This window comes from Ensifer sp. GW101-20A05 (assembly GCF_059424735.1).
Genome location: NZ_JBWKZT010000003.1, coordinates 111,841 through 166,667 on the forward strand (window position 1 = coordinate 111,841; position 54,827 = coordinate 166,667).

Sequence of the window (54,827 nt, forward strand, 5' to 3'; positions counted from 1 at the left end):
TAAGGAAGCTACCGTGACCGTCAAGACCAACAGGATTTCCTTTCAGGGCGACTACGGCGCCAACTCCGACATGGCCTGCCGCGACATGTTTCCGTCGATGGAGCCGCTGCCCTGCCAGACATTCGAGGATGCCTTCGTCGCCGTCGAGAACGGTGACGCCGATCTCGCGATGATCCCGATCGAGAACACGATCGCCGGCCGCGTCGCCGATATCCATCATCTGCTGCCGGAATCGCGGCTGCACATCGTCGGCGAATACTTCATGCCGATCCGTTTCCAGCTGATGGTGCTGCCCGGCGTCACGCGTGACGAAATCCGCACCGTGCACAGCCACATCCACGCGCTCGGCCAGTGCCGCAAGATCGTGCGTTCCAATGGCTGGAAGCCGGTCGTCGCCGGCGATACCGCCGGCGCGGCGAAGCTTGTTTCCGAAAAGGGCGACCGCTCGATGGCGGCGCTTGCACCGCGGCTTGCCGCCGATCTCTATGGTCTGGAGATCATCGCCGAGAACGTCGAGGACACCGAAAGCAACGTCACCCGCTTCGTCGTGCTTTCCCGTGAAGAACAGCGCATAGGGCGTTCCGCGGACGACGAGTTGATCATCACCACCTTCGTCTTCAATGTCCGCAACATTCCTGCGGCCCTCTACAAGGCGATGGGCGGTTTCGCGACCAACGGCATCAACATGACCAAGCTCGAGAGCTATCAGCTCGGCGGCAAGTTCGTGGCGACGCAGTTCTACGCCGATATCGAAGGCCATCCCGACGATATCGGCGTGCGCCACGCCATGGACGAGCTGCGTTTCTTCTCCGAGAAGGTCCGCATCCTTGGCACCTACAAGGCGCACCCGATGCGCGGCGTGCTCTGACGCTTGGCTCAGACCTGCTCGAAAGTTCCTCGAAAGGGAAAGTCGGGCGAGACGAGCCGCCACACCTCACCGGACGCAAGGTGCCGATACCACTTTTCGTCCGGTAAGCTCCCCGCGCGAGATGTCCTCACCGGGACCTCCAGGGCGATCCCCGCGCCCACCTGATCTGCAATCCAGCGCTCGAAGCGATCGAATTCCGGCGGCATCTGAAAGGCTGCGATCTTCTCCCATTCGCATGTCGTCATCTTCGTTTATCAAGCCTGGCTAATAGAATTGGCTGTGGCAACACCCGTTCGTTCCGGCCGTGATCCAACGCGGTTTTGCAACGGGAATCATCAGCTTAACGATCGTGTCGCGACGTAAGAAAGTGGCAAAAATTCGTTAACCGGCTACGCGTCTGGCGCATGCCTAATCTGCAATCGCGGCGGTACACAAATTTTAGGCAAATGCCTATCTAACGCTCGTTCACGTAAGGAGTGTTAAAGATGAAGATCCGTCAGAAGATCATGGAATATGCGAAGACCCGCCGTGCGATCCGCGAGCTGAACGCTCTCGACGATCACGCACTGAGCGATATCGGTCTGTCCCGTTCGCAGATCCAGGCCGCCGTTTACGGCCGCTAATCCGCATCATTCGCGTATCCCGCCGCGTCTGCATGTGTCCTTTGATCGTTCCGATCAAAGGACAAAAATATGCGGCAATGTAAGTGCTGCAGCGACCTTTGCACGTCTGCTAAGACGTGCGGCGCTGTAGGGCTGGCGGGATACGCGCCGCTGTCCTCTCGATCACGAATCGAAGAGGCGGACGCGCAGCCGGTGACCATCCGGATCGAGCGCGACGAAGGTCGGACCGAAATCCATCTCGGTCAATTCCTGCGCAATCTGCAGCCCTTCCGCCTTCCATTTCTCGTAGTGCGCGCGCACTGCGCCCTCATCCTCCACCATGAACGCCAGTTCCAAGCGATGGCCTGATGCCGTCGGCTCCGGCGCGACCGTATGTTCGGCCCAGAGCCCGAGGGTGAAGCCGCCGGGCAGTTCGAAGGACGAAAAGGTCTGGTAGGTGACGCTTGGTTCCTGCGCGAGGACATCCCGGTAGAACGCCACGCTCGCCAGCGGGTCCTTGACATAAAGAACGATGAGATTTGCCTTGGCCATGTTGTTTCCTCCTTGTTGCGGGGAATTGCAGGCTAGGCGTGGTGGCTGCCAACTTCTGTCAGCATCGAGAGTTGTCAGGAGCCGACCGTCTGGCGCTTGGATGCGGCGATGTCCTGGCTGGCGCGCCAATCCTTCATCAGTACCTGGCGGCGACGAGGATAGCGCGCTTCGGTCACGGTCATCCGGCGCATGCGGTCAGCGCGGAAGTGCCGGAAGTCCAGGCGCAGTTCACACCACGCCATGACCATGCGGACGTTCTCGAAGAAGCCGAGCGCAAAGGGCCAGATCGTGCGCTGCGTTGCACTGCCATCATTGTCCACGTAGTCGAGTTCCACCTTGCGCTCGTTGCGGATCGCCCGCCTGAGTGCGGCAATGTCGATGCCGTTGGTGGCCGGCGGGCTCGGCCCGACGAGCAGGGTCGAGCTGTCCAGCTCCTCGCGAAGCTCGGCCGGAAGCACCGCGGCGATCTTGGCAAGGGCGTTTGCTGCAGCACCTGCGAGATCGTCGTCGGTACGCTTTGAAACCCAGCGCGATCCGAGCACCAGTGCCTCGATTTCCTCCGCGGAAAACATCATCGGCGGCAGCATGAAGCCGGGTTTCAGCACATAGCCGAGCCCCGGTTCGCCCTCGATATGGGCGCCCTGAGCCTGCAGACTGGCGATATCGCGATAGAGCGTTCGGAGGCTGACACCGGTCTCTTCCGCCAGCCGCTGGCCGCTCACCGGCTGGCGGTAGCGCCGGAGCACCTGCAGAAGATCCAGCAGCCGTTCGGAGCGGGACACGGTCGGCCCTCCTCGTAACCCGTCGCCCTCAGGCCCGCTCGTCCCAGGCGAGCCAGTCGCGCATCAGCTGGTGCGCGATCGCGCCCTTCGGCGGCGGAATATGCTCGTCGCCGGTATTGGCAACGCCGGTCGAGCGTTCGAGCATCGCGATCGTTTCCTCGCGGGTGAACCAGCGCACGTCTTCCAGCTCCTGCTCGTCGCGCTTGATGACGGTCGATTTCGCCTCGGCGTAACAACCGATCATCAGCGTGTGCGGCATCGGCCAGGGCTGCGAGGCATGGTAACGCACCCGGCCGATGTGGATGCCGGACTCCTCGTGCGTTTCCCGGCGCACGGCATTTTCGATCGTCTCCCCCGGCTCGACGAAACCGGCAAGGCAGGAATACATGCCCGGCGCGAAATGTGGGCTGCGGCCAAGCAGGCAGAGGTCGCGCTCAAGGTCGATCGTCATCATGATGACGACCGGATCTGTTCGCGGAAAGACCATGTGGCCGCAGGCGGTGCAGACCCGGCGATAGCCGCCGGCCGTGCCTTCCATCGGCCCGGCGCAGCGGCCGCAGAAGCGGTTGTTGGCGTTCCAGGTAATGAGGCTCGAGGCCTGGGCGAATTGGCCGAGCAGTTCCTCCGGCAGCATCTGCTGCCGGTAGAGCGTGCGGCCATCGGCGATCTTGAAGGGTTCAGTGATCGTCTCTTCGGTCAAGCCCGTCGGCACGGCAAGCCGTGGCTCGCCGTTCGGCAGGTAGCCGAGCAGGATGGTCTCGTCGAGCACGGGTTCGAGCCCTTCGAGTTCGTAAGGGGCAAACAGCGGGTCGATGATCTTCTCGTCGTGCTTGACGATCAGCTTCGGTCCCGAGAAGGCCAGGAAATGGGCGCCCGGGTGCTTGAGCGCCAACTCGACGCAATCGTCGCTGCGGTGCTCCGACTGGCGGTCCAGATGGTTTTCGGAAAAGGCGACGAGAGTGCTTGGCTCCGGATGCGGGCTACGAAGGTCAAAGATCGATTTCGTCATGTTCAGAGGTTTTCCAGAATGCGCGCTGCGAAGTCCCGATGTTCTTTCTCGTCCCACGGCTCCGGCTTGCCGAAGCCCCAGACCGGCCCCGGCCAGTTCGGGTCGCCGTCGTTGCGGGCGATGATATGCACATGTAGTTGCCGAACGATATTGCCCAATGCGCCGACATTGATCTTTTGAGCGCCGGTGACCGTCTTCAGGGCGGTTGCCGCCATGGTCGTCTCGAAGGTCAGCATCGTCTGGTCGAGTGGGGTCAGGTCGAAGATTTCCGAAATGCCTTCACGCTGCGGAATGAGCACGAGCCAGGGCCAGCGGCGGTCGTTCATCAGCCGCATCTGACACAGGCCGATCGAGGCGATCGGGATGCCGTCGCGTTCGAGCCGCTCGTCAAGAGTGAAGGTCGCCAAGTCATTCTCCTCAGGCAAAGACAACGGATTCACCTTGTTTTGCATATCGATATCAGTTTTTTGATGGCTTGGCTTGCATTTGCTTTCGATATTGCCGATATGGAAGCCGGGAGGTTGGTGGTGGACGAGCCACTCGCCAACCGGGTCAGGTCCGGAAGGAAGCAGCCCTAACGAGCCCCGGCACGGGTCATCGTGCCAGCCTCCCACCTTTTCCGTCCTGTCGGGACAAGAGTTCGAACAGCGGCAGGGTCGATGAGCGACGACACGTCCATTTCATCCGTTGAGAAACCGGCCGCCTACCGTGTTCTGGCGCGCAAGTATCGCCCCAAGGATTTCTCCGACCTGATGGTCGGCCAGGAACCGATGGTGCGCACGCTCACCAACGCTTTTGAAACGGGTCGCATCGCGCAGGCCTATATGCTGACCGGTGTGCGCGGGGTCGGCAAGACCACCACCGCCCGCATCCTCGCCCGTGCGCTGAACTACAAGACCGCTGAGACCGACAGGCCGACGATCGACCTTCGTGTGCCGGGCGAACACTGCCAGGCGATCATGGATGGCCGCCATGTCGACGTCATCGAAATGGACGCCGCCTCGCATACCGGTATCGATGACATCAGAGAGATTATCGAACAGGTTCGCTACCGCCCGGTATCGGCGCGCTATAAAGTCTACATCATCGACGAAGTGCACATGCTCTCGACCCAGGCCTTCAACGGCCTGTTGAAAACGCTCGAAGAGCCGCCGGAACATGTGAAGTTCATCTTCGCCACCACCGAAATCCGCAAGGTTCCGATCACGGTTCTGTCGCGCTGCCAGCGCTTCGATCTGCGCCGCATCAGCGCGTCTGATCTCGTCGGCCTGTTTTCGACGATCCTCGGCAAGGAAGGCGTTTCCTTCGATCCGGAAGCGCTCGCCATGGTCGCCCGTGCTGCCGAAGGCTCGGCGCGTGACGGCCTGTCGCTGCTCGACCAGGCGATTGCGCACGGCGGCGGTGCGGTCGAGGTCGAGACCGTGCGCTCGATGCTCGGCCTTGCCGACCGCGCCCGCATCGTCGATCTCTTCGACCATGTCGTCAAAGGCGATGTTGCGGCCGCACTCCAGGAATTTACCGCGCAATACGAAGCCGGCGCCAATCCGACGGTCGTTCTGACCGATCTCGCCGATTTCACCCATCTTGTCACTCGCATGAAATATGTGCCGGAGGCGGTCAACGATCAGTCGCTGAGCGAGATCGAGCGCACCCGCGGTGCCGTCTTCGCCGAAAGCGTTGCGGTCACGGCACTCTCGCGTATCTGGCAGATGCTGCTCAAGGGCATTCCGGAAGCGGAAAGCTCGTCGCGCCCGGCGGGAGCTGCCGAAATGGTGCTGATCCGGCTGGCGCATGCCGCACACCTGCCGGCGCCGGAAGAGGCTGCGCGACGCGTGCTTGAGCTTTCCGGCGGTGAAGGCGGCGGCGCCCGTTCCGGGCCGGTTGGCGGCAATGGCGGCGGGGCACAGGCCTCCGCCTCAGGATCGATTTCGGCGCAGGCAACGCAGGCGATGCCGGTGCAGCGCCCGACGAGCAACGGCGCGACGATGCTGCGCGCCGTGCCGGATGCAGCACCCCAGCCGGTCACCGTCGGCCGTATCGAGGAGCGACCCGCGGTGGCCCCAGCTGCCAAGCCGCAGCCGTCGGTTCCGGTCAATTCGATCGCAGATATCGCCGAACTTTGCGCCAAGAACCGCGACATCAAGCTGAAGACGCTGGTGCGCGGCTTCCTGCGGCTGGTGCATATCGAGGCCGGTCGTCTCGACGTCAATGTTTCCGACGATGCGCCGAAGACGCTGCTTGGTGAAGTCGCGGTCAAGCTCAAGGAATGGACCGGCATCCATTGGATCGTCAGCTACAGCCGCGAGCGCGGCGAGCCGACGCTGATCGAGGCCGAACAGCGGGCGCAGGAACAGCGCGTCAACGACGCACGGCAGGACCCCGATGTCGCTGCCATTCTTGCCCGCTTTCCGGGTGCCAAGATCACCGACGTGCGCATTCGCGCCGTCGAGGAAGAGGCCGAGAGTGTTGCTCCGGCTACAGCCGAATCCGCCGACGGCGATATCGTCCCTGGCGACGACATCGAATAGTCCCGTCTGCGAGCAGAAACAGAAAAACAGGAGACGACGATGCGCGACATCATGGGGATGATGGGCAAGGTCAAGGAAATGCAGGCCAAGATGGAGAAGATGCAGGCGGAGATCGCCGCACTCGAAGTCGACGGCACGTCCGGCGGTGGTCTGGTGACCGTCCGCCTCGACGGCAAGGGCACCCTCAAGAGCCTGAAGATCGATCCTTCGCTCTTCAAGGAAGACGACGTCGAGATCCTCGAAGACCTGATCGTCGCCGCCCACAAGGACGCCAAGGACAAGGCCGAAGCCGTCCAGGCGGAAAAGACCGCCGAACTGACCGCCGGCCTGCCGATCCCGCCCGGCATGAAGCTGCCGTTCTGACCGGTTTGAACGAGTTGGAGCGCGGTGCGTTCGGAAAACCGCACGCATTATTCCGCATCCCGCTCTATTGATTGGGCGCCGGTGGCGTGTCCGGCCGCGGAGGGTTCGCCCCGCGTGGATTGGTATCCATGCTGGCGGTGATCCTGAGATCCACCTTCTGGCTGGAAGGTGGAGGAATCGGGCGCCGATCGAGTTCGGCGCCTATGGCTGCGAGCTTCTGGGTAAGCTCGTTCAGCGCTAGGCGATCAGCCATTGTAACGCCGACGAGGCCGGTCGGATCGTATTCCGTCAGGATCGCCGGATAGTCGATCCTGCGCTCGGTCGCCGGTTCCATGTAACGATTGGACAGCTTGCGCAGCGACTCGGAAAGTGTCGGCAGCATCGTCATCGCCCGGCGCCATCGATGTTCGTTGAAGTCGAAATTCTTGAGCACGACGTCGCCGGCCTTGCCGCCGAGCATGCTCAGGAAATTCACGGTTTCTCCATCCATGTCGAGATTGAGCCCGCCTTCCTTGGCATCGTCGAGCCTCACCTCGACAATGCGTTCGCTGTAGCCATGGAGTTGGCTCTGTAGCGTGTCCTGCCAGTTGCGGGCTGTGTCGAGGATAGCGCCGACGAACCCCAGGAGCCCCTTGACCGGATAGACTGGCGTTGCCTTGCCCTCGGCCGTCCGGCGCGGCAGGTGGACGCGGCTGCCACCTGATCCGTCCTCATCCTCTCCATGGCGCCTCGGATCGTAACTCGCCAGCGAAATACCGAAGGTCGGGCGACCGGGCAGTAGTCCGTCGAACAAATGGATCGGGAAATTGCTGGTGATGCCGCCATCGGAAAACAGGCAGCGGATATGGGTCGACGGATCGCGCCGGGCTGCCGCGCGCAGGGAATAATCGTAGCGATAGAGTGGAACGCCGCGGATCAATCCGGGGAAGCTGAGACTCATGCGGGCGATGATCGCCACCGGCAGCTTCCTTGCCGGCGGTAGCTGGTAGTAATCCCGCACGCCGTCCGGCCCTACGATGTCGCGTGGTTTGCTCTCCTTCAGGAGGTAGCTCATGATGGACGGCGGAAACAGCCTTTCGAATTCCGACTTGCGGTAATTGTGCACCCGGTCGCCAAAGGGTAGCTCGTAAGGCCGCCGCGAAGAGAGATCGGTGGTGACGCTCTTCAACGTGATCTCGTAGCGATCGAGATCGCCGATCGTCGAAGGCCGCGCTTCTCCGTCGGAGCGAACCGGGCCGGCAATTCGATCCGCTCGGCAATCCAGTTGGTGAATGCAGGTTTCTTCGCGCCCGGTTGGGTCAGGCCGCTGCATAGGCCGAAGTCGTGGGCCGGCAACACCACCGCGACCGCGCGATAGAGCTGATAGGTCAACATCGCCATCGCGCCGATCAGGACGACGAGCGCCCCCAGGATGCCAAGCGCCCAGTCGGTCGCGGCGATGCCGGCGACGATCAGCGCGAGGCCGGGGAGGGCGGCAAGAAGCAACGCCAGGTGAAAAACCCTGAGGGTCTCCAGAGCTGCCGCCACCACCTTGTTTCCCTGCGTTCGCACCATCGCCATCCCGACGCGAAAGAGCGGCGCTGTTTCCGCCGATGGCTGGAAGAAGGTCGGGAGATTGGCAGCCAGCTCCTTCGGCATCGCATCGATCAGCGCGAAGCCAGCGTTCTTTTCGTCCGCCGTTGCGGCACTTTGGCGTCGGTATTCGGCGGCCGCTGTCATGACGGCGGCAATCGCACCGGCCGATGTGCCGCCGATGTGCATGAAGCGGTAGCGGGTCGCGAGTTCGGTAATGGCGCGCGGGAAGACCACACCGGAGGTGATGCCGCCTTTCATGATCAGATCGCATTCATCGCTGGGGGCTGCATAGCGGAAAGGCGTATTGGTCATCGGAGCCTCCATCTGCTGCAATCAACAATAGATTGCGCCTTGCTCGAATGCACGCCGATTTCTCCTGTGCCCTTTGCGATGGCCCACTGCAGTGTGCGAAGTCGATTCCGTTCGGGCTCGATATGGGCTAAAAGCGCCGCATGGCAAAACGAGTCACCGGCCCCGAAATCGAAAAACTCATCCAGCTCCTGGCAAAAGTCCCGGGGCTCGGGCCGCGTTCGGCACGGCGCGCCGCCCTCCATCTCGTCAAGAAGAAGGACCAGTTGCTGGGGCCGCTCGCCGACGCGATGGGCGAGGCGCACCGCAAGGTCCGTATTTGCTCCTGCTGCGGCAATGTCGATACGATCGATCCCTGCACCGTCTGCTCCGACGAGCGTCGCGACCAGTCGGTCATCATCGTCGTCGAGGATGTTTCCGACCTCTGGGCGCTGGAGCGCGCCGGCGCGATGAACGCCGCCTATCACGTGCTTGGCGGCACGCTCTCCCCGCTCGACGGTGTCGGTCCTGAAGACCTCAACATCAAAGGACTTGTCCAGCGCGTCGCCAATGGCGGCGTCCGCGAACTGATCATCGCCGTGAATGCGACGGTCGAGGGCCAGACCACGGCGCACTACATCACCGACCAGCTCGAGGGCATGGAAGTGAAGATCACCCGGCTTGCCCATGGCGTGCCTGTTGGCGGTGAACTCGACTATCTCGACGAGGGCACGCTGGCCGCCGCCCTTCGCGCCCGCACGTCGATCTGACGCTATTTTCGAACGCCGCGATCCAACCGATAGGGAAGCCTTATGCTGAGACTTCTTTCACTTTCGACCTTGTTGCTCTGTGGCTGGCTGGGGTTCGCGCATGCCGCGACGAAGGCGGATGTCGAGGCGGAGTTTCGCGCCTGGCTCCAGAGCGATCTCTGGCCGGAAGCGCAGAAGGCTGGCATTTCCGCCGGTTCATTCAAGGCCGCCTTCGCCGACGTGAAGCTCAACTGGGACCTGCCGGATCTGGCGCCTCCCGGCTTCCCGAAGCCGAAAGAGCAGAAGCAGAGCCAGGCGGAGTTTTCCTCGCCCGGCAGCTACTTCTCGGAGAAGCGCCTGCAAGGACTGGCGGCAACCGGCCGCAGCCTTGCCTCCACCCATGCGTCGACCCTGAAGAAGATCGAACGCACCTATGGCGTTCCGGCCTCGGTGGTCGTGGCGATCTGGGGCCGTGAGTCCGGCTTCGGCCGTGCCAAGATCCCCTATCCGGTCGTTGATGTGCTGGCGACCAAGGCCTTCATGTCGTCGCGCCCCGACCTTTTCAGACGCGAGCTGATCGCGGCGCTGCACATTCTCGACAGCGGCGACGTCGACGAGACGGCGATGCGCGGTTCCTGGGCCGGCGCCATGGGCCAGCCGCAGTTCATGCCGTCGAGCTTCCTGCAATATGCGGTCGATTTCGACGGCGACGGCCGCCGCGACATCTGGAATTCGGTGCCGGACAGCCTGGCGTCGATCGCCAACTATCTCGTCAAGAAGGGCTGGCAGCGCGGCCGCGACTGGGGCTTCGAGGTGTCGATTCCCGACGCTGTCTCCTGCGCACAGGAAGGCCCGGACCTCGCACGGCCGATTTCGGACTGGGCCAACAAGGGCATCACGCGGATTTCCGGCAAGGCCTTCCCGTCGCATGAACTGTCGGCGTCGTCGATGATGCTGGTGCCGGCCGGCCGGCATGGGCCGGAATTCATCGTCACGCCGAACTTCTATGTACTCAAGGAATACAACAACTCCGACCTCTATGCGCTGTTCATCGGCAATCTCGCCGACCGCATCGCCACCGGCGGCGGTGCGTTCCGCGGGAGCTGGGGCGACGTCGGCAACATGCTGCGCTCGGACGTTCTCGCCATGCAGAAGGCGCTCGTCGCCAAGGGCTATGACGTCGGCAAGGTCGACGGCCTTCCCGGCTACAAGACGCGCCGCTCGCTTGGCGACTGGCAGGCAAAGAGCGGGCTTGCCGCCACCTGCTTCCCCGATGCCTCGCTGAAGGCGAAGCTGCGCTAAGGCAATTTCCAACCAGAGGCGTCGACGCTCTCTCAAGCTGAACCGCTGAACCGAAAGAGGCCCTGCGTGACGGGGCCTCTTTCGTTGCATTGGTCGATGTCAGCGTTGGGGGCGACAACGGCATTTAGAGCAATTCCAGGAAAAGTGTGAAACGGCTTTCCGTCCGGAATTGCGTAATTTCAAAGACTTAGATCACTTCAGTGTTTCGATGAAACAATGAAATGATCTAGTGCATGTCGACATCGACCTGGCGTTTGTAGCGCTCGTAATGCGTCGGCACGATCGTCTGGCGTTCGATCATCCGGTGCACGCGCGGTGGTGCCGCACCGCTGTGCAGTGCCGTCAGCTTGTCGCCGACGGCGGCGTCGGCCTGGGTGCGCCGCTGGTTGTGGCGCACATATTCGACCCAGGTCGGCACGTGATAGGTCTCGGTCCAGGTCGTCGGGTTCTCGAGGTCGCGCATCAGCGCCCAGTGGCCCGCACCGTCGCGGATGCGGATGCGCCGGCGTTCCGCCATGGTCGTGAGGAACTCGGGGATATCGTCGTCCGCGATCTCGTAATCGATCATGATGACGATGGGGCCGCTGCGCGGCTTCAGGTCCAGTTCGAGCGGCGGTTCGTTGAAGCGGTTGAGCGGATCAAGATTGAGCGAAGTGAACTCCGGCAGGGGCAGCCGGAAGCCGACCACGACGCCAGCGAACATCAGCAGACAGGAGCCCATCAGCGCATTGGCGGCACCATATTGTTCGGCCGCCGTGCCCCAGAGCCAGCTGCCGCCAGCAATGCCGCCGAAGGTCATAGTCTGGTAGAGCGATAGCGCCCGGCCAACGACCCAGCGCGGTGTCGAGAGCTGTACTGTCGTGTTGAACAGCGACAGCGCCAGCACCCAACAGGCGCCGGAGACGAGCAGCACGAGACAGCTGAGCCACGCATAGGTGCTCCAGGCCGTGATCGCGGCGCTGGCGGCAAAACCGGTGAAGGCGATGCGCACGATCGCCTCGCTCGACAGCTTCTCCCTCAATCGCGCACTGAGCAGCGCCCCGCCGATCGCGCCGAGGCCGAAGGCGCCGAGCATCAGGCCGTAGGTGAGCGGCCCGCCTTGAACGAGGTCGCGGGCGACGAGCGGCAAGAGTGCGAGGATCGCGCTTGCCGAAAGACCGAAGAGAAAACCGCGCAGCAGAACCTTGCCGATGTTCGGCGACATCGCGACATAGCGCAGGCCCGCGGATATGGCGCGGCCGAGCGTCTCACGCGGCAAGGTGTTCGTCGGCACTTCCCGCCGCCAGCGCACCAGCGCAAAGAGGATCGCGAAATAGCTGAGCGTATTGGCGAAGAAGGCGGCGGCAGCCCCCGCCGCGGCGACGATCGCGCCGCCGATCGCCGGGCCGACGCTGCGGGTGATGTTGAAGCCCATGCTGTTGAGCGCGACTGCCGCCGGCAGGTCGTCGCGCGGGACCATGTCGCCGACCGAGGCCTGCCAGGATGGGTTGTTGAGCGCCGTGCCGCAGCCGATGAGGAAGGTGAAGAGCAGGAGCAGCCAGGGCGTGATCAGTCCGACATAGGCGCAGATGGTCAGAAGCGCCGAGACGGAGAGCATGAAACACTGCGCCACCAGCATGATCCGCCGCCGATCGAAATTATCGGCAAGCGCGCCCGAGATGAGCGAGAAGAGCATGATCGGCAGCGAGGTCGAGGCCTGCACCAGTGCCACCATGTTTGCCGACGGTGAGATCGAGGTCATCAGCCAGGCGGCGCCGACCGATTGGATGAGGCCGCCGAAGTTGGATGCGAGGCTCGCGATCCAGATCGTGCGGAAGATGTCGTGCTTAAAGGGTGCAAGCGGCGAATTACGGTGGGGCACCTCGTCTTCTCTCTTGTCCTTGATTGTCGTCTCGAAGCGGTTCTATCCCTGTTATAGGCCCGAGGACGCGAAGTGCCACCCGCTGAAATTGACCTTGTTGTCGAAGATCGTCGTCTGCGAGCGGATCGGCGCATTTGGAGCGCACGGCCCAATGCCTTGCAATTTGCGGCGATGAAGCGTATATGAGCCTCAAATTCTTGATCGGTAGATGAAGAGTGGGCCCGTCAGGACCCGCTCTTTTTTATTAGCCGGTCCGATGAGGAGATGATCGTTTGTCCGATACGACAACGGCTGAAAATGCAAATGAACCGCGCCTGATCACCGAAACCGGTCTCGACCAGCGCATCGCCGACATCATCGAGCCGGTCATCGTGCCGATGGGTTACCGCCTGGTGCGCGTGCGCATGTCCGGCCAGAACGGCCTGACGTTGCAGATCATGGCCGAGCGCAACGACGGCACCATGACCGTCGAAGACTGCGAAGAGATCTCCAAGGCCATTTCGCCGGTGCTCGATGTGGAAGATCCGATCGACAAGGCGTATCATCTCGAAGTGTCGTCGGCCGGCATCGACCGTCCCATGGTGCGCAAGTCCGACTTCTTCCGCTGGCAGGGGCACCTGCTGAAATGCGAGACGTCGGTTCTGGTCGATGGCCGCAAGCGGTTCCGCGGCAAGATCGTTTCCGTCGATGACGATGGTTTCCGGCTTGAGCGCGACCAGCCCGCGTACGGCGAGGAACCTGTCGTCGTCATCCCGTTCACCACGCTTGCCGAAGCGCGGCTGATCCTGACCGACGATCTGATCCGTGATGCGCTGACGGCCGACAAGAAGGCGAAGGCCGAGCGCGCCGCGAACGAGAATTTCGAAGACGAAGATTCACCTATTGAGGAATAAGTCGGGCGGAGCGTGAAGCCCCCTGCAACCCAACGGAGATAAGACATGGCAGTCAGTGCTAACCGGCTCGAGCTTCTGCAGATCGCGGATGCCGTCGCGCGTGAAAAGGTGATCGACCGCGAGATCGTTCTGGCCGCAATGGCCGATGCGATCCAGAAGGCCGCCCGCTCGCGCTATGGGTCGGAATCGAACATCCGCGCCGACATCAACTCGAAGACCGGTGAAATCCGCCTGCAGCGTCTTCTGGAAGTGGTCGAAAAGGCTGACGACTATTCCACGCAGATCCCGCTCGAGCTTGCTCGCGATCGCAATCCGGACGCCAAGCTCGGCGATTTCATCGCCGACCCGCTGCCGCCGATGGACTTCGGCCGCATCGCCGCCCAGTCTGCCAAGCAGGTCATCGTCCAGAAGGTTCGCGAAGCCGAGCGTGATCGCCAGTTCGACGAATTCAAGGATCGCGTCGGCGAGATCGTCAACGGCACGGTCAAGCGCGTCGAATACGGCAACGTCATCGTCGACCTCGGCCGTGGCGAAGGCATCATCCGCCGCGACGAGATGATCCCGCGCGAAAACATGCGCTACGGCGACCGCGTCCGCGCCTTCGTCTACGACGTTCGCCGCGAACAGCGCGGCCCGCAGATCTTCCTGTCGCGTACCCATCCGCAGTTCATGGTGAAGCTCTTCACCATGGAAGTGCCTGAGATCTACGACGGCATCATCCAGATCAAGTCGGTTGCCCGTGACCCGGGTTCGCGCGCCAAGATCGCCGTTGTCTCCAACGACTCGTCGATCGACCCGGTCGGCGCCTGCGTCGGTATGCGCGGTTCGCGCGTTCAGGCCGTCGTCGGCGAACTGCAGGGCGAAAAGATCGACATCATTCCGTGGTCGCAGGATCCGGCATCGTTCATCGTCAACGCGCTGCAGCCGGCGGAAGTGGCCAAGGTCGTTCTCGACGAAGATGCGGAGCGCATCGAAGTGGTCGTTCCGGACGAGCAGCTTTCGCTCGCCATCGGCCGTCGCGGCCAGAACGTTCGCCTCGCCTCGCAGCTGACCGGCTGGGACATCGACATCCTCACCGAACAGGAAGAGAGCGAGCGTCGCCAGAAGGAATTCACCGAGCGCACCAACCTGTTCATGGACGCGCTCGACGTCGACGAAATGGTCGGCCAGGTTCTGGCGTCCGAAGGCTTTGCCGCCGTCGAGGAGCTTGCCTATGTCGACCTCGACGAAATCTCGTCGATCGACGGCTTCGACGAGGAGACCGCTACCGAAATCCAGACCCGTGCGCGCGAATTCCTCGACAAGCTCGAAGCGGAAATGGATGCCAAGCGCAAGGAACTCGGCGTTGCCGACGAGCTGCGCTCGATCGACGGCCTGACGAGCCAGATGCTCGTTGCGCTCGGCGAAGAAGGCATCAAGACGATCGAAGACTTTGCCGGCTGCGCCGCTGACGACCTCGTCGGCTGGAGCGAACGCAAGGACGGCGAGACCAAGCGCTTCGAGGGCACCTTCTCGAAGTTCGACGTTTCGCGCGCCGAAGCCGAAGCCATGATCGTTCAGGCCCGCCTCGCGGCCGGCTGGATCACGGAAGAGGACCTGGCAAGCGATGAGGTCGAAGGCGAAGAGCCGATCGACGTTGCCGAAGGCGCCGAGCAGGACGCTTAAGGACGATGACCGCCTCTGATGATGCCGACAGCCTGCCTTCGGACACATTGCCCTTGGATGGGGGCCCGAAGGATCGGAGCGGCAGCACGCGGACGTGCATCGTCACCCGCGAAAGCGGTTCGCCGGATGAGTTGATCCGCTTCGTTGCCGGGCCCGACGGTCGCGTCGTTCCCGATCTGAAGCGTCAGCTTCCGGGACGCGGCTGCTGGGTGAAGGCCGAGCGGGCGCTCGTTGAAAAGGCGGTGGCGAAGAAGTTCTTCGCCCGCGCCCTGAAGGCGGACGTCAAGGCCGACGCGACGCTCGCCGACGACGTCGACCGGCTGCTCGCCGAGCAGTTGGCCGGCATGATGAACATGGCGCGCAAGGCGGCCCAGTTCATCTCCGGCGCGACGAAGACGGAGCAGGCCGTGCGCGGTCTTGCAGCGCTTGCCGTGTTCCATGCGGCCGATGCTGCAGCCGACGGTGTGCGGAAGATAGACCAGGCCCGCAAGGCGATGAGCTTCGTGGCCGACGATGAAATGGAAATACCTTCGTTCCGTCCCTTCACCGGGGCGGAAATGGAGGGCCTTTTAGGAAGTAATGCTTTTATCCATGCCGCAGCGCTTGCAGGGCAGGCGGGTGAGGGTGTAGTGAAGCGCGCAATCATGCTCGAAAAGTACCGAGGATCCGTCCCGGTCCGGGCCGACGGCGGCGCTGGCAAGCCACAGCAATGACCCGCGTCACCAGCACAGTCTGGCATCGCGTACATTGTTTGAGACAATTTGGAAGACAGGGTCAGGTGATACGCATCCGGCCCTGATCGCTAGGAACGGAACGGAATGACCGACAACAACGACGACAAGACAGGCAGCGCAGCAGGCAAGAAGACGCTGACCCTGAAACCCCACGGGGTTTCGCAGGGGACCGTGCGTCAGGACATGGGCCGTGGCCGCACCAAGGCGGTCGTGGTCGAAACCAAGAAACGCCCCTTCCATCGCCCCAAGGACGAGCGTCCGATCACGCCGGTCGCCGCGGCTCCCGCAGCACGCCCGGTCGAACAGCGTCCGGCTCAGCCGCAGCCTTCCGGCCGCCCGGCCCCGCAGCCGCAGCAGCACTCGACGCGCCAGGAAGCCAATCAGGCCAACCGTCCGCGTGTGGGTGTCGTTCTGAACCAGCTTTCCGCCGGTGAGATCGATGCGCGCCGCCGTGCTCTCGCCGAAGCGCAGATCCGCGATGCCGAAGAAGCGGTCATCCGCGCCGAGAACGAAGCACGCCGCAAGCGCGAGGAAGAAGCCCGTCTCCTTCAGGAGAAGGAAGAGGCCGCACGCCGCGCCGCTGAAGAAGCGGCCCGCCCGGCTGTCGAGCCTGAAGCAAAGGCCGAAGAGGTTGTCGAAGAGCGCCCCGTGGCAGCTCGCGCACCGGCTTCCACTGAGCGTCGCGTCGACAACCGCCCGCAGGCTGCACGGCCTGCTGAAGCGGCAACTGGACTTCCGACCCCGGCTCCGGCCGGCGCTCTGCGCGGCCGTAAGGTCGACAACGAAAAGGATGACGATCGTGGTCCGCGTTCGGGCGCAGGCCCGGCACGCGGCAAGGTCGTGCGTCCCGAGCCTGCCAAGGTTCCTGCCCGCCCGAAGGCCGACGACGGTCGTCGCCAGGGCAAGCTGACGCTGACCGCTGCCGTCGACGAGGATGGCGGCCAGCGCGCCCGTTCGCTGTCGGCCATGCGTCGCCGCCAGGAGAAGTTTAAGCGCAGCCAGATGCAGGAAACCCGCGAGAAGATCTCGCGCGAAGTCATCCTGCCTGAGACCATCACCATTCAGGAACTGTCGCAGCGCATGTCTGAACGCGCCGTCGACGTCATCAAGTACCTGATGAAGGAAGGCCAGATGATGAAGCCCGGCGATCTGATCGACGCCGATATGGCTGAACTCATCGCCGGCGAATTCGGCCACACGGTCAAGCGCGTCTCGGAATCCGACGTCGAGGAAGGCATCTTCAACGTGACCGATTCCGACGAGGAACTGCTGCCGCGTCCGCCGATCGTCACGATCATGGGGCACGTCGACCACGGCAAGACCTCGCTGCTCGATGCGATCCGCCACGCCAACGTGGTGGCCGGCGAAGCTGGTGGCATCACCCAGCACATCGGCGCCTATCAGGTCGAGCAGAACGGCAACAAGATCACCTTCATCGACACCCCCGGCCACGCGGCGTTCACCGCCATGCGTGCCCGCGGTGCCCAGGCGACCGACATCGCGATCCTGGTGGTTGCGGCCGACGACAGCGTGATGCCGCAGACGATCGAATCGATCAACCACGCCAAGGCGGCCGGTGTTCCGATCATCGTGGCGATCAACAAGGTCGACAAGCCGTCGGCAAATCCGCAGAAGGTTCGCACCGAGCTGCTGCAGCACGAAGTCTTTGTCGAATCCATGGGCGGTGAAGTCCTCGACGTGGAAGTCTCCGCGAAGAACGGCACCAACCTCGACAAGCTGCTGGAAGCGATCCTGCTGCAGTCCGAAATCCTCGACTTGCGCGCCAATCCGAACCGGACGGCCGAAGGTACGGTGGTTGAAGCCGAGCTTGACCGTGGTCGCGGTGCGGTTGCAACCGTCCTCGTCCAGAAGGGCACGCTGCGTCCTGGCCAGATCATCGTCGCCGGCGACCAGTGGGGCCGTGTGCGCGCTCTGGTCAACGACAAGGGTGAACACGTCAAGGAAGCCGGTCCGTCGATGCCGGTCGAGGTTCTCGGCCTGTCCGGAACACCGGCTGCCGGCGACAAGTTCGCCGTCGTCGAGAACGAAAGCCGCGCCCGCGAGATCTCCGAGTACCGCCAGCGGCTCGCCCGTGAGAAGCAGGTTGCCCGTCAGTCCGGCTCGCGCGGCTCGCTCGAGCAGATGATGACCCAGCTCCAGACCTCCGGTCTCAAGGAGTTCCCGCTGGTCATCAAGGGCGACGTGCAGGGTTCGATCGAAGCGATCGCCGGTGCTCTCGACAAGCTCGGAACCGACGAAGTGCGTGCCCGCATCGTGCATTCGGGTGCCGGTGGTATCACCGAGTCCGACATCTCGCTCGCCGAGGCGTCGAACGCAGCGATCATCGGCTTCAACGTCCGCGCCAACGCGCAGGCCCGTTCGGCCGCCGAGCGCGCCGGCATCGAGATCCGCTACTACAACATCATCTACGATCTGGTGGATGACGTGAAGGCGGCGATGTCGGGTCTGCTCTCGCCGGAGCGCCGCGAAACCTTCCTCGGCAACGCCGAGATCCTGGAGGTGTTCAACATCACCAAGGTCGGCAAGGTCGCGGGTTGCCGCGTCACCGAAGGCAAGGTCGAGCGTGGCGTCGGCGTCCGTCTGGTTCGCGACAACGTCGTTATCCACGAAGGCAAGCTCAAGACCCTCAAGCGCTTCAAGGACGAAGTCTCGGAAGTCAACGTCGGTCAGGAGTGCGGTATGGCCTTCGAGAACTACGAAGACATCCGCGCCGGCGATACGATCGAGTGCTTCCGCGTAGAGCACATCACGCGGACGCTTTAAGAACCGTCCGATTAGAGATTATGCGGGCGCCGGGTTGTCCTTCGGCGCTCGCATTTTTTTGAGGTACCGTCCATGACCAAAGCCACATCCTCTGCCCCTTCACAGCGCATGCTGCGCGTCGGCGAACAGGTGCGCGCTGCCATCACCCAGGTTCTGCAGCGCGGCGAGGTCCGCGATCCCGTGATCGAGAAGACCGTCATCGCGATCTCGGAAGTGCGCATGTCGCCGGATCTGAAGATCGCCACGGCCTATGTCACGCCGCTCGGCGTGCCCAACCATGACGAAGTCATCGACGCGCTGAACCGCAATGCCAAGTACATCCGCGGCCGCCTCGGCCCCCAGCTTCGGCAGATGAAATACATGCCCGACGTTCGTTTCCGCGACGATACGAGCTTCGACAACTACAAGAAGATCGATGAGCTGCTGCGTTCGCCGGAAGTCAGCCGCGATCTCGACCAGTCCAGCGAAGACGAAGAATAGTAGATTTCATGTCCAAACCGCGTAAGCCCAAGGGCCGCCCGATCTCGGGCTGGCTGATCCTCGACAAGCCGCTCGACTTCGGCTCCACTGAAGCCGTCTCGAAGATCAAGTGGCTGTTCAAGGCCCAAAAGGCCGGCCATGCCGGCACGCTCGACCCGTTGGCCTCCGGTATGCTGCCGATTGCACTCGGTGATGCGACGAAGACCGTTCCTTACGTGATGGACGGCCGCAAGATCTACGAATTCACCGTTGCCTGGGGCGAGGAACGCTCGACCGACGATCTCGAAGGCGAGGTTACGCATTCCTCGACCGAACGACCGAACGAAGAGGCGATCCGCGCGCTGCTGCCGAAATATACCGGCGTCATCAGCCAGGTGCCGCCGCAGTTCTCTGCGATCAAGATCGATGGCGAGCGTGCCTACGACCTCGCCCGCGATGGCGAAACGGTCGAAATTCCGGCTCGTGAAGTCGAGGTGCACCGGCTGACGCTCTTGGGTGCCGCTCCCAATCTCGCGCATTTCGAAATCGAGTGCGGCAAGGGCACCTATGTGCGTTCGCTCGCGCGTGACATGGGCCGCGATCTCGGTTGTTTCGGCCACATCGCCTCGCTGCGCCGCACCTTTGTCGCACCGTTTGGTGAAGAGGACATGGTGCCGCTCGCCGATCTGGTGGCGCTGGAGAAAATCGAGAGCGACGAAGAACGCCTGGCGGCGCTCGACGCCTATCTGATCGAGACCGGTGAAGCGCTTTCCAACCTTCCGCATGTTGCCGTCAACGATGATCAGGCGCACCGCCTGAGAATGGGCAATCCCATCATCCTGCGCGGGCGCGATGCGCCGCTTGCGACGCCTGAAGCCTATGCGACGGCACGCGGCAAGCTGGTCGCCATCGGTGAGATCGCCGAGGGTGAGTTCCGCCCGAAGCGTGTTTTCGCCACCGGCTAAGCGCCCGGAAGCGTTTGCCTTTGCCCCATCCTTGACGCATGATCCCCGGCATGGGCTTCCAATCCATCCGAGGTGATTCCGTTTCCGTCCCGTGCTCCGGAGCCGACTGCCGATCGCACCGACTCTTGCGGCGCGCGCCGAAAGCGGCTGTGTGCCGGCGCGGAACGAAGAAGGGCGACTGAGGTGACGGGCGTGCTGGACGAAGAAAAGCGGAAGGCTGCGAACGGTCTGGCGACGATCGTCGATCTCGTTCGTCATCGCCTGACCCGGCCGTTCAGTTTTTATCTGACGTCGCTGCTCCTGGTGGCCATCGTTCCGGCCTTCATCTTTTCGCTCGTGGTGCTGAAGCGCAGCGTCGACCAGCAGGAACAGGTGATCACGGCGCTGCTGCAGGCTTCGACCGGGTCGGTGACGCGCATCGTCGAACGTGACATCGAGGGCATGCTGACGACGCTCAAGGTGCTGTCGACATCACAAGAGATCGAAGACGGCAATATGGAGGCCTTCTACCGCAGGGCCGCCACGGCGCTCGCCGAAACGGACTCCTACCTGATCGTCATCGACCGCAAGCACAACCAGCGGCTCAACACCAGGGTGCCTTTCGGTGCGCAACTCAGCAAAGCCTCGGATACGGGCTCGGTCGAGCGGGCCTTCACCAACAATGGTGCGCCGCTCGTTTCCAACGTCTTCTTTGGCCAGACCGCGGGAAAGTGGGTTTTCAACGTCTATCTGCCGGCGAAATTGGCGACCGGTGAGGAGTATCTGCTGACGCTGACGCAAAACGCCGAGAACATGGCCAAGGCCGTCAACCGCGACACGCTTTCTCCCGGTTGGAACGCGGCACTCGTCGATGGCGCAGGCAAGGTCATCATCTCGTCGGATGCGGCCGTCAAGGCCGGGGAACCATTCTTCCTCGACAAGGTGCCGGCGATCAGCATCGGTGTCCGCAACATCAAGGAAAACGGCACTAAATATCGCGTCGCGACCGAGTTTTCCGTCGTCACGGGATGGCGGATCATCGCCTGGGCGCCTAGCGCGACCGTCGATGCACCGGCCGTCTGGTCGTTCCTGTGGCTGTCGCTCGGCGGCATCCTTTTCGCGGGCATCGCGATTGCCGGCTCGCTGGCGATTGCGCGGCTGTTGTCGCAGGGCGTCAAGCTCGTGGCGCAGGATGCCCGCCGTCTCGGCGCCGGCGAACGGATCGAATCGCGGCCGCACATGATCTCGGAGGTCGAGCAGGTCTCGGCAGCGCTCGCACGGGCAGCGGCGGCGCGCGGCAAGGCCGAAAACGAGATCCGCTTCCTCATGCGCGAGGTGGCGCATCGCTCGAAGAACCAACTGACGGTGATCCAGTCGATGCTCAACCAATCGGTCTATTCGGCCGAGAGCGCGTCGGACTTCGCCGACAGCTTCCGCAAGCGCATTGCCGGGCTCGCGCGCTCCACCGACCTGATGATCACCAACGCCGCGCAAGGGGTCGATTTCCGCGAGCTCGCCCAGAACCAGTTGCAGCCGTTTACACCTGACGACCCGAAGCGCGTGATCTTCTCCGGCCCGGCTCTGAGGCTCGACACGCAGATCGCCCAGACCCTCGGCATGGCCCTGCACGAACTCGCAACCAACGCCACCAAATACGGCGCGCTCGCCAACACCACCGGGGTCGTCAAGCTGAGCTGGTCGCTGGAGGATGAAGGCATTGCCATTCGCTGGCGGGAGGAGGGCGCGGATCTCGCCGACAAGCCCTCCGATCCGATCCGCAAGGGCTTCGGAACACTGGTGCTGGAGCGCATGCTCGGCATGGCGCTGAACGCCGCGCTGGAGCGGGTGATGCATGCCGATGGCATCGAGTGGCGGATCACCATTCCGCGCGAGGCGAAGGACGAAGATTCGTGAATGCGGATGGGCCCCTTTAAAAACGGCGCGAAGGTCGGCCGGAGCGTCGATCGCGACCGTCGGAAATCGGCCGCGACCGACAAGCTTCCGAGGCCCTCCGGAAGCCCATCGGGGTGCAGGTCCATGACCCTTTCCTTTTTCATCCAATTCGTTTATAGGCACGCCAGCAAAAGGCGCATGCCCGTTGCATTCACGGCCGCAGCTGGACGACATCCCGGCTGACGGCGTCCCTAAATCCTCGAAATCGAAAGGATCATCCGATGTCGATTGCTGCAGAGCGTAAGGCTCAGCTCATCAAGGAATTTGCAACCGTTGAAGGCGACACCGGTTCTCCGGAAGTCCAGGTTGCTATCCTGACGGAACGGATCAACAACCTGACCGAACACTTCAAGGGCCACAAGAAGGATAACCATTCCCGCCGTGGTCTGCTCGCAATGGTTTCCAGCCGTCGTTCGCTCCTCGACTATCTGAAGAAGAAAGACGAAGCGCGCTACACCAAGCTGATCGGTGCCCTGGGCATCCGTCGCTAAGCGACTTATCCGGCGGGTCTTTGCGGCCCGCCGGCTTTTTTATGGAGCGTTCAACGCTCAAGCAATGATCTCTCCGGCCGCTTAGGAAGCGTGGTACCAGGAGAGAATCCAGCGAACCGGATGGGCCGGTATCGCGGATCAACCGATGGCCCGTCATGGGGCAGGATTGCAGGATGCTTCGGCTCTGCTTGCCGGAACGCCGCAGATAAGCGGCGCGGTGAAGCGGAAACAAGCCGATTTCAAGCGTGAAGCCTCCCGTTGTCTTGCCCGTGATGCGCCATTTCATGCGGCCCCTCGACCACCCGCGCTGCAACAGCCGCGGAAAGGTCCGCCGCACATGAAGGACAGAACATGTTCGATACCCACAAGGTTGAAATCGAATGGGCTGGGCGTCCGCTCAAGCTCGAAACCGGCAAGGTCGCCCGTCAGGCTGACGGCGCCGTCATCGCCACCTACGGCGAAACCGTCGTTCTCGCCACCGTCGTTTCGGCCAAGTCGCCGAAGCCGGGCCAGGACTTCTTCCCGCTGACCGTCAACTACCAGGAAAAGACCTACGCTGCCGGCAAGATCCCGGGTGGTTACTTCAAGCGCGAAGGCCGTCCGAGCGAGAACGAAACGCTCGTTTCGCGCCTGATCGACCGTCCGATCCGTCCGCTTTTCCCCGATGGCTACAAGAACGATACCCAGGTCATCGTCACGGTCATGCAGCATGACCTCGAAAACAACCCCGACGTTCTGTCGATGGTTGCCGCTTCCGCAGCGCTGACGCTGTCGGGCGTCCCGTTCATGGGCCCGATCGGCGGCGCGCGCGTCGGCTACATCAACGGCCAGTACGTGCTGAACCCGCATCTCGACGAGATGGACGAATCGACGCTCGACCTCGTTGTCGCCGGCACCCAGGAAGCGGTGCTGATGGTCGAATCGGAAGCCAAGGAACTGGCTGAAGACGTCATGCTCGGCGCCGTCGTCTTCGGTCAGAAGGGCTTCCAGCCGGTCATCGACGCGATCATCAAGCTCGCTGAAGTCGCTGCCAAGGAGCCGCGCGAATTCGAACCGGAAGATCATTCCGCGCTGGAAGCCGAAATGCTCGGCATGGCCGAAGCCGAACTGCGCGACGCCTACAAGATCACCGAAAAGGCTGCCCGCTACGCTGCCGTCGATGCCGTCAAGGCGAAGGTAAAGGCACACTTCTTCCCGGAAGGTGCGGAGCCCAAGTACACCGCTGAAGTCATCGGCGCCGTCTTCAAGCACCTGCAGGCCAAGATCGTTCGCTGGAACATCCTCGACACCAAGAGCCGTATCGACGGCCGCGATCTGGAAACCGTTCGTCCGATCGTCTCGGAAGTCGGCCTTCTGCCGCGTACCCACGGTTCGGCGCTCTTCACCCGCGGTGAGACGCAGGCGATCGTCGTTGCCACGCTCGGCACCGGTGAAGACGAACAGTATGTCGACAGCCTGACCGGCATGTACAAAGAACGCTTCATGCTGCACTACAACTTCCCGCCCTTCTCGGTCGGCGAAACCGGTCGCATGGGCTCCCCGGGCCGTCGCGAAATCGGTCACGGCAAGCTCGCCTGGCGCGCTATTCGCCCGATGCTGCCGGAGGCCGAGCAGTTCCCCTACACACTGCGTGTCGTATCCGAGATCACCGAATCCAACGGCTCGTCGTCGATGGCGACGGTTTGCGGCACCTCGCTCGCTCTCATGGACGCCGGCGTTCCGCTGGCAAAGCCGGTTGCCGGTATCGCCATGGGCCTGATCAAGGAAGATGAGCGCTTCGCCGTTCTCTCCGACATCCTCGGCGACGAAGACCACCTCGGCGACATGGACTTCAAGGTCGCCGGTACCGACGCTGGTATCACCTCGCTCCAGATGGACATCAAGATCGAGGGCATCACCGAAGAGATCATGGGCATTGCGCTCAACCAGGCCAAGGGTGGCCGTCTCCACATCCTCGGCGAAATGGCCAAGGCCATTTCCGAAAGCCGTGGCCAGCTCGGCGAGTTCGCTCCGCGCATCGAAGTCATGAACATCCCGGTCGACAAGATCCGTGAAGTCATCGGCTCCGGCGGCAAGGTCATCCGCGAAATCGTCGAGAAGACCGGCGCGAAGATCAACATCGAAGACGACGGCACCGTGAAGATCGCCTCCTCGTCCGGCAAGGAAATCGAAGCGGCCCGCAAGTGGATCCACTCGATCGTCGCCGAGCCGGAAGTTGGCCAGATCTATGAAGGTACCGTTGTGAAGACCGCCGACTTCGGCGCCTTCGTCAACTTCTTCGGCGCCCGCGATGGCCTCGTCCACATCTCGCAGCTCGCTTCCGAGCGCGTTGCCAAGACGACCGACGTCGTCAAGGAAGGCGACAAGGTCTGGGTCAAGCTCATGGGCTTCGACGAGCGCGGCAAGGTTCGCCTGTCGATGAAGGTTGTCGACCAGGCCACCGGCAAAGAAGTCGCTGCCGAGAAGTCTGAGAAGAAGGGCGACGGCGAAGCCGCCGAATAAGCGAGCTTCACCCGAATGCATTCGGGGCGCGGGGCGGAACGCTCCGCGCCCCTTTCTTGTAGGAAGATGACGGATAGACCGATGAGCCGAGATGCGTTGAAGACCCTGTTTTACCCGTTCGATAGCGGTGTGATCGACCCGCCGGGCGAAGGCGAGCGTGTTCTCTTTCTCGGCGCCGAGGCGGGCTACAGGCTGCCCAAGGGCTTCGAAGCCTCGATCGCCGCCGTTCAGCCGCTGCGGCCGCTCTATCGCGCCCTGGAGGCCATGCGCGCCGATGTGACGCCTGAGATCACCGGCGAGGACTACGACGTCACGCTGGTGCTCTGTGGCAAGCATAAGGGCGAGAATGAGGACCGGATCGCCGAGGCGCTGAAGCGCACCCGCGAGGGCGGCCTGATCGTCGTTGCCGGCGGCAAGGAAGACGGCATCCAGTCGCTGAAGAAGCGGATCGCCAAGTTCGAATGGGACGGCGATCATCTGCCGAAATATCACGGCGTCGCCTTCTGGTTCACCCGTCCCGAAGACGTCACCGACGCGGTGCACAAGCTCGCCAAGGTGCCGGTGCGCGTCGATGGCCTGTTCGAGGCTTCGCCGGGCATGTTCTCACACGACCGCATCGACGCGGGTTCGGAACTGCTCGCTTCGCGTCTGCCGAACGACTTCCACGGCCATGCCGCCGATTTCGGAGCCGGCTGGGGCTATCTCGCCGTCAAGCTCGCTGAAGCCTCGCCGGGCCTCAAGGGCGTCGATCTCTTCGAAGCCGACCATGAGTCGCTCGAAGCTGCCCGCGTCAACATGATGGCAAACGTGCCGTCGACGCCGGCGCGCTTCCACTGGTTCGACCTGACGAGCGAAGAGCCGCGCGACAAGTATGATCTCATCGTCATGAATCCGCCCTTCCATGAGGCCCACGCCGCCGAGCCGGCGCTTGGCATTGCCATCATCAAGACGGCGCTGAAGGCGCTGAAGCAGGGCGGAAAGCTGATGCTGGTCGCCAACCGCGGCCTGCCCTACGAGCAGGTACTGGCCGAGAATTCCAAGGAATACGGCGAAACCTGCCGCAACGCCCGCTTCAAGGTGCTCTGGGCGAAGCGCTGAAGACCATCAAGGATTAAGCAAGGAGCCGGGCCAATCGCCCGGCTTTTTTCGTTCCGGGTCTACAGCGCCGCGCGTCTTATCAGACGCGCAAAGGTCGCTGTAGCACTTTGATTTTCTGCATGTCTTCGTCCTTAAATCGAGGTCGATTTAAGGAGACATGCAGTAGCGCCCCGGCCAACGGGCAGCGACAGTTTGCCTGTTGCCATCGCCCCTGTTCGGGCTCACCATGACGCCGTCGGTATTTCTCGTCGGAGGATGAGTGCCATGACGTGGGGAGTGAACAGGCCGCCTTTGACCGAGGATGCGGCCGAGGCTGTTGCCAAGGACATAAAGCATGCCGAGGGACATGGAGCGACCTCCGAGGTACCCATGTCGTTCCTGAAGAGCCTCTATCACCTGCCGCTGGAGCCGGGGCGGCGCACGCATACGGGGTTCATCGCGCTGGCGATCGTCGTCGCCGTGCTCGCACTCTTTCTATTTCCCTGAGCGGCTCATGAATGACAAAGCCCGCGGATCGAGGCCGATCCGCGGGCTTTGTTCCGTTTTCCGGTCGGTTGAGGGTGTTACTCGACGTCGGCCGTCCGCAACGTGTCGAGCGCCGGCATCGAGGTGATGTTGTAGCCGGAATCGACGTAGTGGATTTCGCCGGTGACGCCGCGCGACAGGTCCGAGAGCAGGTAGAGCGCGGAATTGCCGACGTCGTCGATGGTGACAGTACGACGCAGCGGCGAATTCTTCTGCTGCCAGGAGAGCATCGCCCGGGCGTCGGAAATACCGGCGCCGGCAAGGGTGCGGATCGGGCCGGCGGAGATCGCGTTGACGCGAATGCCGCGCACGCCGTAGTCGGCCGCGAGGTAACGCACGGAAGCCTCGAGCGCCGCCTTGGCAACGCCCATGACGTTGTAGTTCGGCATGACGCGCATCGAGCCGCCATAGGTCAGCGTCAGCATCGAGCCGCCATCATTCATCAGCTCGGCAGCACGCTTGGCGATTTCGGTGAAGGAGAAGCAGGAGATCACCATCGTGCGGCTGAAATTGTCGCGCGAGGTGTCGGCATAGAGGCCCTTCAGCTCGTTCTTGTCCGAAAAGCCGATGGCATGCACGATGAAGTCGAGATTGCCCCAGCGTTCCTTGATCGCATCGATCACGGCATCGACGGACGCAATGTCTTCGACATCGCAAGGCAGCAGGAAGTCCGAGCCGAGCTCGGCGGCGAGCGGCTTGACACGCTTGCCCAGCGCCTCGCCCTGGTAGGTGAAGGCGAGTTCCGCCCCTTGCGCCGCAAGCGCCTTGGAAATGCCCCAGGCAATGGAATGGCTGTTGGCCACACCCATGATGAGGCCACGCTTTCCGGTCATCAGTCCCGTCATGGTGTTATCCGTTGTAGCGCTGGAAGACGAGCGTCGCATTGGTGCCGCCGAAGCCGAAGGAGTTCGACAGAACCGTATCGATCTTGGCATTGTCGATGCGTTTGCGAACGATCGGAACGCCGTCGAATTCGGGGTCGAGTTCGGTGATATGCGCGCTTTCGCCGATGAAGCCGGCCTGCATCATCAGGAGGCCGTAGATCGATTCCTGCACGCCGGCAGCACCCAGCGAGTGGCCGGTCAGCGACTTGGTCGACTGGATGTGCGGCATCTTGCTGCCGAACACTTCGCGGATCGCGCCGATTTCCTTGCTGTCGCCAACCGGCGTCGAGGTGCCGTGCGTGTTGATGTAGTCGACATCGCCCTTCACCGTCGAAAGCGCCTGGCGCATGCAGCGGATTGCGCCTTCGCCCGAGGGAGCCACCATGTCGTAGCCGTCGGAGGTCGCGCCGTAGCCGACGATTTCGGCGTAGATCTTCGCACCGCGGGCCTTGGCGTGTTCCAGTTCTTCGAGAACGAGAACGCCGGCACCGCCGGCAATGACGAAACCGTCGCGGTTGACGTCATAGGCACGGGACGCGGTCGCCGGCGTCTCGTTGTATTTCGAGGACATGGCGCCCATGGCGTCGAAGAGGTTGGACATCGTCCAGTCAAGATCTTCATGGCCGCCGGCAAACATCACGTCCTGCTTGCCCCACTGGATCATCTCAGCGGCGTTGCCGATGCAGTGCGCCGAGGTCGAGCAGGCCGAGGAGATCGAGTAGTTGACGCCGTGGATCTGGAACCAGGTGGCGAGCGTTGCGGATGCCGTGGACGACATCGCCTTCGGAACGGCGAACGGGCCGATGCGCTTCGGGCTCACATTCTTGCGGGTGATGTCGGCCGCTTCGACGATCGTGCGGGTGGACGGACCGCCCGAGCCCATGATGATGCCGGTGCGTTCGTTGCGGGCAACGACGGTTTCTTCGAGGCCGGAGTCGGCGATTGCCTGTTTCATCGCCACGTGGTTCCAGGCGCCGCCCTGCGACAGGAAGCGCATGGCGCGACGGTCGACGAGCTCGGTCGGATCGAGCGACGGGGCGCCCCAGACCTGGCACTTGAAGCCGTTCTCCGCGAAATCGGGAGAAAACGTGATGCCCGACTTTGCATCGCGCAGCGACGCCGTGACTTCGTCCGCGTTGTTTCCGATCGAGGAAACGATGCCGAGGCCCGTGACAACAACCCGTCTCATGATACTGACCTTTTCTTTATTTCGTTCGGTGCAGGCAGGCCTGGACTACTCGGCCTTATCCTTGGACAGACCGACGCGCAGGTCGGTTGCCTGATAGATAGTCTCTCCATCGGCCTTCAGCCAGCCGTCGGCGGTGCCAAGCACGAGCCGGCCGCGCATGACGCGCTTGAAGTCGATGCCGTATTCGAGAAGCTTGGTGTGGGGACGAACCATGCCCTTGAACTTCACTTCGCCGGTGGAAAGCGCCATGCCGCGGCCAGGCTCGCCGAGCCAGCCCAGGTAGAAGCCGGTCAATTGCCACATGCCGTCGAGGCCGAGGCAGCCCGGCATGATCGGATTGCCCTGGAAGTGGCAGGGAAAATACCAGTCATCGGGGCGCACGTCGTATTCGGCGCGCAGATAACCCTTGTCAAAGGCACCACCCGTTTCGGAAATCTCGGTGATGCGATGAACCATCAGCATCGGCGGCAGCGGCAGCTGCGCGTTGCCAGGGCCAAACAACTCGCCACGGCCGCAGGCCAGGATTTCCTCGTAGCTGAAGCTGGATTGTCTGGTGGTCATGAATGGATGCTTCCCCGAATGACTTAACGTGTTGTCCGATCTGCTTTAGAGCAAGTTCGGCTTGAAATGAAGCGTGGCGAACCCGAACCTTCTCGTTTCCGGCCAGGTTACCGCCGCCTCAGATGGCATTTTCGTTCCGCCGTCGCTTACAGGATCAATGTGGGCGCGACCAGAGTTAATTGCCAGCCTTCCCCGAGTTTGACCGGTTTTTCGGGCTTTGCAACGCATGTTTGACCGAGAATCTATTGAAAGCGCGGGGCGCAAAAGTTATATCGCAACGGAAGTATTGTGAATTTCGCCGGGATACATGGAACGACCCTTGATGACGAAAGCAACAGAAGTGAGTTCGGAAGAAAGGCTGCGTCACTCAGGCCTGCGTCCGACCCGTCAGCGCGTTGCCCTCGCCGATCTGATCTTTGCCAAGGGTGACCGTCACCTGACCGTCGAGGAACTGCACGAGGAGGCTGTCATGGCCGGGGTGCCTGTTTCGCTCGCAACCGTCTACAATACGCTGCACCAGTTCACCGAGGCCGGCATGATCCGTGTCCTGGCGGTGGAAAGCGCCAAGACCTATTTCGACACCAACGTGTCGGATCACCATCATTTCTTCGTCGAGGGCCAGAACGAGGTACTCGATATCCCCGTCAGCAACATCCAGATCGACAATCTCCCGGAACCGCCCGAGGGCATGGAGATTGCGCATGTCGACGTGGTGATCCGCCTGCGCCGCAAGAACGGCCGCTGATCCGACCGAGGTCGATCATCAAGATAAATTGATTGCAGATCTTGCGTCTGTCGGCGTGTGAGCCTTCACATCACGTCGTCGGGATCGCGACCCGGCAACGCCTTGCCCGTCGGCAGGGTCCAGCCAAACTTGAGCGCGCCGCCGCGCACGGCAAAGGCGGAGAGAACACCCAGTGTCGACGTTGCCACAAGCGGCAGGCCCGCGACCGTTGCAAGCACGAAGGCGCCGGCGCCGACGAGCGCCGCCGTAACATAGATTTCCGGCCTCAGAAGCACGGAAGGCTCGCCGGCGAGCATATCGCGTAAGACCCCGCCGAAGGTGGCGGTCAGCATGCCGGTGACAAGTGCCACCGTCGCCGAGCCGGTGGCAGCATACCCCTTCGCAGCGCCCATGACGCAATAGGCTGAAAGGCCGATCGCATCGAGCCAGACGAGCACCCGGTAGCGCGAGCCGAAGAGATGGGCGGTGAAGAAGAGGATGACCGCCACGGTGGCGCAGACCAGAAGATAGGTCGGGTTGGTGACCCAGAAGACCGGTGTCGCGCCCAAAACGACATCGCGCATCGTGCCGCCGCCGATCCCGGTCACCGAGGCGAGGAAGAGATAGCCGATGATGTCGAGCTGCTTGCGTGACGCCGACAGCGCTCCGGTCGCTGCGAAGACGGCCACACCGGCGTAGTCGAGAATTTCGAGGATCGGCATGGGTGCTCCGGGCAAGATTCGGCGGTTCGCTTTGAAGCTGGGCTATCTCGGGCCCCGCCGTCAACTCTCAGGGCGCCGGCAGGATCGAGGGTGTCCGGCCGGCAAGGTGATAGGCGAGGAGGCCGATCCATTCGCGCACCGCCGTCGTCGTCAATTGTGCGTTGAGCGACGGCTGGGTGAAGTCGAAGCTAAGGCCAAGCTTGCCGCTGGTGCGGTAATCCGTCGGCCAGGGAATGACCGGGATGTCGAGCGCGCGGAAGAGCCCGACCGAACGGGGCATATGGAAGGCGGAGGTGACGAGTGCGCAATTCGAGAGCCCATTCGCAGCCAGCAGATCCTTGGTGTTGCGGGCGTTCTCGAACGTCGTGCGCGACTGTTCTTCGCGAATCAGCCGTTCGCCGCCGACGCCGAACGCGGCGAGGAAGCCCTGCGAAGCCTCGGCGTCGCCGGCATAGGCGCCGCTGAAGGAGCCGTCACCGCCGGAAACCAGAATACGCGCCTCGGGGTAGCGTTTTGCGAGCGCCACCGTCTCGATGAAACGGTCCGCCGCCTGGTTGAATTCCATGCCGCCGCGGCCTGCCATCACCTCGTTCTCGAAGGCGCCGCCGAGCACGATGATGCAGGAGAGCGTTGCAGGTGATGGCGAGGGGCGTGTGAAACGATCTTCGAGCGTCTGGAGCGCGTAGGGCCCCGCGGTGGTGAACAGGCTGATGAAGAGCACCAGCGCGCCAAGCCCGCCAAGGAAGCCGCCGATGCGGCGCAGGCCCGCCGCCGTCGCCAGCAGCCCGGCAAAGGCGGCGAAGAACGAGAACGACAGCGGCTGTGCGGCCAGCCAGAAGATTTTCGAGATCAGGAACATGGCATCAGCTTCTGCGTTCCGATGCTTAACAAATTATAAACGCGCGCTGGAGGGGCCGGCTGCACCGATGCGTTGACTGTGCAGCTTGGTCGCCTTGTTCGCCTTCGCGCAAGGTCGCTCGCGTAGCCTGTTCATCCGAACGTTGCACGGGTGGGTCCGGGCACCACTTTCATTTGAAGCCGAAAGGAGTATCATCTGGGAGATGACCACGATATCGGGCTTCAGATCCCAGCTGTTTCGTGCCGCCAATGAGGTCCATGAACTCACCCCGGTGCAGGCACAACGGCTGCTCGAAGGCGCAGTGGCGCTGATCCGCTGCATGCGCGAACAGACCGGCATGGAACCCAACACCGATGCACCCGATGTCACCAATGTCCTGCTGAACATCGCCGCTTCCGTGCCCACTCGCTCGGAGCGCGAAATCCGCAACGCCCTGCTCGAGTCGGCCGACATCATCCGGCTACTGACGATGATCCTGGATTCGCTGGACGAATTGGAAAGCAGTGACGGACCTTGAAGGTCCATCGGTCATCAATCGAAGAAGAAGTTTGGTGGAGCTAAGCGGGATCGAACCGCTGACCTCTTGCATGCCATGCAAGCGCTCTCCCAGCTGAGCTATAGCCCCATATCGGGTTCCGGCTAGGCCGGTCCGGGAAATTCGTCGGGCTGTTGTGTCCGGCGAGTGGCGGCTTATTACTTCCCCTTTTTGAGGATGGCAAGCCGAAAAATGCGTGGCCTGTGGATTTATTTCCAGTCCGGGCCGATTTTCTCCCGTCCGGGCCCTATAGGCCGAGGACGGGAGCATTCCCATGTCATTTGAAGCGCTTAGACGTCTTCTTCGTCGTCGGAGACGCCGATGAGGCCGCTCATGTCGTCGTCGTCTTCGTCTTCGTCGGCTTCGAGGAAGGTGTCGTCGTCGTCACCGTCGATCTCGACATCGTCGTCGCCGAGATCCGGCAGGTCGTCGCCGCCCGCTGCCTCATCATCGGCATCCTCGAGCGAAACGAGTTCGACTTCGGTGTTCTCTGCATCGACTTCCGTGACGTCTTCTTCTTCTTCCTTCTCGAGCACCTTGGCGACCGAGGTTTCTTCGAAGAAGTTCAGCGGATAGGACTTGCCGGTGTAAGGCGAAACGATCGGATCACGGTTCAGATCGTAGAATTTGCGCCCGGTTTCCGGGTCGATGCGCTTTGTTCCAAGTTCCGGTTTTGCCACTGTCAAAGCCTCTTGAATGGCCGGCCGAGCCGGCTCTTGCCGAAAACCGGCGGGTGGAAAGGGTATCAAGCCTATGATGATTAGCCGGTCCCCATAATCATCTTGACCGCATCTGTCAAAGGCAAAACTTGCAAGGCCCTGTGTCACGGGCGTTCCGGCGCGCGCAAGCATGGCCGCGCGCCGCGATTCAAGGAAGCATGCAGCAGGGGTTGTGGCAGGAGTGCTGCCGATAGCAGGCCGGCCTGCAAGACGCCTTACGAGTTGCATTGTCTTCTTCAATCCTATCCGGTCTAAGGATAAAAACAGTCAGTCATTCAGCTGCCGCCGCGACTTTGGCGCGTCTTGAGCGCGCGACACTGTCTTGCATGTTTCGAGGATTCCGCATGTCGCAAGGATTGGGCCAAAGCCCTGCCACCGCCCGCAAATCAGACGGCCTTAAGGGGACGGTCCGAATTCCCGGCGACAAGTCGATCTCGCATCGGTCGCTGATGCTGGGCGGGCTTGCCGCCGGCGAAACGCGTATCACCGGCCTGCTCCAAGGCGCGGATGTGATCGCCACCGGCCGGGCCATGCAGGCGATAGGTGCCAGGATCCGCAAGGAGGGCGACACCTGGATCGTCAACGGCGTCGGCAATGGTGCGTTGCTTGCGCCGGAAGCGCCGCTCGATTTCGGCAACGCCGGCACCGGTTGCCGCCTCATCATGGGGCTCGTCGGCGTCTATGATTTCGAAACGACCTTCATCGGTGATGCCTCGCTCAGCCGGCGGCCGATGGCGCGCGTGCTTGATCCCTTGCGTGAGATGGGCGTGCAGGTAGAGGCTGCTACGGGTGACCGGCTGCCGGTGACCCTTCGCGGACCGAAGACGCCGACGCCGGTCACCTACCGCGTGCCGGTCGCGTCCGCCCAGGTGAAATCGGCGGTGCTCTTCGCCGGTCTCAATGCGCCCGGTATCACCACCGTCATCGAACCGGCGATCACCCGTGACCACACGGAGCGCATGCTGCGCGGATTCGGCGCCGAACTCTCGGTGGAAACCGATGCCACCGGTGTCCGCACCATCCGGCTCGAAGGCCGCGGCAGGCTCGTCGCCCAGGAGATCGATGTGCCCGGCGATCCGTCCTCGACGGCTTTCCCGCTGGTCGCGGCGCTCGTCGTTCCGGGTTCTGACATCACCATCCGGAACGTGCTGATGAACCCGACCCGTACGGGGCTGATCCTGACCTTGCAGGAGATGGGCGGCGACATCGAGGTGATCGACATCGGGCAGGTCGGCGGAGAAGACGTGGCGGATCTGAGGGTACGCCATTCCGAACTGAAAGGCGTTACGGTCCCCGAAGAGCGTGCCGCCTCGATGATCGATGAGTATCCCATTCTCGCCATCGCCGCCGCCTTTGCCGAAGGCGCGACCATCATGCATGGTCTCGATGAGCTGCGCGTGAAGGAGTCCGATCGCCTCGCCGCCATCGCCGCGGGCCTGAAGCTCAACGGTGTCGACTGCGAGGAGGGCAGATCCTCGCTCGTCGTGCGCGGTCGCCGCGGCGGCAAGGGCCTCGGAAATGCCTCAGGCGGAGTGGTGAAGACCCATCTCGACCACCGTATCGCCATGAGCTTCCTTGTCCTGGGTCTTGCCGCGGAGCACCCCGTCAAGGTGGATGACTCGACGATGATTGCGACGAGCTTTCCGGGGTACATTGATCTGATGGCGGGGCTCGGGGCGAGGATCGCGTGAAGCCGACGGGCGAACCGGCCGATATCCGCTCAGGTTCGTCGGCGGAGGATGCTTCTTTGATTGTGTGGATTAAGATAGTCGCTGTTCAAGCATGGAAGCCAGCATCGCTTTCAGTTACAGGCCAGTAACAACATCGATTGCAGGAAACTTATGATCACCATCGCCATCGACGGGCCGGCAGCGGCCGGCAAGGGCACGCTCTCGCGCCGGATCGCCGAGGAATACGGCTTTCATCATCTCGATACGGGGCTGACCTATCGTGCCACCGCCAAGGCGCTGCTGGATAGCGGGCTGCCGCTCGATGACGAGGCGGTCGCCGAGAAGATGGCGCGCGAGGTCGAGCTCGCCGGGCTTGATCGGTCGGTGCTTTCCGCCCACGCGATCGGCGAGGCGGCATCGAAGATCGCCGTCATGCCGGCGGTGCGCCGGGCACTGGTCGAGGCGCAGCGCGCCTTTTCGCTGCGCGAGCCCGGAACGGTGCTCGACGGACGCGACATCGGCACGGTTGTCTGCCCGGGTGCGCCGGTAAAACTCTATGTCACTGCGTCGCCGGAAGTACGGGCGAGACGCCGTTACGACGAGATCATCGGCAGCGGTCAGCCGGCCGACTATGCGGCGATATTCGAGGATGTGAAGAAGCGCGACGAGCGCGATATGGGCCGCGCCGACAGTCCTTTGCGGCCGGCCGAAGACGCGCACTTGCTTGATACGTCTGAAATGAGTATAGAGGCGGCGTTTCAGGCCGCGAAGACTTTGATCGATGCGGCCCTGATCAAGAAGATCTGAAGAAGAGCCCTTTCACAACCCTCGTTTGAAACGCTCTTCTTGCATAGCCTGAAATTCCGTCCACGCGCCGGATTGCCCCTTCGATGGGGCGGACTGGGTTCAGGCCTGTTCAACACCAGCCCCCGGCGCATGTGCGTCTCGAATGAGATGCATGCAGGAGATTCCATGTCTGCTACCAATCCTACCCGTGACGATTTCGCCGCTCTTCTCGAAGAATCCTTCGCGAAGACCGATCTCGCCGAAGGCTATGTTGCCAAGGGCATCGTTACGGCCATCGAAAAGGACGTCGCCGTTGTCGACGTCGGTCTGAAGGTCGAAGGCCGCATCGCTCTGAAGGAATTCGGCGCGAAGGCCAAGGACGGCTCGCTCAAGGTCGGCGACGAAGTCGAAGTCTACGTTGAGCGCATCGAAAACGCGCTCGGCGAAGCTGTTCTGTCGCGCGAGAAGGCTCGCCGCGAAGAAAGCTGGATGCGCCTGGAAGTGAAGTTCGAAGCCGGCGAACGCGTCGAAGGCATCATCTTCAATCAGGTCAAGGGTGGCTTCACCGTCGATCTCGACGGCGCCGTTGCCTTCCTTCCGCGCTCGCAGGTCGACATCCGTCCGATCCGCGACGTCACCCCGCTGATGCACAACCCGCAGCCCTTCGAAATCCTCAAGATGGACAAGCGCCGTGGCAACATCGTCGTATCGCGTCGTACGGTTCTGGAAGAGTCCCGCGCCGAACAGCGTTCTGAAATCGTTCAGAACCTTGAAGAAGGCCAGGTTGTCGAAGGCGTCGTCAAGAACATCACCGACTACGGTGCGTTCGTCGACCTCGGCGGCATCGACGGTCTGCTCCATGTCACCGACATGGCATGGCGTCGCGTGAACCATCCGTCGGAGATCCTGAACATTGGCCAGCAGGTCAAGGTTCAGATCATCCGCATCAACCAGGAAACCCACCGCATCTCGCTCGGCATGAAGCAGCTCGAGTCGGATCCGTGGGATGGCATCGGTGCGAAGTACCCGGTCGGCAAGAAGATCTCCGGTACCGTCACGAACATCACCGACTACGGTGCGTTCGTCGAGCTGGAGCCGGGCATCGAAGGCCTGATCCACATCTCCGAAATGTCCTGGACCAAGAAGAACGTACACCCCGGCAAGATCCTGTCCACGAGCCAGGAAGTCGACGTTGTCGTTCTCGAAGTCGATCCGACCAAGCGTCGCATCTCGCTCGGCCTCAAGCAGACGCTCGAGAACCCGTGGCAGGCATTCGCGCATAGCCATCCGGCTGGCACCGAAGTCGAAGGCGAAGTCAAGAACAAGACCGAATTCGGCCTGTTCATCGGCCTCGACGGCGATGTTGACGGCATGGTGCACCTTTCCGACCTCGACTGGAACCGTCCGGGCGAGCAGGTCATCGAAGAGTTCAACAAGGGCGACGTTGTTCGCGCCGTTGTTCTCGACGTCGACGTCGACAAGGAGCGCATCTCGCTCGGCATCAAGCAGCTCGGCAAGGATGCAGTCGGCGACGCCGCTGCTTCCGGCGAACTGCGCAAGAACGCCGTTGTTTCGGCCGAAATCATCGCGATCAACGATGGTGGCATCGAAGTGAAGCTCGTCAACCACGAAGACATCACCTCGTTCATCCGCCGCGCTGACCTCGCGCGCGACCGCGACGAACAGCGTCCGGAGCGTTTCTCGGTTGGTCAGGTTGTCGACGCCCGCGTCACCAACTTCTCCAAGAAGGACCGCAAGATCCAGCTGTCGATCAAGGCTCTGGAAATCGCTGAAGAGAAGGAAGCCGTTGCTCAGTTCGGTTCGTCCGACTCGGGCGCTTCGCTCGGCGACATCCTTGGTGCGGCTCTGAAGAACCGCCAGAACAACGAGTAATCGTTGCCTGACACCTGAACTGAAAAACCCGCGGAGAGCGATCTCCGCGGGTTTTTCTTTGGCCGAATTCTTGCTCGGGTCGCGCCCTCAGCCGAGGCCGCCGAGCCTGCGATAAAGATCATAGGCGTCGGGTGCTTCCGGCGTCTCGCCCTCGAGCATGGCTTCGTCCGTTGGCTCTGCTCCATCCCCTTGATCGTGGCCGTCGCCTTCTTCTGCGCCCTGCTCTTCGTCCGATGCTTCATCTTCCGATCCGCCAGGCATTTCGTGGCTGAGATTTTCGGTCTCCGCCGTGTCGTTGGCGGCCGGCGGGTAGGGGATCATGGCAAAGGGAATGGCTTCGCGCGGCAGGCCGTTTTCGACCAGCCTGGCGATGACCTGCTGCATCGTCTGTTCATCGGTTGCGCGCTGCGGCCGCATGTCCACAGGCAGGCGCTGGGCAGCCTTCGTGTCCTCGGCCTGGTCGTCGAGCAAGGACGGCAGGGCGTTGCCGCCGTCCGGGGCCTCGCGCTGGCGCGCCGCGGCGTCGTTTGCGCGCACCAGTGTGACGGTTTCTTTTGACGGGACCGGCGCCGGCGCGTCGGTACCATTGGCGTGCTCAGCCGCCGGCTTGGTCTCGGCGCCGGCCGCGCTTCCGGGCAGGGTTACGCTGTCGCGAATGAGCGTCTTGATCGCCTCGAAGAGCACCCGCACCGGCCGGGCCTCAGGATTGCCGCGGCCGGTCGCCGTTGCTGTCTTGGCGTCCTTCTCCTCCGCATCAGGCATTGGGCCATAGGTGCCATCGGGGTCGGCGTCCTCAGCGGTTTCGGCAGTCGCGTCGGCTTCGGCCGGCGCCGCCGTGCTCTCGCTGGCCGGGACCTCGGTTTCGGCATGCCCGCCATCGGGCGGCGGCCCGGTTTCCTCAGGCTCAGGCCCGAGGGCCGTTTGCGGCGCTTCCTCGACTTCGCCTTCGCCTGCCAGCAGGGCGGCGGCGGTTTCGACCGGCGTGCTTTCCTGTGGCGTGGGCTTGCCTGTGCTCGCACGCGTTTCGCTTCGCTCCGGTGCGGCGTTTCGGGCTTTTGAGGGCGCCTCTGTCGTTCCGGCCTGGTCCAGGTCATCACCCCGCGGTTCGAGCGCGTCGGTGTCGTTGCCGACCCCAAAGGTCTTGCGCAGCACCGCCTGCAGCAGCGCGACTTCGCCGGCAACCGGGGTACGCGCAGCAACCGGGTTGAAAGGCATTGCCGGCTGGAGAGAGGGGTTACGCAGGATGACGTCGCGCGCTTGAGTGGGCATCGGAGTGACGGTGCTGCTCGGGGCACTCGTGCCATTGCGGATCGCGGACAGTTCGGCAAGCAGGCCGACCCGGACGGCGAGGCTGCGCCCGCCGAGCTGGCGCTCGAGCAACAGCCGATCGGATGCAGGCATCGTTTCGAGGAAGGCCACCAGGCGCCGAACGAAATCGCGCCCGCCTTCCTGAGGCAGGGGTGGGAACTTCAGGATGCGCGCCAGATCCTCCATCAGCCGCACCAAAGCGTCCTTGGAGAGGATTTCCCGGCCCGAGAGGTGTCGGGTCAGGGCGTCCAGGATCTTTTGAATGGCTTCGCCGCGTTGGCCGGCGGGCAACAGCGCTGCCGGCTGCTGCGCTTTGGTGTTCGTGTCTTCTGCGGTAGCGGCCGCGGCTCGGGCCGTCTGGATGGGTATCAGCATTCTGGTCTCCATCTCGCTTGACCTCAGGTTGACCAATCGTCGTTGACCGACGAAACGCGAGTGCACGCTTGGACACGGACCGATTTCCGGCTCGCGTGCGAACTGTTTTCTTTGTCACTTACGGGTTGGCGCCTCATGCGCGTCTACAGCGCCGCGGGTCTATGAGACGCGCAAAGGTCGCTGTAGCACTTTGAGTTGCTGCATGTTTTTTAAAGAAACATGCAGGGGTCCAATGGCCGGACAGCCGCGACCAGGTCGCGGATAAGGGAATCGGCATGATCACTGAGGCTAGGTGAAAGAGGTTTATGAAATCTTAACCAAGTTTCGATCGCTGCGGCAGCCGCCCGCCCTTGCCTGCGGGCTTCGACAGCGCCATCTTCAGGACTTCTGAGGAGTTTCGGATGAGCGTTCGTCCCCCAAAAGCCCTGAGCCCGACCTTCTCGACCACCGGCGCCTTCAACGTGCTCGAATATGAACTCATGTCCGAGCGGGCCGATGCGCTCGGCCGGCATGGGCTGAAGGTGGAAAAGGCGCTTGCCGCACTGTCGGAACTGAAGGCGGAGGCGGCCCCGGATTTGCGCGAGCGGCTTCTCGATGAAGCAGCCGATGCCGTCTGGGCGTTTTTCATCCAGCGCGAGATCTGCGGGCTGCGTGACAGTCGCGATGCCGTTCGCCGCTACTGCATTCCCAAGGAGGTCATGGCAAGGCTCGGTATCGTGCGGAGGAAATGATCAGAAGCTTTGCGCCGTCAGGCTGTACAGGCCGTTCTCGTCGAAACGGACCAGGTTTTGCAGCTCGGCTTCGCGGCGCTCGGCGACATTTTCCATCTCGTCCTTGAGTTGGAGCGCACGAAGCTGCTCGTTTTGTTCGACCAGCGACTGCTTGTCGGTTCTGCGCGTGGGATCGCTGCGCAAGCTGTCGACTTGGGCTTCCTCGAGCGAACCGGATTCCGCTGTGCTCTTCAGCCGATCCACCGCCTTGGCAGCCTGTGCCTGGCTTTGAGAACTCTTGCCGCTCGTCTCTCCAAGCGCTGCCTTCAGTGTCTCGTTTTCCCGCCCGCCCGGATTCTTGAGTGCCTCAGCCAGTTCGGTGAGGGAGAGGCCGAGTCTATCCAGCCCAAGCTGCTCCTCGACCTTGGCGATATCGCTCGGATCCAGATCCTTGATCTGGTTCTCGAGCGCTCTGGCGAAGGCGGCGTCGGATGTGAACGTCTCGCGGTCGAGGTCGAAGAACGCTCCGACTTGGCGAACGAGAGCCGCGCGATTGCTGTTGGGGTCGTTCTGGGTGCGATCGAAGAAGTGCGCGTTGATCTTGTCGTTGGCCGCCCTACGGGCATCGTCGGACTGGACCTGCGCCTTCAGGACCTTGTCGTCCTTGGTGCCCTTGGCCTTTTCTTCTTCTTCCGCCTGCCGCTTTTCGATGTCCTTGAGGATCGAGCCGACCAGGCTGGTCGTTGCGGTGCCGGTCGATTGCTGGGTCGGAAGCAGCATGTATGATCCCCGGACAGCATCGTGGAGCTTTCCGAAAAGGTAGGTCGTCGCGGTTAATGCCGGCTTAACCGACGTTTCCCACAAATCGGGACCGATCGGGCAGACGAAGCCATCTGCTCCGCGATTGCGCACGGAGAAATGCGTGAGGCAGCATCGCCTTTGCGCGGCGGCGCGTCAGTCTCGCCTATCGGTAAGGCGAGTAGCAGACCCTGTAGGCACCACCGTAGCTTAGGAACCGGTTGGTCGCCGGATTGTAGGAGCGGTAGCGCGACATGCACCAGCTCACATGTGAGCCGCCGCGAACATACTGGTCCCGATAATAGTAGTTATTACCGTAGTAGCTATTACCGTAATAGCGGTTACCGTAGTAGCGACGCGGATAGTAGCCGCCATAGTAACGGGGATAGTATCCACCGCCATAGTAGCTGCCGTAGCCGCCGCCATAATAGCCGCCGGAGCCGAAGTAGAAGCTCAGGCCCGAACCACCATAATATGGGCCACCCCATCCTCGCCGGTAGTAAGGCCCTCCTCCCCATCCTGGACCCCATCCGCGACGCCAGCCGTACCCGCCATATCCGCCGTAGCGCCGGTGGTAATACTGCACATTCTGGACGTCGCCCTGTGCCTTGATCTGGAGATCGGGCGCCTGGATCGGCATTGCCTCGACAGGTCCGATGGGGGTGATCAGGGAGGTGGCGGCCAAGCTGCAGCCGATAACGAAATTGCGAAATCCCGTCATTTTATCCTCACTTTCAGAAGGCCATGCCTTCCGTTTGTGTCCCTGCCTGTATTACGTTTGTTTTTCTTGGTTTATTCATGGCGCCGGACGCTGTGTGTGGTTGCGGGAACCACTGGATTTCCGCCCGTTGCTCTCTTCAGTACGATGCGCCTATCCGTCGGTCGTGTCACTGTGGTTCTTGTCCGGTCCCTTCCCGTCGTCAGCGAGGTACACGATGCAATTGAAGTTTGGCACCAGTGGTTTGCGCGGCCTCTCCGAGGAACTGAAGGGCGAACCCTCCGCCCGCTATGCGACGGCCTTCGCCCGGCATCTTGTGGAGTCCGGGCACAGCAAGCCTGGCGATCCCATCCTCATCGCCCGCGATTTTCGCGATTCGAGCCCGGAGATCGCGGCCGTTTGCGCCGCGGCGCTGTCGCGCGAGGGGCTGCGCGTTTTTGACTGCGGCACGGTGCCGACGCCCGCACTGGCGCTCTACGGCCTCGCCAACGGGGCAGCGGGCTTGATGATCACCGGCTCCCATATTCCGGCCGATCGCAACGGCATCAAGTTTTATCGCCCGGATGGCGAGATCGACAAGGCGGACGAGGTGGCGATCAGCCGCATCGCCGACGGCATTGCAAACCAGATCGCACCGGTCGCCGATGCCGGAACCGGTGAGGACCACGCGGCCAGGGCCGCCGCCCTCTTCATGGAACGGAACCGGCAATTGCTGGCGGCCGGGGCGCTGTCCGGGCTCAAGGTCGGTGTCTACCAGCATAGCACCGTCGCCCGCGACCTGATCGCCGACCTGCTGACCCACTCTGGTGCCGATGTCGTGGCCCTTGGGCGCTCGGAACACTTCATTCCTGTTGATACCGAGGCGGTTTCGGCGGAGACGATCGAGCGGCTTCAGGATTGGGCGCGCGAACATCGCCTCGATGCGATCGTGTCGGCGGATGGGGACGGCGACCGGCCCCTCGTCGCCGACGAAAATGGGCTGCCCCTGCGTGGTGACCTGCTGGGCCTGATGGCTTGCGGTTTCCTCGGCGCCAGACTTGCGGTCACTCCGGTCACGTCGAATTCCGGCCTTGAGGGCAGGGAAGGGCTTTCCGTCCTGCGCACCCGCGTCGGCTCGCCCTTCGTGATCGCCGGCATGCAGCAGGCGCTGAAAGAGGGTACGCAGAAGGTCGCCGGCTTCGAGGCCAATGGCGGTACGCTGACCGCGAGCCCCTTTGAGATCAATGGCGCAACGCTGGAAGCGCTACCCACCCGGGATAGCTTTCTGCCGATTGTCGCGGCACTGGCCGCGGCGGCTGAGGCCAAGCTTTCGCTTTCCGCGCTCGCCGCTTCCTACCGGTTGCCTGTGGCGCTCAGCGATAGGCTCGAAAATTTCCCGGTGGAAACAAGCGCCCGGCTGATGGCCTATCTGCGCGGAGACGAGGCAAATCTTGCGGAATTCCTGGCGCCGATCGGCGGCGTCGCTGCGGTGAGCGACATCGATGGGCTGAGAGTGACGCTGGATGATGGTCGGATCATCCATTTCCGACCCTCGGGCAATGCGCCGGAGATGCGGTGCTACGTCGAGGCGGAGTCGTCTGAGGCTGCCGAAGCGCTGCTCTCAAGGGGGCTATCCACAATCCGCCGGTGGGCAGAATCCGCTTCGAACTGAGTTTTTTGCAATCCGACACGAAAACTTCAAAAACCCTGTTGACACTTCAGCTCGGGCCTTTTACACCCCAGCCCGTCGCCCAGATGGCGGAATTGGTAGACGCGCCAGCTTCAGGTGCTGGTACTCGCAAGGGTGTGGAGGTTCGAGTCCTCTTCTGGGCACCAAATTCCCAACCAAGTCTTTGATTTGGTTTTGAAAAACCCCGGTTAGCCGGGGTTTTTTCGTTTCTGGCGTTTGCCCGCAAATCGAGGCGATTTCCTGTCGCGCGGCGCGCTCTTTCCGTCGATATGGTTGCGCGTCGCCGTTATTTTCGCGCGACGCGCCTTGAAGCTTTGACCGGCAGCATTGATATTCTATTCGCAACGAAGTGGCGTGCAGACCGCACGAACGCGGCACCATGCAATCGTCCGCCGGGGCGGCGGAACTGAGCGAGGACGAGGCGATGTCTGAGACGCGTCGCAAGCTGACGACTATCCTATCCGCGGATGTTCAGGACTACACCCGGCTGATGCGTGCCGACGAGGAGGGCACGCTCGCCACGTTGAAGCGCTATCGCGATGCCATGGGACGGCTCATCGAGGCGCATGAGGGCCGTGTCGTCAACACCTGGGGCGATGGCCTCATCGCGGAGTTTCCGAGCGTCGTCGAAGCCGTGCGCGCGGCGATCGACGTGCAGAACGAGTTGGCCGGTCGCAACGAGAAATGCCCCTCGGACGAGCAGATGCTGTTTCGCATAGGCATCAATCTCGGCGACGTGATCGCCGAGGGCGACGACCTCTATGGTGATGGCGTCAATGTCGCGGCGCGCCTGCAGGCTTCAGCACCCGCCGGTGGCATCGTCATTTCGAATACGGTCTATGACCAGGTGCGCAACAAGGTCGCCGTCGGGTTCGATTTTCTGGGGCCGCTGGAGGTGAAGAACATCGATGGTGGTGTTCCGAGCTACGCCGTGCGCATCGGCACGGCCGATCCCCGCCCGGCAATCGGCATCCAAGGCTTCGGACGTTCCGCTGGTCAAGCGAGCGGGAATGGCGGCCGATCAGGGGCTGAGGCAAAGGGGGGCGGCGGGGCGGTCGCCGCGGCGAAGCGAGGATCTCTTCCCGTGCTCGCCGTCATCGCCGCAGGACTGGTCGTGCTGAACCTCCTCACCTGGAACGGGGTGCTCTGGTCCGTTTGGCCATTGCTCGGGCTCGGCATTTTGTCGGGCCTTGCGTGGCTCAAGGCAAACCCGTGGGTGGATCGCGGCATCGGTGTGCTGGCCCTTTCCGGGCTGGTGCTCCTGACGATCAACGTGCTGACGTGGCATGGAGTGTTCTGGGCCGTCTGGCCGCTACTCGCCTTTGCTGTCGTCGCCGGTATCCGCTGGGTCACCCGATCGCGCCGCAGTGTTGGTCACTGAGGCCGCCTATACGCTTTCCCCGCCTTGCGTGCCTTCCGGCTTGGTTGCCGGCATGTCTGCGGCTGCCGGCTCTGCGCCCAGCACCTCATAGATCTCCAACGCAGAGGCGCGGCCCTTCGCCTGCGCCGAGCCGAGGGGCCGGAAGCGGATAGCGGTGCCGGCATGGGCGACGACGGCGCCGCTCGCCATGATCGTGGTGTCGTAGTTCTTGTTCATGCCTTCCAGGCGGGAGGCGACGTTCACCGTATCGCCCATCGCCGTATATTGCAGTCGCTCCTTCGCGCCGACATTGCCGACGACGGCGGTGCCGGTATGAATGCCGAAACGGGTGCGGAACTCCGGAAGACCCTTTTGACGCTGCGCCTCGTTGAAGACACGCAAGCGTTCCTCGACCGCCAGCGCGCACCGACAGGCATGTTCTGCGTGCTTTTCGTCCGCCGCCGGTGCGTTCCACATCGCGAACACCGAATCGCCGAGGAACTGGATGATCGTTCCGTCGTGTTCTCCGACGGTCTCGCTGAAGATGTCGAAATACTCCGACAGCATCGCCACTACATCTTCCGGCGGATATTTTTCGCTGAGCGTGGTGAAGTCGTAGATGTCGGTGAAGAGCGCCGTCACCTCCTGTCGCCAGGCGGAGCGTCCGCTGAACTGACCGGACTCGATGCCCTTGCGCACCAGTTCCTTGGGCACATAGAGCGCGAAGGTGAAGATCGCGTCTCGCGCCCGGTTCATGGCCCCGCCGAGCGTGGAGATCTCGCTGACATGCGACGAGACGTCGATGGGCGTCGTGAAGTCGAGATCCTGCAGCCGGTTGGCGCTGGCCGTCAGCTGGTTGAGCCCCTTGGTGATCAAATGCGCAAGCACCAGCGAAGCGAGCACCGCGAGCGCCACGACCGATCCGGAAATCGCCAGCCCTTGCACGAGCGTCTGGTTGGCCTCCGCCATCAGTTCGTCCAGCGGCGCCGCCACCACGGCGCGGTTGCCGGAGAGAAGCAGCGCGGATTCGAGCGGCGTCACCATGACGAGATAGGTTCGGTCTCCGACCTCGACGAAGTCGGCCTTGCCGGGCTTAGGCGGATTGAGGCGGATGCTCTGGATCAAGGGATCGCTCTCGGCCTGCACGATCGGGCTATCCTTGTCCTTCGCCGCCATGATGCGTCGCATCATCACCAGGTCCGAGTGGATGATCGGACGCCCGACGGCATCGAGGATGAAGGAGACGGACCCGGCCGTCAGCCGCTCGCGGGCCAGGAAATCGGTGATCGTATCGAGAATGACGTCCGCGCCGATGACGATCTCCGGATTGCCCCGATGCGCTTGCGAGATCGTCATGCCCAGCGTTTCGGTGGTGGCACTTTCATAAGGGCCGGTCGAGACCGCGGCCTTTCCGTTGACCGCCGCGCGATACCACGGCCTGGTCCGCGGGTCGAAGCCGGTAGGTGGCAGCCGCCGCTCGGAAAACTGCGTGCCGTCCTTGTCGAGGAAGAGCACGCGCTGCAGAGACTTGCCGCTCGCATCCTTTTCCATCGAGCGCACGGCAATGGCAGCACCACGTGGCGCGTCCAGCGCCATGCGCCAGGCGACCTGCTTGAGATCGACCACCTGAAAGAAAGCACCGTTGGGATAGCCGACATAGACCCCGTCAATATGCGGCGAGCGGGTGATGCCCTCGCGCAGCACCGCCACCTTGTCGTTCATGCGCTCCGGCGGCGGCACGAGGAAGGAGTTGGCGACCGAGGAAACGAGGTTGACGAGGGCCGAGGTATCGCCCGAGAGCACGCCCAGTCGATCCACGAGGCGGTTCATGAAGCCGCGCATATTGGCCTCGGCGTCGGCGATCGCGGCGTTGCGCGAGCGATGATAATCGAGCCCGACGAGTGTGGCCGAGACGACAATCAGCATGGTGACGATGACCAGGCTGAACAGCGACCGCAGCGAGCTGTTCCAGCCATCGCGTGTTCTGCCTTGTCGAGCACCGGACGCCGTGTCTGCCATTGCGGTTCTCTGCTTCCGTACCGATCAACTGGCGACGACCTTAGCGTGCAAGGATGGTCGCATGTGCAAGGAAAGTTAAATGCGATTCCCATAAAACACGTTAACCGGCGGGATGCACGCCCCGCCGACACCCGCCTCAAAAAATCGCTGGGTCAGTTCACCGTCACCGGTTTCGAGCGCATGCGCGCGACGGTTTCCCGCTCGGCCCGCTTGCAGCGCATCGGCGGCAGGTTGCGGTCCATCAGATCCATGTCCTCGAGCACCATGTCGCCCATCTTCTTGAAGGCGCTGTCGAGCGCGCCGGCGCGGTGGGCGGAGCGCAGGAAACCTGGCAGGCGGCGAACCGGATGATCGAGCGGTAGCGGCTCTTCCGGAAAGACGTCGCTGGCCGCCACGATATGGCCGCGTGCGACCGCCGCCATCAGCGCATCGAAATCAACGACGCCGGCGCGGCTCAAGAGGATGAAGGCAGCGCCAGGGCGCATGCGGGCAAAGGCCTTTTCGCCGAGGAAGCCTTCGTTCTCGCTGGTGACCGATGCGACGACGAAGACGAAGTCGCTGTCGCCGAGGACCGTATCGAGCGATGCCGGCTCGACGCCGTTGTCCCTCAGGATCGAGGCTGGCATCCAGGGATCGAAGACGCGGATCCTGGCGCGGAAACCGGAGAGCACGCGGTTCAGCGCCTTGCCGAGATCGCCGAAGCCGATGATGCCGATGTCGGCGCCGGCGAGAAGCCGCGCCGATCGGTTGCCGTCGCCGCCCCACAGTTCACGGCCTTCGCGGAAGGCAAGGTCGGCGTCGACGATGCCGCGGGCGATGTTGAGCGCCATGGCAAGGCCGAGTTCGGCGACCGGTTCGGCAAAGACCTGACCGGTGGTCACCACATGGATGCCGCGCGCAAACAGCACCTCGTAGGGCATGTTGTTGATCAGGTTGCTCTCGACATTGAGGATCGCCCGGAGTTGTCCCATGCGCTGGAGCGTTGCATGATCGAGCGGCGGCTGGCCGATGATGTAGCGCGCTTCGGACAGGATATCGTCGCTAAGCCCGGCGATATCGTCCGGTTCGGCTTCGACGATCCGGTAACGCTGGTGCAGGTCCTTCAGCGCCTGCGGCGTGAAGATCAGGTCAAGCGTGCGTGGAGCGGGCGCGCTGATGGCAAGCGGCCGATTGTTGGCCATAATATCGGGCATGGTTCCTCCCACTGCATGTTTCCTTTGATCGTAACCGATTCAAGGATGAAAACATGCAGCAATTCAAAGTGCTGTAGGCGGAGGCAGTCCCGCTTCCGTACCGTCAGGCTAGGAAGAAATCCCCGCCTTGCCAAGCGGCGTGGTCGTCGAGGAGGCAAGCTTGCGAGCAACGCGACGGGCGCCGAGGCACGCCTGCTTCAATAGCCGAGGCCGCGTTTCTGGCGATAGAGCGACGGCGGCAGGTCGCTGCCCTGGAAGACCGGTCCATCACCGCGGCGGCAATTGTAGATCGTGTCGTAGACGGGGCCGCCGCGGGCCGTCGATTCGAACGGATAGTTGCGGTCGACGAAGGTCTGTTCGCAGACGGTATGGTCTCCGCCGCCATTCAGCGGATCCATCTGGCGCACGCCGGGCAGGTCCCGGTAGGTCTGTGCCGTTGCCGGGACGATGGAGAGCCCCAAAGTCAGCGCGAGGGCCGAAAGGGCGAGAGCGGAGCGAAAAGACGTCATTGTCAGGACTTTCGAACGGGCGACCGTCTGGCGGGATACGGTAACGGTATCGCCGGCGCCAAACTTGCGCTATAGGCCACACCACTTCGTTTGATCTGGGGATTTTCGATGGCGAATGCAATAAGGGTCCATGAAGGCGACATTTCCGCAGCCGATGCTGCGCGCTATACCGGTGCGATCGCCATCGACACTGAAACGCTTGGTCTCATCCCCCGCCGTGACCGTCTCTGTGTCGTACAGCTTTCGCCGGGCGACGGCACCGCCGACGTCATCCGCATCGCCGCCGGCCAGAGGCAAGCGCCGAACCTCGTCGCCATGCTCGCCGATCCGGCCCGCCAGAAGATTTTCCACTTCGGCCGCTTCGATATCGCCGTGCTCTTCCACACGTTCGGAGTGACGACGACGCCGGTTTTCTGCACCAAGATCGCCTCGCGGCTGACCCGGACCTATACCGACCGCCACGGCCTCAAGGACAATCTCAAGGAAATGCTCGACGTCGACATTTCCAAGCAGCAGCAGTCGTCCGATTGGGCGGCGGACATCCTCTCGCCGGCGCAGCTCGAATATGCGGCTTCCGATGTACTGCACCTGCATGCGCTGCGCGACAAGCTGACGGCCCGCCTGCTTCGCGACGGCCGCATGGAGCATGCCGACGCCTGCTTTGCCTTCCTGCCTACGCGCTCCAAGCTTGATCTGCTGGGCTGGGACGAGACGGATATCTTCGCTCACAGCTGAGCCGTGATCGCAACGTCTGATCGCTTTGCTTGGCGTCAGGGCGTCAGGTACAGGACGACGGCATAACGTGCCGCCTTGCCGATGGCGACGAACAGCAGGAATAGCGGCAGCTTCATGCGCAACAGGCCGGCGACCAGCGTCAGCGGGTCGCCGATGACGGGCAGCCAGGAAAGCAGCAGCACCGGCTGGCCGTAGCGGGCAAAGAGCGCCTCCGCCTTCTGTCGGCTTGCCGGAGAAACCGGAAACCAGCGTCGACCTTCGAAGCGGATCAGGAAGCGCCCCAGCGCGAAGTTGACGACGGCGCCGAGCACGTTGCCGAGCGTTGCCGCAACGAACAGGGCAGGGCGGCTTGTTTCTCCATGCAAGGCGGCAGCAACGACTGCAGCCTCCGACATGCCAAAGAGCAGCGTCGCCGACAGGAACGCAGCGGAAAAGACGCCGGCAAGAATTCCGAAATCCAGGATCAGCTCCTGTCCGTATGGCCGAGATCGCGCTCCGGATCGATGATGTCGCGGATGCGCTGTTTCAGTTCCTTGGGACCGGGGAAGCCGCCGTCGCGCTTGCGTTCCCAGACGAGCGCGTCATCGACGCGGATCTCGAAATTGCCGCCGGTGCCGGGAATGAGCGCCACTTCGCCGAGCGATTGCCCGAAGGTCTGCAGCAGTTCCTGTGCCATCCAGCCGGCGCGCAGCAGCCAGTTGCATTGGGTGCAATAGAGGATGGTGATACGCGGTTTCGGATCCATCGGCCTGGTCTCTGACGTGTGTCGGGGCGGCGACCATACCGGCGGCGCCAGGTGGAAACAACTGCGTCGCTCCGCCTCAGATGCTCACGTCCTGCTCACATAATTGTCAACAAATATAGTCATGTTTTTATCGGGGGATAGCTTGCTTTGCGCTGCCGTCGCGGCGAGACAATGCGGCATTGCACAAATTGTCGCACCCCAACCGCCGGAGAGGCCATTCATGACCGACGTCACCGCTTCCAGTTCCCGCCCGCGTACCATCCTGCCGGCGCTGGAAAAAATTTATCTGCCGCTGGATACATCAGCCGAGACGCTGCTGCGTGTTCTGGCGGGTGCCCTGCTCGCGGTCCACGGCTTCGGCAAGATCACCGATCCCTTCGGCGCGATCGGCATGGTTGAAGGCCTCGGCTTTTATCCCGGTGTCTTCTGGTCACCGCTGCTGGCTGCGACCGAATTCTTCGGCGGCATCCTGATCGCGATCGGCCTGCTGACGCGCCCGGCTGCTTTCGCCGGCATGATCGTTCTGCTTGTCACAGTCTACTTCCACGGCATCGTGCAGGGCGAGGGTCTCTTCGGCGCGGAGAAATCCATCCTCTGGGCAGCGATCCTGTTCTTCTTCGCCATCCGTGGCGCTAACAGCCAGTCGGTCGACGCAAAGCTCGGCAAGCAGTTCTGATCGATCGAACGTTGACTAGGGAAACGGGGAGGCGGTGAAGACCGGCCTCCCCGTTTTCGTTTGGCGGCACGTAGCGCCCACGCCGCCGGCCTGCCTTCAGAGAATACGCGATTCCGGATGGAAACCGTTTCACACTTTTCCTGGAATTGCTTGGGGCGTCACGCTGCGAATGGTCATGCGGTGGACCTTGCCCGACCGGTCCTGCCAGTCGATCGACTGGCCGACGGAAAGACCGATCAGGGCTGCTCCAACAGGCGTCAGCACCGAGATGCGTCCGGTCTCGATATCGGCCTCGCCGGGGTAGACGAGCGTCACCTGCTTGGCAAAGCCGTTGTCCGCCTCGAAGGCAACGCTGGAGCCCATCTGCACGCTGTCGGCAGGCAGCGCCTCTGGCGCGCCAATGCGGGCGCGGTCGAGCTCTGAGAGCAGCGCTTCGGCCACGTCGGGCACGCGGTCGAGCGCGGAGGACGCCAGCGCCGTCAGCCGCTTGTGATCGTCGGCATTGATGATGATGGGGGGAAGTTTCTTGCGGGATGCCGCCATGATGTGACCTGCCGTGTTCGGCCGTGGCGCCCACGGGCGCACTCGGAATCAATTTTCTGGGAATTCGGCGCTCGTTCAGCCGCGTCTAAAATTTCTTCTGCCGACGCGAAAGGCTCCCCTTACCCGGAGAGCGCAAGCATCCGGGCTGGGGTCAGGTTCCTGCGATCGGGCACACCCGGAAGCAGTGATAGGAAGAAATCGTCGACATCATGATGCCCCAAAGGTCGGAAAGTTTGACCGGGAAGTCAAGGCCCGTGGCGGAAGCGCAAAGCGCAGGGCGGATCATCGCGCCTCTTGAACAGCGGCCACGCTCGTGTTCAATCTCGGTTCGCGACGGCGAAGGGAAGGTGACGATGCGGGTATTGGTGGTTGAAAACATGGCGAAGACCGAGCTCGGCCAGGTGGGCACGGCGCTTCGCGAGGTCAAGGCGCAGATCGAGATCCACCGCGCCTATCTGGGCGAAACCGTTCCTGCAACGCCCGAAGGTTATGATGCGCTCGTCGTGCTTGGCGGCGAGCAGAGCGCGCTTGACGATGCCACCTATCCCTATTTGCCTGAACTCGCCGCACTGATGCGCGCCTTCGGGGACAGCGGACGCTCCGTGCTTGGCATCTGCCTCGGAAGCCAGCTTCTTGCGCGCGCCTATGGCGGGGAAAATCTGCTGGGCGCCGCCAAAGAGTTCGGCTGGTGCCAGATCCAGGTGCGCGGCGAAGGCGCTGAGGACCCGGTGCTGTCCAGCGTCGGTGAGAGCTTCCCGATCTTCCAATGGCACGGCGATACCTTCACCCTGCCCGAGGGCGCCGTGCATCTCGCCGAAAACGCCGTCACCACCCATCAGGCCTTCCGCATCGGCCGCGCCGCCTATGGCACCCAATTTCATTTCGGGGCGGACACCCATCTCGTCGAGGACTGGAACCGTGCGTTCCCGGATACGATCAACCGGCTCGATCCCACCTGGCTTGCCCGCTATCGTGAGCACGCCGCCCGCCATGGCCGGGAAGCCGATGCTGCCGGCCTGACGCTGGCGCGCGCCTGGGTGGCGACGATCGGTCGGCGTGTGGGCGCCGCCGCGATCGCGGATCCGGTATTGGAGGAGATGGACAGATGAGCGAGACACTAAACGGCGGTTGCTTCTGCGGCAGGATCCGATACCGGCTGAAGGCCGCGCCGATGTTCGTCAATTGCTGCCATTGCAGCGATTGCCAGCGCCAGGTCGGCAGCGCTTTCGTCGTCAACGGTGTCATCGAGCGCGAAAACATCGAGCTCACCGAGGGCGAGCCCATCGTCGTCACGCTCCCCACCGACAGCGGCCGCCCGCACGACGTCTATCGCTGCGCCGAATGCCAGACGGCGCTCTGGAGCGACTATGGCCGGCGCAGCTGGCTCTCCTTCCTCCGCATTGCGAGCCTCGACCGTCCCTCGGACTTCCCGCCGGATGCGCACATTTTCACTCGCTCCAAGGTGGAGTGGCTGTCGCTCGAAGGCGGCGCTCCAGCCTTCGAGATCTATTACGACATGAAGACGATGTGGCCGGCCGAAAGCCTGGCCCGGCGCGAAGCGGCGGAAGCAAAGGCAAGAGCATGACCGCCAGCGAACGCGACAAGATGGCCGCAGGTGAATGGTACTCGTGCCTCGATGCCGAGCTCGATGCGCTTCGGCTGACGGCACGCGAAGCGGTCCACCAGCACAACACCATGTCACCGGCCGCGCGCGGAAGCATGGCGCCGGCTTTGCGTGCACTGTTCGGTGCGGTTGCCGATGACGTCTTCATCGAAGCACCGTTCCATTGCTCCTACGGCATCAACACAAGTCTCGGCGCCCGCGTCTATCTCAACGCCGGCTGCACGATCCTCGACAGCGGTCGGGTGACGATCGGCGAGGGCACGATGCTGGGACCGAGCGTGCAGATCTATTGTGCCGAGCACCACAAGGACGCGGATCTGCGTGGCCAGGGCCTCGAAGTCGCCCGCCCGGTGACGATCGGCGCGGATGTCTGGATCGGCGGCGGCGCCATCATCCTGGGCGGTGTGACCATCGGCGATGGTGCGATTGTCGGCGCCGGCGCGGTGGTGACGAAGGATGTGCCCGCCGGGGCGACCGTCGCCGGAAACCCGGCACGCCCGCTGCCGCGTGCAGGAAACTGAATACTTTAGACCTTTTCAAGGAGTGTTTTTCTTATGGTCGATGCGACGAAAACGATCCATGTGCGCCCGGCGCGGCGGGACGATGCGCCTGTTCTGTGCGCCTTCCTCAACGAGATCATCCGGATCGGCGGCACCACCGCCCATCAGACGCCGTTCACGCCAAAAAGCTTTGCGGAACACTATCTCGAAGGTCCCGGCTTCGTCAGTTGCTTCGTTGCGGAGGATGAGAATGGTGAGCCTTGCGCTTTCCAGGGACTGGAGCGCTCGGACGGAATACCCAAGGATTGGGCCGATATCGGCACCTTCTCCCGCCCCGGCAACAAGGTCAAAGGCGCCGGCACGGCGCTTTTCGAGGCCACCCGCGACCACGCCCGTTCCATCGGCTTCAAGGCGCTCAACGCCACCATCCGCGCCGACAACGTGGGCGGCCTCACCTATTACGGCAGGATGGGCTTCACAGACTACAAGATTGATAAGGCGGTGCCGCTGAGTGACGGGCGGCTGGTGGATCGGATTTCGAAGCGGTATTTGCTCGACGCGGACTGACGCGCGTCTTAGTGGCAAACCAAAAAGGGCGACCCGAGGCCGCCCTTTTCAAACGTAGAAGCATGCGGTTCTGCCGCTTACTCGTCGCCCATCTTGAGTGCGGCGATGAACGCTTCCTGCGGGATCTCCACCTTGCCGAACTGGCGCATGCGCTTCTTGCCGGCCTTCTGCTTTTCCAGAAGCTTGCGCTTGCGGGTGGCGTCGCCGCCGTAGCACTTGGCCGTCACGTCCTTGCGCAGCGCGGAGATGGTTTCGCGGGCGATAACATTGCCGCCGATTGCCGCCTGGATCGGGATCTTGAACATGTGCTTCGGGATCAGTTCCTTGAGCTTCTCGCACATCTCGCGACCGCGCTTTTCCGCCGCCATCCGGTGTACCATCATTGACAGGGCGTCGACCGGCTCGCCGTTGACGAGGATCGACATCTTCACAAGGTTGCCTTCCTTGTGGTCGGTGATCTGGTAGTCGAACGAGGCGTAGCCCTTGGAGATCGATTTCAGGCGGTCGTAGAAGTCGAAGACGACTTCGTTGAGCGGCAGGTCGTAGGTCAGCATCGCGCGGGTGCCGACATAGGTCAGCTCGATCTGGATGCCGCGCCGGTCCTGGCAGAGCTTCAGGATGCCACCGAGATAGTCGTCGGGCGTCAGGATCGTCGCACGGATCCACGGCTCGTGGATCTCGGCGATCTTGACGACGTCGGGCATGTCGGCCGGGTTGTGCAGCTCGCGTTCCGAGCCGTCGGTCATGAACAGCTTGTAGACGACCGAAGGGGCCGTCGCGATCAGGTCGAGGTCGAACTCGCGCTCCAGCCGTTCCTGGATGATTTCAAGGTGCAGCAGACCGAGGAAGCCGCAGCGGAAGCCGAAGCCGAGAGCTGCGGACGATTCCATTTCGAAGGAGAACGACGCGTCGTTGAGGCGCAGCTTGCCCATGGCCGAACGCAGGTCCTCGAAATCGGCGGCGTCAACCGGGAAGAGGCCGCAGAACACCACCGGCTGTGCCGGCTTGAAGCCCGGCAGCGCCTTGGCGGTCGGGCGCTTGTCTTCGGTGATGGTGTCGCCGACGCGGGTATCGGCCACTTCCTTGATCGAGGCGGTGATGAAGCCGATCTCGCCCGGGCCGAGCGCATCCATCGCGACCATCTTCGGCGTCAGCACGCCGACACGTTCGATCGTGTACTTGGCGTCGGTGCCCATCATCCGGATGGTCATGCCCTTCTTGAGCGTGCCGTCGATGATGCGCACGAGAACCATGACGCCGAGATAGGTGTCGTACCAGCTGTCGACCAGCAGCGCCTTCAAGGGGGCCGCATCGCCGCCGTCGCTCTTCGGCGCCGGCAGCTTGGTGACGATCGCTTCGAGCACGTCGGGAATGCCGAGGCCGGTCTTGGCCGAAATCAGCACGGCGTCGGACGCGTCGATGCCGATCACTTCCTCGATCTGTTCCTTGATCCGCTCCGGTTCGGCGGCGGGAAGGTCGATCTTGTTGAGCACGGTGACGAGCTCGTGGTTGTTGTCTATCGCCTGGTAGACGTTGGCGAGCGTCTGGGCTTCCACACCCTGGGAGGCGTCGACGACGAGCAACGAGCCTTCGCAGGCCGACAGCGAGCGCGAGACTTCATAGGCGAAGTCGACGTGGCCGGGCGTGTCGATCAGGTTGAGCACATAGGTTTCGCCATCATTGGCCTTGTAGTGCAGACGCACCGTCTG

Annotated in this window: 56 protein-coding genes, 2 tRNA genes and 1 other RNA gene (2 of these 59 only partly in view); 34 read left to right on the forward strand and 25 right to left on the reverse strand. The window is 62.8% G+C overall.

All coding sequences use genetic code 11. The annotated features are described in order from the left end of the window. Together AC070A_RS09700 and AC070A_RS09705 are read left to right on the forward strand one after the other, a co-directional pair. Positions 1-3, forward strand: partial view of a 3-deoxy-manno-octulosonate cytidylyltransferase gene (locus AC070A_RS09700; RefSeq protein WP_057247802.1) — the end only. The gene continues 756 nt to the left of window position 1, outside the view; 3 of the gene's 759 nt are visible here — the last part of the coding sequence; the start codon falls outside the window, past its left edge; the stop codon is at positions 1-3. A gap of 10 nt (positions 4-13) precedes the next feature. After that, entirely contained in the window at positions 14-868 is an 855-nt protein-coding gene (locus AC070A_RS09705) for a prephenate dehydratase (RefSeq protein ID WP_057247803.1), read from the forward strand. 8 nt (positions 869-876) lie between these two features. On the opposite strand, the gene AC070A_RS09710 is transcribed toward AC070A_RS09705, so the two are convergent. Then, a complete protein-coding gene (locus AC070A_RS09710) occupies positions 877-1,113 on the reverse strand; it encodes a hypothetical protein (protein WP_057247804.1) in 237 nt (78 codons plus the stop codon). Between the two features lie 240 nt (positions 1,114-1,353). Here AC070A_RS09710 and AC070A_RS09715 point away from each other — a divergent pair, with 240 nt between their 5' ends. Next, on the forward strand, positions 1,354-1,491 hold the full coding sequence (locus tag AC070A_RS09715; RefSeq protein ID WP_064817013.1) for a DUF1127 domain-containing protein: 138 nt from the start codon (positions 1,354-1,356) through the stop codon (positions 1,489-1,491). Between the two features lie 162 nt (positions 1,492-1,653). Here the strand turns inward: AC070A_RS09715 and AC070A_RS09720 are convergent, their stop codons facing one another. From AC070A_RS09720 to AC070A_RS09735, 4 genes are all read right to left on the reverse strand, one after another. Then, entirely contained in the window at positions 1,654-2,022 is a 369-nt protein-coding gene (locus tag AC070A_RS09720) for a VOC family protein (protein WP_113479329.1), read from the reverse strand. 74 nt (positions 2,023-2,096) lie between these two features. Beyond that, entirely contained in the window at positions 2,097-2,804 is a 708-nt protein-coding gene (locus AC070A_RS09725; protein ID WP_057247806.1) for a helix-turn-helix transcriptional regulator, read from the reverse strand. 28 nt (positions 2,805-2,832) lie between these two features. Further along, a complete protein-coding gene (gene nudC / locus AC070A_RS09730) occupies positions 2,833-3,813 on the reverse strand; it encodes an NAD(+) diphosphatase (RefSeq protein WP_057247807.1) in 981 nt (326 codons plus the stop codon). Between the two features lie 2 nt (positions 3,814-3,815). Next, a complete protein-coding gene (locus tag AC070A_RS09735) occupies positions 3,816-4,265 on the reverse strand; it encodes an HIT family protein (protein ID WP_057247808.1) in 450 nt (149 codons plus the stop codon). 64 nt (positions 4,266-4,329) lie between these two features. Here AC070A_RS09735 and ffs point away from each other — a divergent pair. The 3 genes from ffs to AC070A_RS09750 all read left to right on the forward strand — a co-directional run bounded on the left by ffs (position 4,330) and on the right by AC070A_RS09750 (position 6,704). Beyond that, positions 4,330-4,427: signal recognition particle sRNA small type (ffs, locus tag AC070A_RS09740), an RNA gene on the forward strand. 45 nt (positions 4,428-4,472) lie between these two features. Beyond that, the gene (locus AC070A_RS09745; protein ID WP_057247809.1) at positions 4,473-6,341 is read left to right on the forward strand and encodes a DNA polymerase III subunit gamma/tau; all 1,869 of its coding nucleotides are present in this window, start codon (positions 4,473-4,475) and stop codon (positions 6,339-6,341) included. A gap of 39 nt (positions 6,342-6,380) precedes the next feature. Next, positions 6,381-6,704, forward strand: coding sequence for a YbaB/EbfC family nucleoid-associated protein (locus AC070A_RS09750; protein WP_057247810.1), 324 nt, complete (start codon positions 6,381-6,383; stop codon positions 6,702-6,704). A gap of 64 nt (positions 6,705-6,768) precedes the next feature. On the opposite strand, the gene AC070A_RS09755 is transcribed toward AC070A_RS09750, so the two are convergent. Continuing rightward, on the reverse strand, positions 6,769-7,872 hold the full coding sequence (locus AC070A_RS09755; protein WP_162770855.1) for a patatin-like phospholipase domain-containing protein: 1,104 nt from the start codon (positions 7,870-7,872) through the stop codon (positions 6,769-6,771). Next, positions 7,869-8,591, reverse strand: coding sequence for a patatin-like phospholipase family protein (locus tag AC070A_RS09760; protein ID WP_218372972.1), 723 nt, complete (start codon positions 8,589-8,591; stop codon positions 7,869-7,871). The genes AC070A_RS09755 and AC070A_RS09760 overlap by 4 nt, the downstream gene beginning before the upstream one ends. 140 nt (positions 8,592-8,731) lie before the next feature. On the opposite strand from AC070A_RS09760, the gene recR reads away from it, so the two are divergent. Both recR and AC070A_RS09770 read left to right on the forward strand, forming a co-directional pair. Continuing rightward, on the forward strand, positions 8,732-9,337 hold the full coding sequence (gene recR / locus AC070A_RS09765) for a recombination mediator RecR (RefSeq protein ID WP_057247812.1): 606 nt from the start codon (positions 8,732-8,734) through the stop codon (positions 9,335-9,337). 42 nt (positions 9,338-9,379) lie between these two features. Then, positions 9,380-10,618: a lytic murein transglycosylase gene (locus tag AC070A_RS09770; RefSeq protein ID WP_057247813.1), complete on the forward strand. Its 1,239-nt coding sequence runs from the start codon at positions 9,380-9,382 to the stop codon at positions 10,616-10,618. A 226-nt stretch (positions 10,619-10,844) separates the two neighbouring features. Here AC070A_RS09770 and AC070A_RS09775 read toward each other — a convergent pair whose 3' ends face one another. Further along, positions 10,845-12,479 carry an MFS transporter gene (locus tag AC070A_RS09775; RefSeq protein ID WP_057247814.1) on the reverse strand — a complete coding sequence of 545 codons (1,635 nt, stop codon included), beginning with the start codon at positions 12,477-12,479 and terminating at the stop codon, positions 10,845-10,847. 272 nt (positions 12,480-12,751) lie between these two features. Here AC070A_RS09775 and rimP point away from each other — a divergent pair, with 272 nt between their 5' ends. The 11 genes from rimP to AC070A_RS09830 all read left to right on the forward strand — a co-directional run bounded on the left by rimP (position 12,752) and on the right by AC070A_RS09830 (position 26,488). After that, a complete protein-coding gene (rimP, locus tag AC070A_RS09780) occupies positions 12,752-13,372 on the forward strand; it encodes a ribosome maturation factor RimP (protein ID WP_057247815.1) in 621 nt (206 codons plus the stop codon). 45 nt (positions 13,373-13,417) lie between these two features. Beyond that, positions 13,418-15,037, forward strand: coding sequence for a transcription termination factor NusA (gene nusA, locus AC070A_RS09785; protein WP_057247816.1), 1,620 nt, complete (start codon positions 13,418-13,420; stop codon positions 15,035-15,037). Positions 15,038-15,042: 5 nt separating this feature from the next. Continuing rightward, entirely contained in the window at positions 15,043-15,750 is a 708-nt protein-coding gene (locus AC070A_RS09790) for an RNA-binding protein (RefSeq protein ID WP_057247817.1), read from the forward strand. A gap of 105 nt (positions 15,751-15,855) precedes the next feature. After that, on the forward strand, positions 15,856-18,555 hold the full coding sequence (infB, locus tag AC070A_RS09795) for a translation initiation factor IF-2 (RefSeq protein ID WP_057247818.1): 2,700 nt from the start codon (positions 15,856-15,858) through the stop codon (positions 18,553-18,555). Positions 18,556-18,627: 72 nt separating this feature from the next. Beyond that, positions 18,628-19,035 (forward strand): 30S ribosome-binding factor RbfA, encoded by a 408-nt coding sequence (gene rbfA, locus AC070A_RS09800; RefSeq protein ID WP_063893313.1) that lies wholly within the window; start codon positions 18,628-18,630, stop codon positions 19,033-19,035. 8 nt (positions 19,036-19,043) lie between these two features. Beyond that, positions 19,044-19,979, forward strand: a complete 936-nt coding sequence (gene truB, locus AC070A_RS09805) for a tRNA pseudouridine(55) synthase TruB (RefSeq protein ID WP_057247820.1) — start codon at positions 19,044-19,046, stop codon at positions 19,977-19,979. A gap of 183 nt (positions 19,980-20,162) precedes the next feature. After that, positions 20,163-21,872, forward strand: coding sequence for a sensor histidine kinase (locus AC070A_RS09810; RefSeq protein ID WP_057247821.1), 1,710 nt, complete (start codon positions 20,163-20,165; stop codon positions 21,870-21,872). 260 nt (positions 21,873-22,132) lie between these two features. Beyond that, positions 22,133-22,402, forward strand: coding sequence for a 30S ribosomal protein S15 (gene rpsO, locus AC070A_RS09815; protein WP_029742369.1), 270 nt, complete (start codon positions 22,133-22,135; stop codon positions 22,400-22,402). Positions 22,403-22,753: 351 nt separating this feature from the next. Next, positions 22,754-24,904, forward strand: coding sequence for a polyribonucleotide nucleotidyltransferase (gene pnp / locus AC070A_RS09820; RefSeq protein ID WP_057247822.1), 2,151 nt, complete (start codon positions 22,754-22,756; stop codon positions 24,902-24,904). An 81-nt stretch (positions 24,905-24,985) separates the two neighbouring features. Further along, positions 24,986-26,002, forward strand: coding sequence for a class I SAM-dependent methyltransferase (locus tag AC070A_RS09825; RefSeq protein ID WP_057247823.1), 1,017 nt, complete (start codon positions 24,986-24,988; stop codon positions 26,000-26,002). A gap of 264 nt (positions 26,003-26,266) precedes the next feature. Then, the gene (locus AC070A_RS09830; protein WP_057247824.1) at positions 26,267-26,488 is read left to right on the forward strand and encodes a hypothetical protein; all 222 of its coding nucleotides are present in this window, start codon (positions 26,267-26,269) and stop codon (positions 26,486-26,488) included. A gap of 77 nt (positions 26,489-26,565) precedes the next feature. Here AC070A_RS09830 and fabI read toward each other — a convergent pair whose 3' ends face one another. The 3 genes from fabI to fabA are packed head-to-tail and all read right to left on the reverse strand — an operon-like array spanning position 26,566 to position 29,161. After that, the gene (gene fabI / locus AC070A_RS09835; RefSeq protein WP_057247825.1) at positions 26,566-27,372 is read right to left on the reverse strand and encodes an enoyl-ACP reductase FabI; all 807 of its coding nucleotides are present in this window, start codon (positions 27,370-27,372) and stop codon (positions 26,566-26,568) included. Positions 27,373-27,376: 4 nt separating this feature from the next. Next, the gene (gene fabB, locus AC070A_RS09840; protein WP_057247826.1) at positions 27,377-28,600 is read right to left on the reverse strand and encodes a beta-ketoacyl-ACP synthase I; all 1,224 of its coding nucleotides are present in this window, start codon (positions 28,598-28,600) and stop codon (positions 27,377-27,379) included. 45 nt (positions 28,601-28,645) lie between these two features. Next, on the reverse strand, positions 28,646-29,161 hold the full coding sequence (fabA, locus tag AC070A_RS09845; RefSeq protein ID WP_029742379.1) for a 3-hydroxyacyl-[acyl-carrier-protein] dehydratase FabA: 516 nt from the start codon (positions 29,159-29,161) through the stop codon (positions 28,646-28,648). 322 nt (positions 29,162-29,483) lie between these two features. Between fabA and irrA the strand changes: the two genes are divergently transcribed. Continuing rightward, positions 29,484-29,906 carry an iron response transcriptional regulator IrrA gene (irrA, locus tag AC070A_RS09850; protein WP_057247827.1) on the forward strand — a complete coding sequence of 141 codons (423 nt, stop codon included), beginning with the start codon at positions 29,484-29,486 and terminating at the stop codon, positions 29,904-29,906. Between the two features lie 65 nt (positions 29,907-29,971). Here the strand turns inward: irrA and AC070A_RS09855 are convergent, their stop codons facing one another. Both AC070A_RS09855 and AC070A_RS09860 read right to left on the reverse strand, forming a co-directional pair. After that, the gene (locus AC070A_RS09855) at positions 29,972-30,607 is read right to left on the reverse strand and encodes a trimeric intracellular cation channel family protein (RefSeq protein WP_057247828.1); all 636 of its coding nucleotides are present in this window, start codon (positions 30,605-30,607) and stop codon (positions 29,972-29,974) included. A gap of 67 nt (positions 30,608-30,674) precedes the next feature. Further along, positions 30,675-31,466: a YdcF family protein gene (locus AC070A_RS09860; protein ID WP_057247829.1), complete on the reverse strand. Its 792-nt coding sequence runs from the start codon at positions 31,464-31,466 to the stop codon at positions 30,675-30,677. A gap of 202 nt (positions 31,467-31,668) precedes the next feature. Here AC070A_RS09860 and AC070A_RS09865 point away from each other — a divergent pair, with 202 nt between their 5' ends. Beyond that, the gene (locus tag AC070A_RS09865; RefSeq protein WP_057247830.1) at positions 31,669-31,983 is read left to right on the forward strand and encodes a hypothetical protein; all 315 of its coding nucleotides are present in this window, start codon (positions 31,669-31,671) and stop codon (positions 31,981-31,983) included. 32 nt (positions 31,984-32,015) lie between these two features. Here AC070A_RS09865 and AC070A_RS09870 read toward each other — a convergent pair. After that, positions 32,016-32,091, reverse strand: a tRNA-Ala gene (locus tag AC070A_RS09870). A gap of 200 nt (positions 32,092-32,291) precedes the next feature. Beyond that, on the reverse strand, positions 32,292-32,681 hold the full coding sequence (locus AC070A_RS09875) for a TIGR02300 family protein (protein WP_057247831.1): 390 nt from the start codon (positions 32,679-32,681) through the stop codon (positions 32,292-32,294). A gap of 383 nt (positions 32,682-33,064) precedes the next feature. Between AC070A_RS09875 and aroA the strand changes: the two genes are divergently transcribed. From aroA to rpsA, 3 genes are all read left to right on the forward strand, one after another. Next, on the forward strand, positions 33,065-34,411 hold the full coding sequence (aroA, locus tag AC070A_RS09880; protein WP_057247832.1) for a 3-phosphoshikimate 1-carboxyvinyltransferase: 1,347 nt from the start codon (positions 33,065-33,067) through the stop codon (positions 34,409-34,411). Positions 34,412-34,561: 150 nt separating this feature from the next. Continuing rightward, complete coding sequence (cmk, locus tag AC070A_RS09885) at positions 34,562-35,197, forward strand: (d)CMP kinase (protein WP_057247833.1); 636 nt, start codon at positions 34,562-34,564, stop codon at positions 35,195-35,197. Positions 35,198-35,344: 147 nt separating this feature from the next. Next, on the forward strand, positions 35,345-37,069 hold the full coding sequence (gene rpsA / locus AC070A_RS09890) for a 30S ribosomal protein S1 (RefSeq protein ID WP_082615707.1): 1,725 nt from the start codon (positions 35,345-35,347) through the stop codon (positions 37,067-37,069). An 87-nt stretch (positions 37,070-37,156) separates the two neighbouring features. On the opposite strand, the gene AC070A_RS09895 is transcribed toward rpsA, so the two are convergent. Continuing rightward, positions 37,157-38,752 (reverse strand): hypothetical protein, encoded by a 1,596-nt coding sequence (locus AC070A_RS09895; protein ID WP_492384454.1) that lies wholly within the window; start codon positions 38,750-38,752, stop codon positions 37,157-37,159. Between the two features lie 401 nt (positions 38,753-39,153). On the opposite strand from AC070A_RS09895, the gene AC070A_RS09900 reads away from it, so the two are divergent. Beyond that, complete coding sequence (locus tag AC070A_RS09900) at positions 39,154-39,483, forward strand: DUF6665 family protein (protein ID WP_057247836.1); 330 nt, start codon at positions 39,154-39,156, stop codon at positions 39,481-39,483. Here the strand turns inward: AC070A_RS09900 and AC070A_RS09905 are convergent, their stop codons facing one another. Beyond that, entirely contained in the window at positions 39,484-40,242 is a 759-nt protein-coding gene (locus AC070A_RS09905; protein WP_113479334.1) for a hypothetical protein, read from the reverse strand. It abuts the gene before it with no gap. 184 nt (positions 40,243-40,426) lie between these two features. Further along, positions 40,427-40,981 carry a BA14K family protein gene (locus AC070A_RS09910; RefSeq protein WP_057247838.1) on the reverse strand — a complete coding sequence of 185 codons (555 nt, stop codon included), beginning with the start codon at positions 40,979-40,981 and terminating at the stop codon, positions 40,427-40,429. A gap of 214 nt (positions 40,982-41,195) precedes the next feature. Between AC070A_RS09910 and AC070A_RS09915 the strand changes: the two genes are divergently transcribed. The 3 genes from AC070A_RS09915 (at position 41,196) to AC070A_RS09925 (ending at position 44,028) form a co-directional block, all read left to right on the forward strand. Next, positions 41,196-42,629 (forward strand): phosphomannomutase, encoded by a 1,434-nt coding sequence (locus tag AC070A_RS09915; protein ID WP_057247839.1) that lies wholly within the window; start codon positions 41,196-41,198, stop codon positions 42,627-42,629. Positions 42,630-42,706: 77 nt separating this feature from the next. Then, a tRNA-Leu gene (locus AC070A_RS09920) sits at positions 42,707-42,793 on the forward strand. Between the two features lie 278 nt (positions 42,794-43,071). Continuing rightward, positions 43,072-44,028, forward strand: coding sequence for an adenylate/guanylate cyclase domain-containing protein (locus tag AC070A_RS09925; RefSeq protein ID WP_057248231.1), 957 nt, complete (start codon positions 43,072-43,074; stop codon positions 44,026-44,028). A 6-nt stretch (positions 44,029-44,034) separates the two neighbouring features. Here AC070A_RS09925 and AC070A_RS09930 read toward each other — a convergent pair whose 3' ends face one another. The 3 genes from AC070A_RS09930 to AC070A_RS09940 form a co-directional block, all read right to left on the reverse strand. Continuing rightward, a complete protein-coding gene (locus AC070A_RS09930; protein WP_057247840.1) occupies positions 44,035-46,026 on the reverse strand; it encodes an adenylate/guanylate cyclase domain-containing protein in 1,992 nt (663 codons plus the stop codon). Positions 46,027-46,178: 152 nt separating this feature from the next. Beyond that, a complete protein-coding gene (locus AC070A_RS09935) occupies positions 46,179-47,219 on the reverse strand; it encodes a hydroxyacid dehydrogenase (RefSeq protein ID WP_058324535.1) in 1,041 nt (346 codons plus the stop codon). A gap of 197 nt (positions 47,220-47,416) precedes the next feature. Beyond that, positions 47,417-47,728: a hypothetical protein gene (locus AC070A_RS09940; RefSeq protein WP_057247842.1), complete on the reverse strand. Its 312-nt coding sequence runs from the start codon at positions 47,726-47,728 to the stop codon at positions 47,417-47,419. A gap of 108 nt (positions 47,729-47,836) precedes the next feature. On the opposite strand from AC070A_RS09940, the gene AC070A_RS09945 reads away from it, so the two are divergent. Continuing rightward, positions 47,837-48,463 (forward strand): ribonuclease D, encoded by a 627-nt coding sequence (locus AC070A_RS09945; protein ID WP_057248232.1) that lies wholly within the window; start codon positions 47,837-47,839, stop codon positions 48,461-48,463. Positions 48,464-48,498: 35 nt separating this feature from the next. Here AC070A_RS09945 and AC070A_RS09950 read toward each other — a convergent pair whose 3' ends face one another. Together AC070A_RS09950 and AC070A_RS09955 are read right to left on the reverse strand one after the other, a co-directional pair. Beyond that, the gene (locus tag AC070A_RS09950) at positions 48,499-48,858 is read right to left on the reverse strand and encodes a YqaA family protein (protein ID WP_082615689.1); all 360 of its coding nucleotides are present in this window, start codon (positions 48,856-48,858) and stop codon (positions 48,499-48,501) included. A 68-nt stretch (positions 48,859-48,926) separates the two neighbouring features. Then, complete coding sequence (locus AC070A_RS09955; RefSeq protein WP_057247844.1) at positions 48,927-49,208, reverse strand: Rdx family protein; 282 nt, start codon at positions 49,206-49,208, stop codon at positions 48,927-48,929. 220 nt (positions 49,209-49,428) lie between these two features. On the opposite strand from AC070A_RS09955, the gene AC070A_RS09960 reads away from it, so the two are divergent. Next, the gene (locus AC070A_RS09960; RefSeq protein ID WP_057247845.1) at positions 49,429-49,884 is read left to right on the forward strand and encodes a DoxX family protein; all 456 of its coding nucleotides are present in this window, start codon (positions 49,429-49,431) and stop codon (positions 49,882-49,884) included. 129 nt (positions 49,885-50,013) lie between these two features. On the opposite strand, the gene rnk is transcribed toward AC070A_RS09960, so the two are convergent. Next, positions 50,014-50,427, reverse strand: coding sequence for a nucleoside diphosphate kinase regulator (gene rnk, locus AC070A_RS09965; RefSeq protein ID WP_057247846.1), 414 nt, complete (start codon positions 50,425-50,427; stop codon positions 50,014-50,016). 353 nt (positions 50,428-50,780) lie between these two features. Here rnk and AC070A_RS09970 point away from each other — a divergent pair, with 353 nt between their 5' ends. The 4 genes from AC070A_RS09970 to AC070A_RS09985 are packed head-to-tail and all read left to right on the forward strand — an operon-like array spanning position 50,781 to position 53,118. Beyond that, positions 50,781-51,536 (forward strand): type 1 glutamine amidotransferase, encoded by a 756-nt coding sequence (locus AC070A_RS09970; protein WP_113479335.1) that lies wholly within the window; start codon positions 50,781-50,783, stop codon positions 51,534-51,536. Beyond that, the gene (locus AC070A_RS09975; RefSeq protein WP_057247848.1) at positions 51,533-52,012 is read left to right on the forward strand and encodes a GFA family protein; all 480 of its coding nucleotides are present in this window, start codon (positions 51,533-51,535) and stop codon (positions 52,010-52,012) included. The genes AC070A_RS09970 and AC070A_RS09975 overlap by 4 nt, the downstream gene beginning before the upstream one ends. After that, complete coding sequence (locus tag AC070A_RS09980) at positions 52,009-52,572, forward strand: sugar O-acetyltransferase (protein WP_057247849.1); 564 nt, start codon at positions 52,009-52,011, stop codon at positions 52,570-52,572. Before AC070A_RS09975 ends, AC070A_RS09980 begins: the two co-directional genes overlap by 4 nt. Before the next feature lie 33 nt (positions 52,573-52,605). After that, a complete protein-coding gene (locus AC070A_RS09985; protein WP_057247850.1) occupies positions 52,606-53,118 on the forward strand; it encodes a GNAT family N-acetyltransferase in 513 nt (170 codons plus the stop codon). Between the two features lie 77 nt (positions 53,119-53,195). Here the strand turns inward: AC070A_RS09985 and lepA are convergent, their stop codons facing one another. Next, positions 53,196-54,827 carry the 3' portion of a translation elongation factor 4 gene (lepA, locus tag AC070A_RS09990; RefSeq protein ID WP_375293049.1) on the reverse strand. It continues 195 nt past the right edge of the window, so only the last 1,632 of its 1,827 coding nucleotides appear in the window; the start codon falls outside the window, past its right edge; the stop codon is at positions 53,196-53,198.

Bases quoted from the DNA above. Each gene is read 5' to 3' on its own strand.
- AC070A_RS09710 (WP_057247804.1), bottom strand. From the start codon at position 1,113: ATGACGACATGCGAATGGGAGAAGATCGCAGCCTTTCAGATGCCGCCG.
- AC070A_RS09715 (WP_064817013.1), top strand. From the start codon at position 1,354: ATGAAGATCCGTCAGAAGATCATGGAATATGCGAAGACCCGCCGTGCG.
- AC070A_RS09720 (WP_113479329.1), bottom strand. From the start codon at position 2,022: ATGGCCAAGGCAAATCTCATCGTTCTTTATGTCAAGGACCCGCTGGCG.
- nudC (WP_057247807.1), bottom strand. From the start codon at position 3,813: ATGACGAAATCGATCTTTGACCTTCGTAGCCCGCATCCGGAGCCAAGC.
- AC070A_RS09735 (WP_057247808.1), bottom strand. From the start codon at position 4,265: ATGCAAAACAAGGTGAATCCGTTGTCTTTGCCTGAGGAGAATGACTTG.
- AC070A_RS09745 (WP_057247809.1), top strand. From the start codon at position 4,473: ATGAGCGACGACACGTCCATTTCATCCGTTGAGAAACCGGCCGCCTAC.
- AC070A_RS09750 (WP_057247810.1), top strand. From the start codon at position 6,381: ATGCGCGACATCATGGGGATGATGGGCAAGGTCAAGGAAATGCAGGCC.
- AC070A_RS09760 (WP_218372972.1), bottom strand. From the start codon at position 8,591: ATGACCAATACGCCTTTCCGCTATGCAGCCCCCAGCGATGAATGCGAT.
- recR (WP_057247812.1), top strand. From the start codon at position 8,732: ATGGCAAAACGAGTCACCGGCCCCGAAATCGAAAAACTCATCCAGCTC.
- AC070A_RS09770 (WP_057247813.1), top strand. From the start codon at position 9,380: ATGCTGAGACTTCTTTCACTTTCGACCTTGTTGCTCTGTGGCTGGCTG.
- nusA (WP_057247816.1), top strand. From the start codon at position 13,418: ATGGCAGTCAGTGCTAACCGGCTCGAGCTTCTGCAGATCGCGGATGCC.
- AC070A_RS09790 (WP_057247817.1), top strand. From the start codon at position 15,043: ATGACCGCCTCTGATGATGCCGACAGCCTGCCTTCGGACACATTGCCC.
- infB (WP_057247818.1), top strand. From the start codon at position 15,856: ATGACCGACAACAACGACGACAAGACAGGCAGCGCAGCAGGCAAGAAG.
- rbfA (WP_063893313.1), top strand. From the start codon at position 18,628: ATGACCAAAGCCACATCCTCTGCCCCTTCACAGCGCATGCTGCGCGTC.
- truB (WP_057247820.1), top strand. From the start codon at position 19,044: ATGTCCAAACCGCGTAAGCCCAAGGGCCGCCCGATCTCGGGCTGGCTG.
- rpsO (WP_029742369.1), top strand. From the start codon at position 22,133: ATGTCGATTGCTGCAGAGCGTAAGGCTCAGCTCATCAAGGAATTTGCA.
- pnp (WP_057247822.1), top strand. From the start codon at position 22,754: ATGTTCGATACCCACAAGGTTGAAATCGAATGGGCTGGGCGTCCGCTC.
- AC070A_RS09825 (WP_057247823.1), top strand. From the start codon at position 24,986: ATGAGCCGAGATGCGTTGAAGACCCTGTTTTACCCGTTCGATAGCGGT.
- AC070A_RS09830 (WP_057247824.1), top strand. From the start codon at position 26,267: ATGACGTGGGGAGTGAACAGGCCGCCTTTGACCGAGGATGCGGCCGAG.
- fabI (WP_057247825.1), bottom strand. From the start codon at position 27,372: ATGACGGGACTGATGACCGGAAAGCGTGGCCTCATCATGGGTGTGGCC.
- fabB (WP_057247826.1), bottom strand. From the start codon at position 28,600: ATGAGACGGGTTGTTGTCACGGGCCTCGGCATCGTTTCCTCGATCGGA.
- fabA (WP_029742379.1), bottom strand. From the start codon at position 29,161: ATGACCACCAGACAATCCAGCTTCAGCTACGAGGAAATCCTGGCCTGC.
- irrA (WP_057247827.1), top strand. From the start codon at position 29,484: ATGACGAAAGCAACAGAAGTGAGTTCGGAAGAAAGGCTGCGTCACTCA.
- AC070A_RS09855 (WP_057247828.1), bottom strand. From the start codon at position 30,607: ATGCCGATCCTCGAAATTCTCGACTACGCCGGTGTGGCCGTCTTCGCA.
- AC070A_RS09860 (WP_057247829.1), bottom strand. From the start codon at position 31,466: ATGTTCCTGATCTCGAAAATCTTCTGGCTGGCCGCACAGCCGCTGTCG.
- AC070A_RS09865 (WP_057247830.1), top strand. From the start codon at position 31,669: ATGACCACGATATCGGGCTTCAGATCCCAGCTGTTTCGTGCCGCCAAT.
- aroA (WP_057247832.1), top strand. From the start codon at position 33,065: ATGTCGCAAGGATTGGGCCAAAGCCCTGCCACCGCCCGCAAATCAGAC.
- cmk (WP_057247833.1), top strand. From the start codon at position 34,562: ATGATCACCATCGCCATCGACGGGCCGGCAGCGGCCGGCAAGGGCACG.
- rpsA (WP_082615707.1), top strand. From the start codon at position 35,345: ATGCATGCAGGAGATTCCATGTCTGCTACCAATCCTACCCGTGACGAT.
- AC070A_RS09895 (WP_492384454.1), bottom strand. From the start codon at position 38,752: ATGCTGATACCCATCCAGACGGCCCGAGCCGCGGCCGCTACCGCAGAA.
- AC070A_RS09900 (WP_057247836.1), top strand. From the start codon at position 39,154: ATGAGCGTTCGTCCCCCAAAAGCCCTGAGCCCGACCTTCTCGACCACC.
- AC070A_RS09905 (WP_113479334.1), bottom strand. From the start codon at position 40,242: ATGCTGCTTCCGACCCAGCAATCGACCGGCACCGCAACGACCAGCCTG.
- AC070A_RS09910 (WP_057247838.1), bottom strand. From the start codon at position 40,981: ATGACGGGATTTCGCAATTTCGTTATCGGCTGCAGCTTGGCCGCCACC.
- AC070A_RS09915 (WP_057247839.1), top strand. From the start codon at position 41,196: ATGCAATTGAAGTTTGGCACCAGTGGTTTGCGCGGCCTCTCCGAGGAA.
- AC070A_RS09925 (WP_057248231.1), top strand. From the start codon at position 43,072: ATGTCTGAGACGCGTCGCAAGCTGACGACTATCCTATCCGCGGATGTT.
- AC070A_RS09930 (WP_057247840.1), bottom strand. From the start codon at position 46,026: ATGGCAGACACGGCGTCCGGTGCTCGACAAGGCAGAACACGCGATGGC.
- AC070A_RS09935 (WP_058324535.1), bottom strand. From the start codon at position 47,219: ATGCCCGATATTATGGCCAACAATCGGCCGCTTGCCATCAGCGCGCCC.
- AC070A_RS09940 (WP_057247842.1), bottom strand. From the start codon at position 47,728: ATGACGTCTTTTCGCTCCGCTCTCGCCCTTTCGGCCCTCGCGCTGACT.
- AC070A_RS09945 (WP_057248232.1), top strand. From the start codon at position 47,837: ATGGCGAATGCAATAAGGGTCCATGAAGGCGACATTTCCGCAGCCGAT.
- AC070A_RS09950 (WP_082615689.1), bottom strand. From the start codon at position 48,858: ATGTCGGAGGCTGCAGTCGTTGCTGCCGCCTTGCATGGAGAAACAAGC.
- AC070A_RS09955 (WP_057247844.1), bottom strand. From the start codon at position 49,208: ATGGATCCGAAACCGCGTATCACCATCCTCTATTGCACCCAATGCAAC.
- AC070A_RS09960 (WP_057247845.1), top strand. From the start codon at position 49,429: ATGACCGACGTCACCGCTTCCAGTTCCCGCCCGCGTACCATCCTGCCG.
- rnk (WP_057247846.1), bottom strand. From the start codon at position 50,427: ATGGCGGCATCCCGCAAGAAACTTCCCCCCATCATCATCAATGCCGAC.
- AC070A_RS09970 (WP_113479335.1), top strand. From the start codon at position 50,781: ATGCGGGTATTGGTGGTTGAAAACATGGCGAAGACCGAGCTCGGCCAG.
- AC070A_RS09975 (WP_057247848.1), top strand. From the start codon at position 51,533: ATGAGCGAGACACTAAACGGCGGTTGCTTCTGCGGCAGGATCCGATAC.
- AC070A_RS09980 (WP_057247849.1), top strand. From the start codon at position 52,009: ATGACCGCCAGCGAACGCGACAAGATGGCCGCAGGTGAATGGTACTCG.
- AC070A_RS09985 (WP_057247850.1), top strand. From the start codon at position 52,606: ATGGTCGATGCGACGAAAACGATCCATGTGCGCCCGGCGCGGCGGGAC.